The sequence below is a fragment of the Nocardioides soli genome (assembly GCF_014191495.1).
In the GTDB taxonomy this organism is placed as follows: domain Bacteria; phylum Actinomycetota; class Actinomycetes; order Propionibacteriales; family Nocardioidaceae; genus Nocardioides; species Nocardioides soli.
On record NZ_JACHWR010000001.1, the window covers coordinates 450,178 to 505,487 of the forward strand.

General features: G+C 71.9%; 58 protein-coding genes and 2 tRNA genes (2 of these 60 only partly in view). 19 read left to right on the plus strand and 41 right to left on the minus strand.

The features are described from left to right. The 3 genes in view from FHU40_RS02185 to FHU40_RS02195 are tightly spaced (at most 43 nt apart) and all read right to left on the minus strand, a layout consistent with a single transcriptional unit that may run on beyond the window. Positions 1-763 carry the 5' portion of a D-arabinono-1,4-lactone oxidase gene (locus FHU40_RS02185; protein ID WP_183590648.1) on the minus strand. It extends 467 nt beyond the left edge of the window, so 763 of the gene's 1,230 nt are visible here — the first part of the coding sequence; its start codon is at positions 761-763; its stop codon lies off the left edge, out of view. A gap of 43 nt (positions 764-806) precedes the next feature. Continuing rightward, positions 807-1,499 (minus strand): thiaminase II, encoded by a 693-nt coding sequence (gene tenA, locus FHU40_RS02190; protein WP_183590649.1) that lies wholly within the window; start codon positions 1,497-1,499, stop codon positions 807-809. Between the two features lie 37 nt (positions 1,500-1,536). Further along, positions 1,537-2,544 (minus strand): amidohydrolase family protein, encoded by a 1,008-nt coding sequence (locus FHU40_RS02195; protein ID WP_183590650.1) that lies wholly within the window; start codon positions 2,542-2,544, stop codon positions 1,537-1,539. A gap of 170 nt (positions 2,545-2,714) precedes the next feature. Here FHU40_RS02195 and FHU40_RS02200 point away from each other — a divergent pair, with 170 nt between their 5' ends. Both FHU40_RS02200 and FHU40_RS02205 read left to right on the plus strand, forming a co-directional pair. Next, the gene (locus FHU40_RS02200) at positions 2,715-4,190 is read left to right on the plus strand and encodes an aldehyde dehydrogenase family protein (RefSeq protein WP_183590651.1); all 1,476 of its coding nucleotides are present in this window, start codon (positions 2,715-2,717) and stop codon (positions 4,188-4,190) included. An 82-nt stretch (positions 4,191-4,272) separates the two neighbouring features. Next, positions 4,273-5,292 carry an alcohol dehydrogenase catalytic domain-containing protein gene (locus tag FHU40_RS02205; protein ID WP_183590652.1) on the plus strand — a complete coding sequence of 340 codons (1,020 nt, stop codon included), beginning with the start codon at positions 4,273-4,275 and terminating at the stop codon, positions 5,290-5,292. A gap of 69 nt (positions 5,293-5,361) precedes the next feature. On the opposite strand, the gene FHU40_RS02210 is transcribed toward FHU40_RS02205, so the two are convergent. Further along, entirely contained in the window at positions 5,362-5,997 is a 636-nt protein-coding gene (locus FHU40_RS02210; RefSeq protein ID WP_183590653.1) for an FCD domain-containing protein, read from the minus strand. 186 nt (positions 5,998-6,183) lie between these two features. Between FHU40_RS02210 and FHU40_RS02215 the strand changes: the two genes are divergently transcribed. Then, positions 6,184-7,494: an amidohydrolase family protein gene (locus FHU40_RS02215; protein ID WP_183590654.1), complete on the plus strand. Its 1,311-nt coding sequence runs from the start codon at positions 6,184-6,186 to the stop codon at positions 7,492-7,494. A 66-nt stretch (positions 7,495-7,560) separates the two neighbouring features. On the opposite strand, the gene FHU40_RS02220 is transcribed toward FHU40_RS02215, so the two are convergent. From FHU40_RS02220 to tenA (FHU40_RS02280), 13 genes are all read right to left on the minus strand, one after another. Beyond that, on the minus strand, positions 7,561-8,235 hold the full coding sequence (locus FHU40_RS02220; RefSeq protein ID WP_183590655.1) for a GntR family transcriptional regulator: 675 nt from the start codon (positions 8,233-8,235) through the stop codon (positions 7,561-7,563). Between the two features lie 40 nt (positions 8,236-8,275). Then, a complete protein-coding gene (locus tag FHU40_RS02225) occupies positions 8,276-9,268 on the minus strand; it encodes a 2,5-dihydroxypyridine 5,6-dioxygenase NicX family protein (protein ID WP_183590656.1) in 993 nt (330 codons plus the stop codon). After that, positions 9,265-10,263, minus strand: coding sequence for an LLM class flavin-dependent oxidoreductase (locus FHU40_RS02230; protein ID WP_183590657.1), 999 nt, complete (start codon positions 10,261-10,263; stop codon positions 9,265-9,267). Before FHU40_RS02230 ends, FHU40_RS02225 begins: the two co-directional genes overlap by 4 nt. Beyond that, positions 10,263-11,369: a M20/M25/M40 family metallo-hydrolase gene (locus tag FHU40_RS02235; RefSeq protein WP_183590658.1), complete on the minus strand. Its 1,107-nt coding sequence runs from the start codon at positions 11,367-11,369 to the stop codon at positions 10,263-10,265. The genes FHU40_RS02230 and FHU40_RS02235 overlap by 1 nt, the downstream gene beginning before the upstream one ends. Then, positions 11,362-12,561, minus strand: coding sequence for a CoA transferase (locus FHU40_RS02240; protein ID WP_183590659.1), 1,200 nt, complete (start codon positions 12,559-12,561; stop codon positions 11,362-11,364). The genes FHU40_RS02235 and FHU40_RS02240 overlap by 8 nt, the downstream gene beginning before the upstream one ends. After that, positions 12,558-14,138 (minus strand): acyl-CoA mutase large subunit family protein, encoded by a 1,581-nt coding sequence (locus FHU40_RS02245; RefSeq protein WP_183590660.1) that lies wholly within the window; start codon positions 14,136-14,138, stop codon positions 12,558-12,560. Before FHU40_RS02245 ends, FHU40_RS02240 begins: the two co-directional genes overlap by 4 nt. After that, positions 14,135-14,557: a cobalamin-dependent protein gene (locus tag FHU40_RS02250; RefSeq protein ID WP_183590661.1), complete on the minus strand. Its 423-nt coding sequence runs from the start codon at positions 14,555-14,557 to the stop codon at positions 14,135-14,137. Before FHU40_RS02250 ends, FHU40_RS02245 begins: the two co-directional genes overlap by 4 nt. A gap of 10 nt (positions 14,558-14,567) precedes the next feature. Beyond that, positions 14,568-15,761: a M20 family metallopeptidase gene (locus tag FHU40_RS02255; RefSeq protein WP_183590662.1), complete on the minus strand. Its 1,194-nt coding sequence runs from the start codon at positions 15,759-15,761 to the stop codon at positions 14,568-14,570. A gap of 120 nt (positions 15,762-15,881) precedes the next feature. Continuing rightward, positions 15,882-16,577, minus strand: a complete 696-nt coding sequence (gene tenA / locus FHU40_RS02260; RefSeq protein ID WP_183590663.1) for a thiaminase II — start codon at positions 16,575-16,577, stop codon at positions 15,882-15,884. Continuing rightward, a complete protein-coding gene (locus FHU40_RS02265) occupies positions 16,574-17,602 on the minus strand; it encodes an ABC transporter substrate-binding protein (RefSeq protein WP_183590664.1) in 1,029 nt (342 codons plus the stop codon). Before FHU40_RS02265 ends, tenA (FHU40_RS02260) begins: the two co-directional genes overlap by 4 nt. After that, complete coding sequence (locus tag FHU40_RS02270) at positions 17,599-18,447, minus strand: ABC transporter permease (protein WP_215527036.1); 849 nt, start codon at positions 18,445-18,447, stop codon at positions 17,599-17,601. Before FHU40_RS02270 ends, FHU40_RS02265 begins: the two co-directional genes overlap by 4 nt. Then, positions 18,444-19,172 (minus strand): ABC transporter ATP-binding protein, encoded by a 729-nt coding sequence (locus tag FHU40_RS02275; protein WP_215527035.1) that lies wholly within the window; start codon positions 19,170-19,172, stop codon positions 18,444-18,446. Before FHU40_RS02275 ends, FHU40_RS02270 begins: the two co-directional genes overlap by 4 nt. Before the next feature lie 139 nt (positions 19,173-19,311). Continuing rightward, positions 19,312-20,019: a thiaminase II gene (gene tenA, locus FHU40_RS02280; RefSeq protein WP_183590666.1), complete on the minus strand. Its 708-nt coding sequence runs from the start codon at positions 20,017-20,019 to the stop codon at positions 19,312-19,314. Positions 20,020-20,113: 94 nt separating this feature from the next. Between tenA (FHU40_RS02280) and FHU40_RS02285 the strand changes: the two genes are divergently transcribed. Further along, entirely contained in the window at positions 20,114-21,679 is a 1,566-nt protein-coding gene (locus tag FHU40_RS02285; RefSeq protein WP_183590667.1) for an amidohydrolase family protein, read from the plus strand. Between the two features lie 48 nt (positions 21,680-21,727). Here FHU40_RS02285 and FHU40_RS02290 read toward each other — a convergent pair whose 3' ends face one another. Continuing rightward, the gene (locus tag FHU40_RS02290) at positions 21,728-22,429 is read right to left on the minus strand and encodes a DUF981 family protein (protein WP_183590668.1); all 702 of its coding nucleotides are present in this window, start codon (positions 22,427-22,429) and stop codon (positions 21,728-21,730) included. A gap of 203 nt (positions 22,430-22,632) precedes the next feature. Between FHU40_RS02290 and FHU40_RS02295 the strand changes: the two genes are divergently transcribed. After that, positions 22,633-23,820, plus strand: a complete 1,188-nt coding sequence (locus FHU40_RS02295; protein WP_183590669.1) for a hypothetical protein — start codon at positions 22,633-22,635, stop codon at positions 23,818-23,820. A gap of 160 nt (positions 23,821-23,980) precedes the next feature. Here the strand turns inward: FHU40_RS02295 and FHU40_RS02300 are convergent. The 6 genes from FHU40_RS02300 to FHU40_RS02325 all read right to left on the minus strand — a co-directional run bounded on the left by FHU40_RS02300 (position 23,981) and on the right by FHU40_RS02325 (position 28,298). Then, positions 23,981-24,053: transfer RNA gene (locus FHU40_RS02300), tRNA-Glu, on the minus strand. A gap of 92 nt (positions 24,054-24,145) precedes the next feature. Next, a tRNA-Gln gene (locus tag FHU40_RS02305) sits at positions 24,146-24,217 on the minus strand. 73 nt (positions 24,218-24,290) lie between these two features. Continuing rightward, on the minus strand, positions 24,291-25,259 hold the full coding sequence (locus tag FHU40_RS02310; protein ID WP_183590670.1) for a CPBP family glutamic-type intramembrane protease: 969 nt from the start codon (positions 25,257-25,259) through the stop codon (positions 24,291-24,293). A 4-nt stretch (positions 25,260-25,263) separates the two neighbouring features. Beyond that, positions 25,264-26,706 carry a glutamate--tRNA ligase gene (gene gltX, locus FHU40_RS02315; protein ID WP_221199486.1) on the minus strand — a complete coding sequence of 481 codons (1,443 nt, stop codon included), beginning with the start codon at positions 26,704-26,706 and terminating at the stop codon, positions 25,264-25,266. A gap of 26 nt (positions 26,707-26,732) precedes the next feature. Then, a complete protein-coding gene (locus tag FHU40_RS02320) occupies positions 26,733-27,542 on the minus strand; it encodes a fumarylacetoacetate hydrolase family protein (protein ID WP_183590672.1) in 810 nt (269 codons plus the stop codon). 9 nt (positions 27,543-27,551) lie between these two features. Further along, entirely contained in the window at positions 27,552-28,298 is a 747-nt protein-coding gene (locus FHU40_RS02325; RefSeq protein WP_183590673.1) for a D-alanyl-D-alanine carboxypeptidase family protein, read from the minus strand. Positions 28,299-28,382: 84 nt separating this feature from the next. Between FHU40_RS02325 and FHU40_RS02330 the strand changes: the two genes are divergently transcribed. The 5 genes from FHU40_RS02330 to FHU40_RS02350 all read left to right on the plus strand — a co-directional run bounded on the left by FHU40_RS02330 (position 28,383) and on the right by FHU40_RS02350 (position 31,422). Next, on the plus strand, positions 28,383-28,922 hold the full coding sequence (locus tag FHU40_RS02330; protein ID WP_343057682.1) for a SigE family RNA polymerase sigma factor: 540 nt from the start codon (positions 28,383-28,385) through the stop codon (positions 28,920-28,922). After that, positions 28,922-29,566 (plus strand): hypothetical protein, encoded by a 645-nt coding sequence (locus tag FHU40_RS02335; protein WP_183590675.1) that lies wholly within the window; start codon positions 28,922-28,924, stop codon positions 29,564-29,566. The genes FHU40_RS02330 and FHU40_RS02335 overlap by 1 nt, the downstream gene beginning before the upstream one ends. A 37-nt stretch (positions 29,567-29,603) precedes the next feature. Further along, positions 29,604-30,485 carry a 3-methyladenine DNA glycosylase gene (locus FHU40_RS02340; RefSeq protein ID WP_183592153.1) on the plus strand — a complete coding sequence of 294 codons (882 nt, stop codon included), beginning with the start codon at positions 29,604-29,606 and terminating at the stop codon, positions 30,483-30,485. A 173-nt stretch (positions 30,486-30,658) separates the two neighbouring features. Continuing rightward, entirely contained in the window at positions 30,659-30,829 is a 171-nt protein-coding gene (locus FHU40_RS02345) for a DUF6767 domain-containing protein (RefSeq protein ID WP_183590676.1), read from the plus strand. Between the two features lie 29 nt (positions 30,830-30,858). Further along, a complete protein-coding gene (locus tag FHU40_RS02350) occupies positions 30,859-31,422 on the plus strand; it encodes a M23 family metallopeptidase (RefSeq protein ID WP_183590677.1) in 564 nt (187 codons plus the stop codon). Here the strand turns inward: FHU40_RS02350 and FHU40_RS02355 are convergent, their stop codons facing one another. Further along, complete coding sequence (locus tag FHU40_RS02355) at positions 31,423-31,980, minus strand: TetR/AcrR family transcriptional regulator C-terminal domain-containing protein (RefSeq protein WP_183590678.1); 558 nt, start codon at positions 31,978-31,980, stop codon at positions 31,423-31,425. A gap of 110 nt (positions 31,981-32,090) precedes the next feature. Between FHU40_RS02355 and FHU40_RS02360 the strand changes: the two genes are divergently transcribed. From FHU40_RS02360 to FHU40_RS02370, 3 genes are read left to right on the plus strand one after another with little or no spacing between them, the layout of a single operon-like run. Next, positions 32,091-32,699: a biotin transporter BioY gene (locus tag FHU40_RS02360; protein ID WP_183590679.1), complete on the plus strand. Its 609-nt coding sequence runs from the start codon at positions 32,091-32,093 to the stop codon at positions 32,697-32,699. 14 nt (positions 32,700-32,713) lie between these two features. Continuing rightward, positions 32,714-33,409: an energy-coupling factor ABC transporter ATP-binding protein gene (locus FHU40_RS02365; RefSeq protein WP_183590680.1), complete on the plus strand. Its 696-nt coding sequence runs from the start codon at positions 32,714-32,716 to the stop codon at positions 33,407-33,409. 4 nt (positions 33,410-33,413) lie between these two features. After that, positions 33,414-34,025 carry an energy-coupling factor transporter transmembrane component T family protein gene (locus tag FHU40_RS02370; RefSeq protein ID WP_183590681.1) on the plus strand — a complete coding sequence of 204 codons (612 nt, stop codon included), beginning with the start codon at positions 33,414-33,416 and terminating at the stop codon, positions 34,023-34,025. A gap of 12 nt (positions 34,026-34,037) precedes the next feature. On the opposite strand, the gene FHU40_RS02375 is transcribed toward FHU40_RS02370, so the two are convergent. Genes FHU40_RS02375 through FHU40_RS02395 form a run of 5 tightly spaced genes read right to left on the minus strand, consistent with a single transcriptional unit; the run spans position 34,038 to position 37,636 of the window. After that, entirely contained in the window at positions 34,038-34,463 is a 426-nt protein-coding gene (locus FHU40_RS02375) for an MmcQ/YjbR family DNA-binding protein (protein ID WP_183590682.1), read from the minus strand. A 4-nt stretch (positions 34,464-34,467) separates the two neighbouring features. Next, complete coding sequence (locus FHU40_RS02380; protein ID WP_183590683.1) at positions 34,468-35,124, minus strand: SDR family oxidoreductase; 657 nt, start codon at positions 35,122-35,124, stop codon at positions 34,468-34,470. A gap of 20 nt (positions 35,125-35,144) precedes the next feature. Beyond that, entirely contained in the window at positions 35,145-35,690 is a 546-nt protein-coding gene (locus tag FHU40_RS02385) for a GNAT family N-acetyltransferase (RefSeq protein ID WP_343057685.1), read from the minus strand. Then, positions 35,660-37,057, minus strand: coding sequence for an amidase (locus FHU40_RS02390; protein ID WP_183590684.1), 1,398 nt, complete (start codon positions 37,055-37,057; stop codon positions 35,660-35,662). Before FHU40_RS02390 ends, FHU40_RS02385 begins: the two co-directional genes overlap by 31 nt. A gap of 27 nt (positions 37,058-37,084) precedes the next feature. Then, a complete protein-coding gene (locus FHU40_RS02395) occupies positions 37,085-37,636 on the minus strand; it encodes an NAD(P)H-dependent oxidoreductase (protein ID WP_183590685.1) in 552 nt (183 codons plus the stop codon). A gap of 94 nt (positions 37,637-37,730) precedes the next feature. Between FHU40_RS02395 and FHU40_RS02400 the strand changes: the two genes are divergently transcribed. Next, a complete protein-coding gene (locus FHU40_RS02400; RefSeq protein WP_183590686.1) occupies positions 37,731-38,351 on the plus strand; it encodes a TetR/AcrR family transcriptional regulator in 621 nt (206 codons plus the stop codon). Positions 38,352-38,370: 19 nt separating this feature from the next. On the opposite strand, the gene cimA is transcribed toward FHU40_RS02400, so the two are convergent. Both cimA and FHU40_RS02410 read right to left on the minus strand, forming a co-directional pair. Beyond that, positions 38,371-39,954 carry a citramalate synthase gene (gene cimA / locus FHU40_RS02405; protein WP_183590687.1) on the minus strand — a complete coding sequence of 528 codons (1,584 nt, stop codon included), beginning with the start codon at positions 39,952-39,954 and terminating at the stop codon, positions 38,371-38,373. 163 nt (positions 39,955-40,117) lie between these two features. After that, complete coding sequence (locus FHU40_RS02410) at positions 40,118-41,737, minus strand: protein kinase domain-containing protein (RefSeq protein WP_183590688.1); 1,620 nt, start codon at positions 41,735-41,737, stop codon at positions 40,118-40,120. A gap of 145 nt (positions 41,738-41,882) precedes the next feature. On the opposite strand from FHU40_RS02410, the gene FHU40_RS02415 reads away from it, so the two are divergent. From FHU40_RS02415 to FHU40_RS02425, 3 genes are read left to right on the plus strand one after another with little or no spacing between them, the layout of a single operon-like run. Continuing rightward, a complete protein-coding gene (locus FHU40_RS02415) occupies positions 41,883-42,929 on the plus strand; it encodes a FecCD family ABC transporter permease (protein WP_183590689.1) in 1,047 nt (348 codons plus the stop codon). Positions 42,930-42,948: 19 nt separating this feature from the next. After that, a complete protein-coding gene (locus FHU40_RS02420) occupies positions 42,949-44,052 on the plus strand; it encodes a FecCD family ABC transporter permease (protein ID WP_183590690.1) in 1,104 nt (367 codons plus the stop codon). Beyond that, positions 44,049-44,906: an ABC transporter ATP-binding protein gene (locus FHU40_RS02425; RefSeq protein ID WP_183590691.1), complete on the plus strand. Its 858-nt coding sequence runs from the start codon at positions 44,049-44,051 to the stop codon at positions 44,904-44,906. The genes FHU40_RS02420 and FHU40_RS02425 overlap by 4 nt, the downstream gene beginning before the upstream one ends. A gap of 135 nt (positions 44,907-45,041) precedes the next feature. Here the strand turns inward: FHU40_RS02425 and FHU40_RS02430 are convergent, their stop codons facing one another. The 5 genes from FHU40_RS02430 to FHU40_RS02450 all read right to left on the minus strand — a co-directional run bounded on the left by FHU40_RS02430 (position 45,042) and on the right by FHU40_RS02450 (position 49,778). Continuing rightward, positions 45,042-46,109, minus strand: a complete 1,068-nt coding sequence (locus FHU40_RS02430; protein ID WP_183590692.1) for an ABC transporter substrate-binding protein — start codon at positions 46,107-46,109, stop codon at positions 45,042-45,044. Positions 46,110-46,161: 52 nt separating this feature from the next. After that, the gene (locus tag FHU40_RS02435; protein ID WP_183590693.1) at positions 46,162-47,193 is read right to left on the minus strand and encodes an iron-siderophore ABC transporter substrate-binding protein; all 1,032 of its coding nucleotides are present in this window, start codon (positions 47,191-47,193) and stop codon (positions 46,162-46,164) included. Between the two features lie 87 nt (positions 47,194-47,280). Further along, positions 47,281-48,381 (minus strand): branched-chain amino acid aminotransferase, encoded by a 1,101-nt coding sequence (locus tag FHU40_RS02440; protein ID WP_183590694.1) that lies wholly within the window; start codon positions 48,379-48,381, stop codon positions 47,281-47,283. A gap of 168 nt (positions 48,382-48,549) precedes the next feature. Further along, positions 48,550-49,629 (minus strand): 3-isopropylmalate dehydrogenase, encoded by a 1,080-nt coding sequence (locus FHU40_RS02445; RefSeq protein WP_183590695.1) that lies wholly within the window; start codon positions 49,627-49,629, stop codon positions 48,550-48,552. A gap of 11 nt (positions 49,630-49,640) precedes the next feature. Further along, positions 49,641-49,778 carry a hypothetical protein gene (locus FHU40_RS02450; protein ID WP_183590696.1) on the minus strand — a complete coding sequence of 46 codons (138 nt, stop codon included), beginning with the start codon at positions 49,776-49,778 and terminating at the stop codon, positions 49,641-49,643. Between the two features lie 380 nt (positions 49,779-50,158). Between FHU40_RS02450 and FHU40_RS02455 the strand changes: the two genes are divergently transcribed. Beyond that, positions 50,159-50,725, plus strand: a complete 567-nt coding sequence (locus tag FHU40_RS02455; RefSeq protein WP_183590697.1) for an O-methyltransferase — start codon at positions 50,159-50,161, stop codon at positions 50,723-50,725. Between the two features lie 101 nt (positions 50,726-50,826). On the opposite strand, the gene FHU40_RS02460 is transcribed toward FHU40_RS02455, so the two are convergent. Next, positions 50,827-51,924, minus strand: coding sequence for an NAD(P)H-binding protein (locus FHU40_RS02460; RefSeq protein ID WP_183590698.1), 1,098 nt, complete (start codon positions 51,922-51,924; stop codon positions 50,827-50,829). A gap of 19 nt (positions 51,925-51,943) precedes the next feature. After that, positions 51,944-52,609 (minus strand): membrane protein YczE, encoded by a 666-nt coding sequence (gene yczE, locus FHU40_RS02465; RefSeq protein ID WP_183590699.1) that lies wholly within the window; start codon positions 52,607-52,609, stop codon positions 51,944-51,946. 62 nt (positions 52,610-52,671) lie between these two features. Between yczE and yczR the strand changes: the two genes are divergently transcribed. Next, positions 52,672-54,105: a MocR-like transcription factor YczR gene (gene yczR / locus FHU40_RS02470; RefSeq protein WP_183590700.1), complete on the plus strand. Its 1,434-nt coding sequence runs from the start codon at positions 52,672-52,674 to the stop codon at positions 54,103-54,105. 45 nt (positions 54,106-54,150) lie between these two features. Here yczR and meaB read toward each other — a convergent pair whose 3' ends face one another. Together meaB and FHU40_RS02480 are read right to left on the minus strand one after the other, a co-directional pair. Then, positions 54,151-55,116 (minus strand): methylmalonyl Co-A mutase-associated GTPase MeaB, encoded by a 966-nt coding sequence (meaB, locus tag FHU40_RS02475; RefSeq protein WP_183590701.1) that lies wholly within the window; start codon positions 55,114-55,116, stop codon positions 54,151-54,153. Next, positions 55,100-55,310, minus strand: partial view of an acetyl-CoA C-acetyltransferase gene (locus FHU40_RS02480; protein ID WP_183590702.1) — the final stretch only. The gene runs 983 nt beyond the window's last position; 211 of the gene's 1,194 nt are visible here — the last part of the coding sequence; its start codon lies beyond the right edge, outside the window; the stop codon is at positions 55,100-55,102. Before FHU40_RS02480 ends, meaB begins: the two co-directional genes overlap by 17 nt.

Here is a 55,310-nt window from a genome sequence, read left to right on the forward strand (position 1 = left end):
CCCGGGGCGTGCCGTCGCTCCTGGGGGCGTCCGCCGGCAGCGGGTCCATCGTCTTGACCAGCACGGTGTCCGCGCCGAGCGGCGGGTCGTAGTCGAACCACGCACTCGCCGCGGCGGCGGTGGGGAACCAGTAGAAGAGGAAGTGCCGGTGCCCGTCGAGGCGCTCGGACCAGCTGTCGAGCAGCTCCGCCCAGCTGGTCGGCTCGAGCCGGGCCGCGAGCGAGTAGGCCGGCGAGACCTGCAGGGTCAGCTCGGTGACCACCCCGAGCGCACCGAGCGACGTGCGGGTGGCGCGCAGCCACTCGGGCGTCGAGGAGTCGACGACGGCGACCGACCCGTCGGCACGGACCACGCGCGCGCCCACGACCGCGTTCGACAGCGAGCCGAGGTCGCGACCGGTGCCGTGCGTGCCGGTGGCGATCGCACCGGCGATCTGCTGGCCGTCGATGTCGCCCTGGTTGGTGAGGCTCAGCCCGTGCTCCCACAGGAGCGGGCCGAGGTCGCAGATCCGGGTGCCGGCACGCACCGTCGCCCGATGGGTCGCGCAGTCGACGTCGACCAGGCCGGACAGGCCGGCCAGGTCGACCACGACGCCGTCGGTGAGGACGAGCGGCACGTTGGAGTGTCCCGACCCGGCGGGCCGCAGTGTCCGGCCCCGGGACCGGGCCCGGTCGACGGCCTCGACGACCTCGGCCTCGGACGCCGGCGCGACGACCTCCGCTGGAGTGCAGTGCTGGTTGCGGTACCAGTTCGTCCAGTGCATCGACTTCCTTCGGGTAGACGGGGTGCGCGCGGTGGCGGGCGGCTCAGCCGACCGGGACCGCCAGGTCCGGCCACTGCCGGCAGCCGTAGGCCATGTCCCAGAACGCGACCTCCAGCCGGCTCGCGGTCGCGAACTGCTCCCGCAGGAAGCCGCGCCTGCTGTCGTCGGCCCGGGCCGCCAGCTCCGCGAAGTTCGCCTGCATCTGCCGGAGCCGCTCGCCGTAGAAGTCGCCGACGAAGAACTCCATCCAGGCCGTGTAGAGCGAGTCCGGCGCGATCACCTCGACCAGCTCCAGGGCGATCTCCCGGTAGCTGATCGCGCACGGCAGGATCACCGTCATCACGTCCAGCGCGTCCCCGCGGTACGCCGTGGCCGTCAGGAAGGACGTGTACGCCAGCGTGGTCGGCGCCATCCCCCGCGACCCACCGCGGTCGGCCGCACCGAGGTCGATGACCCGCTGCAGCAGCTGCTCGTTGCGCGGGAGCTCGTTGTCGACGATGTTGTCCAGCGAGTCCCGGAGCCAGGCGACCTCGTCCACCCGGGCGGCCCGGGCGGCACCGAGAGCCATGCACTTGGCGTACTCGCGGAGGTACATCGTGTCCTGCTCCAGGTAGAACCGGAACCGGTCCAGACTGAGCGTCCCGGTCGCCATCTCCCGCAGGAACGGGTGGTCGTGCAACGAGTCCCAGATCTGCGGGCAGGACTTCCGGAGCCACTCGGCGGTCAGCTCGCTCATGTGCGCCTCTCTTTCTCGGGACGGTCGAGTCGGCAGGTCAGTCGATCAGGCGCATGATCCGGGCGAAGTTGTCGCCCAGGATCCCGTCGAGCTTGGCCTGGGGAATCTCCGGCATGTCGAGCTTGCGGGCCACCTCGTTGACGCTCAGGACCTTGTCGCGCAGGTGCACCGGGTCGTAGGTGAAGCCCGGGTAGTCGGAGCCGAAGACCACCTTCTCGAGCGGGACGAACATCTGCTCGAGGTGGAGCAGCCACCGGTACAGCTCCTCGGTAGTGACGGTCGAGATGTGGTAGCTGAGCTCGGCGAAGAAGTTGGGGTGCTTGGTGCACATGAACATCGCCTCCTCCACCCAGGGCGTGCCGCAGTGGGCGATCAGCAGCCGCACGCTGGGGAAGTTCCTGCCGATGTCGTCGAGCAGGGCGGGGCGGGCGAAGTCCATCCGGGCGTCCACGCGGGTCGACCCGGCCTGGTGCACCAGCACCGGGATGTCGAGCTCGGCGGCCTTCTCGAAGATGGGGAAGGAGAGGATCGGGTCGGCCGGGGACCAGTGCTGGTACATCGGGTAGAGCTTCAGGCCCTGGAGCCCCAGCTCGGTGACCGCGCGCTCGAGCTCGGCGACCGCCGCCTTGACCCCCTTGTAGTTGGGGTTCACCGAGGCGAAGCCGATGAACGTGTCGGGGTGCTGGCCCTGTACGTCGGCGATGTAGTCGTTGCACTTCTCGGGCGTCGGCGGGCCGGGCACGGAGGTGACGCCGAGGTTGTCGACGGTCCCGATCAGCCGACCGTCGAGGAACTGCGGCGACATCGCCAGCAGCACGATGCGGTCGAAGCCGGGGTGGCCGGCGATCATCTCACTGGGCCCGATCTCGAGGAACCCGTCGTGCGAGAGGCCGCAGGCGCCGTACTCGGCCTCGGTCGGCATCCGATGGCTGGGCAGCTTGCCCTGGGCGCGGTAGATGCAGAGCGACCCCTCGCGGCCGTACTCGGCCGTGAACGCGGGATCGGCCGCGAGCCCGAGGATGTGCGTGTGTGCGTCGATGATCACCGGCGGAACACTCCTGACGGACGACGTTTTATATGTCAGATCTCAGATCCTATCGGCCTCGGGATCGCGGCGGCAAGGGGTCCGCCGCCCCCTGGACTGGTCATTGACGCAGCCGCCACCGCCTCCTATCGTGATCTCAGATCCAATATATGAAGTGTGAGGGATAGGCCATGGTTGCACTGCTCGAGTCCGTCTCGTCCTTCGTCAACAGGGAGCACGGGCTCTTCATCGGCGGCGAGTTCGTCAGCTCCCACGGATCGGACCGGATCCCGGTCACGAACCCCGTCACCCAGAGCGTTCTCACGTCCGTGCCCTCGGGGGTGGCCGCCGACGTCGACGACGCGGTCGCCGCGGCCCGGGCCGCCCTGCCCGGCTGGCGCGCGCTCCCCACGGCGCAGCGCGCCGAGCTGCTGTGGCGGCTGGGGCAGCGGATCGAGGAGCTCACCGAGGAGTTCGCCCAGCTCGAGGCGATCGACAACGGCAAGCCGACCTCGGAGTCGCGCATGGTCGACGTGCCGCTCAGCGCCGGCCTGTACAAGTACTACGCCGGCTGGGCGAGCAAGCTCGAGGGCCGGACGATCACCCCCCAGGGCGGGGCCAACTTCCACGTCTACACGCGGCGCGAGTCCGTGGGCGTGGTCGGGGCGATCATCCCCTGGAACTTCCCGCTGCTCATGTGCGGCTACAAGCTGGGGCCGGCCCTGGCCACCGGCAACACCGTCGTCCTCAAGCCCGCGGAGCAGACGCCCCTGTCGGCACTGCGGCTGGCCGAGCTGATCAACGAGGTCGGCTTCCCGCCCGGGGTCGTCAACATCGTCACCGGCTACGGGCCCACGGCCGGCGCCCCGCTCGCGTCGCACAGTGGCGTCGACAAGATCACCTTCACCGGCGAGACCACGACCGGGCAGAAGATCATGGAGGCCGCCCGGGGCAACATGAAGAAGGTGAGCCTGGAGCTGGGCGGCAAGTCGCCCAGCGTCGTCTTCGCCGACGCGGACCTCGACGCCGCCCTCGAGGGCACCTTCGGCGCGGTCTTCTTCAACCAGGGCCAGTGCTGCATCGCCGGTGCCCGGGTCTACGTCCAGGACGAGATCGCCGACGAGTTCACCGCCCGACTGGTCGACCGCGTCGCGCAGGTGCGACTGGGGTCGGGGCTCGACCCCGAGACGACCATGGGCCCGCTGGTCAGCGAGGAGCAGCAGACCCGGGTCAACTCCATGATCCAGTCCGGGATCGAGGAGGGGGCGCGCCTCGCCTCCGACCCGAGCACCCCGCTCCCGGAGCAGGGCACCTTCGTGCGCCCCACCGTCTTCGCCGACGTCAAGCCGGACATGCGGATCATGCGCGAGGAGATCTTCGGCCCGGTCGCGATGGTGAGCCGGTTCGGCTCCGAGGAGGAGGCCGTCGAGCTCGCCAACGACACGTCGTACGGGCTCTGCTCGGGCGTCTGGACCAAGGACATCGCGCGTGCGCACCGGATGGCCGCCGGCATCCACGCCGGCACGGTCTACGTCAACACCTACGGCTACTTCGACCCCGCGGTCTCCTTCGGCGGCTTCAAGATGAGCGGCTTCGGCAAGGAGCTCGGCGAGGAGGCGCTCGACTCCTACCTCCAGACCAAGACGGTCTGGGTCAACCTGGACTGACCGTGACTCTCCCACCGTCACCAACCCCGTCACCAACCCCGTCACCAACCCTGTCACCGCGATACGCCCGAGGAGGGGCTCGATGAAGGCAGTTGTCATGCAGGAAGCCGGTACGTACGAGGTCGCGGAGGTGCCCGAGCCGGAGCGGGGAGACCTGGTCCTGGTCGAGTCCCGCGCGGCCGGGATCTGCGGCACCGAGCTGCACATCCTCGACGGGATGCTCGAGCCGCCCGGCTACCCGTTCATCCTCGGGCACGAGGGCGCCGGCGTCGTCACGTACGTGCCGGAGGGCGTCACGAACGTCGCCGTCGGGGACCGCGTCGCGATCTACAACTTCGTGGGCTGCGGCACCTGCCACTGGTGCCGCACCGGGTGCGAGGAGGTCTGCACCGACCCGGTCGGCCAGCTCGGCTTCAGCAGCGACGGGACGTTCCGCGACATCGTGCCGGTGCCCGCCGCCAACTGCGTCAAGCTGCCCGACAACGTCTCCTTCGAGGACGCCGCCCTGCTCAGCTGCAGCGGGATGACGGCCGTGCACGCGCTGCGGCTGGCCGACGTGCGGTTCGGTGACACGGTGGTCGTCGACGGGGTCGGCGGCGTCGGCCTGATGGTCATGCAGGCCGCGGTCGCGGCGGGCGCGCAGGTGATCGCGATCGCGGACTCCGACGCGCGCACCCCGCTCGCCAAGGACGCCGGGGCGAGCTCGGTCATCGTGCTCGACGAGCGCGGCTACGACGCCGTCGCCGACCGGATCCGGGAGGCCACCGACGGTCGCGGCGCCGACCACTTCTTCGAGCTCGTGGGCACCACGGCCAGCATGCTCGCCGGCGTCCGCGGGCTGGCCCGGCGCGGGACGGCCGTGATCATCGGCTACACCGACGACGAGCTCCAGATGCACCCGGTCGAGCTGATCCTGTCCGAGGCCCGGGTGATCGGGTCGGTCGCGGCGGCCCGTCAGGACCTCGAGACCGCCGTCGCCATGTGCGCGCGCGGCGAGCTGCGGGCCCAGATCGACACCCGCTACCCGATCGAGGAGTTCGGCACCGGCATCGAGCGGCTGCGCAAGCGCGAGGTGAACGGACGCAACGTGCTCACCTGGTGACACCCGCCAGCGACGCACGAGGGGCCCGGACGTACGACGTCCGGGCCCCTCGTGCGTTCGGGATGCGCCTCAGTTCGCCGACAGGGCCTCGTGGTGCGCCGCCATCACGCCGGCCACGTGCTCCCGGGTCAGCAGCTCCGCCGCCTCCTCGTTCTGCTCGGCGATCGCGCGGACGATCTCGTGGTGCTGGGCGGCCGACACGGCCATCTGGCCGGGGATCCGCACGGTCAGCCGCAGGATCCGGTGCTGGTGGGCGCGCAGCTTGGTGACCAGCTCCTGGAGCCACCAGTTGTGCGAGAAGCCGTAGAGCATGTCGTCGAGCTCGAGGAACAGCACGAGGACCCGGTCGACGTCGACCGCGGCGAGGGCCTCGTCGGCGGCCTGGAGGTTGGCCCGCATCGCCGTCAGGTCGGCGTCGGTGCGGTGCCGGGCCGCGAGCGCGGCGCAGGCCCCTTCGACCAGCTGCCGGATCCCCGAGATGGCGTGGAGGTCCTCGGCCTGGTAGTCGGTCACGATCGCGCCGCGGTAGGGCACCAGCCGGACCAGCCCGTCGGTGGCCAACCTCGCGAAGGCCTCGCGCACCGGCGTCTTGCTCACGCCGAGGCTGGTGGCGATCTCGAGCTCGCGCAGCGTGCTGCCGACGTCGTGCCGCCCCGTGATGATGCCGTCCCTCAGCCGCTCGTAGACGACGTCCCGCAGCTGCACGTGCTGAAGCTGGTCCTCCGACTGAGGTGCGTTGCCTCGCAGCGGTGTCTGTGCCACGGTCCCGTTCCTTCCGGCCTGTCCGCATCCGTCTGCCCCAGGGGGAGACAAGGAGCCTTGTATCTCATATCTTAGACCTTAAATGGAATTCTGGGCACGATCACACAGCTGAGAGTTGAGGAGTCATCCATGGCGCGCATGATCATCACCGGCGGCACCGTCCTGACCATGAACGATGCGGGTGATGTCGTCTTCGACGGACACGTGGTGGTGTCCGGCGACCGGATCGAGTCCGTCGGACCCGGTGCCTACGCCGGGCCGACCGGCCCGGACGACCGGGTGATCGACGCCCGCGGCAAGGTCGTGATGCCGGGCTTCGTCGACCTGCACTACCACACGGCCATCGGGAAGGGCTTCAGCGACCACCTGCCGCTGTGGGAGTACCTCGACACCTGCTGGTACCCCCTGATCCGCAACCTGGACGCCGAGGCCGCCTACTGGGCCGCCGCCGGCTCCTACCTCGAGTCGATCAAGTCCGGCGTCACCACGGTCAACGACATGTACCGGCGGCTGCCCGACCTCGGCCGGGCCGCCGTCGACATCGGCATCCGGGCCGTGCTGTCCAACGACGTCGCGCTCCCCGAGCACGACCTGGACAGCCTGCAGGACAACAAGGACGCCTACGACGCCGTCCACGGCGCCGGCAACGGCCGCGTGGAGGTGTACGTCGGCATCGAGTGGCTGCCGCTGGCCTCCCCCGAGCTGCTGCGCGACGCCCGGATCCTGGCGGACGAGCTGCAGACCGGCATCCACATCCACCTGAACGAGTCGCTCACCGAGGTCGAGGACAGCAAGAAGCGGTTCGGGATGCGGCCCACCGAGGTGGCCTACGACGCCGGGCTCCTGGGCCGCAACGTGATCGCCGCGCACTGCGTGTGGCTCTCCGACCGGGAGATCGCGCTGATGCGCGAGACGAACACCCAGATCTCGCACAACCCCTCGTCCAACGCCAAGCTCGGCAACGGCATCGCCCGGCTGCCCGAGATGCTCAACGCGGGCATCAACGTGGGTCTCGGACACGATGCGGCGGAGTGCAACAACAGCCGCGACCCGTTCCAGGTGATGAAGTTCGCCTCGCTCATGCACCGCGCCTCGCGGGTCGACGCCAGCCTGCAGCAGGCGCCCGACGTCGTCCGGATGGCCACCCGCAACGGAGCCGCCGCACTCGGTCACGAGACCGGCGAGCTGAGCGCGGGGAAGAAGGCGGACATCATCCTCATCGACACCCACAACCCGATGTTCCTGCCGCTGGCGCCGAACGACCCGGCCCACATCTACTCCCACCTGGTGTTCAGCGCGAACGGCAGCGCCGTGCACACCAGCATCATCGACGGCGAGGTGGTGATGGAGGACCGGCGCCTGCTCACCCTCGACGAGGACGAGATCCTCAAGAACGCCAACGAGGCCTTCCTGCGCACCCGGGCGCGCATCGAGGGCTGAGCCCGGGGCCATGACGCCGCCGCCGGGCCGCCCGATCGGGCGGCCCGGCGGTCGGGGCAGGGAGCCTCAGTTCTCTGCGATGAAGGACGTGAGCCGGTCCGACATCACACTGGCGACGTGGGCGCGCATGTCGCGCTCGGCCCGGCGCTCGTTGCGGGCCTTGATCGCCTCCACGATCTGCTCGTGCTGCTCGACCGAGCGCTCCAGGCGCCCCGGGATGGCCACGGTGAGGCGCCCGATCCGGCGCTGGTGGCCCTCGAGGTTCTCGACCAGCTCGGTGAGCCACTTGTTGCGGGAGTGCCGGTAGATCAACTGGTCGAAGGTGTCGAAGAGCTTCGCCACCTGGGCGACCTTCCCCTTCGCCAGGGCATCCTGCGACTGCTGGATGTTGCGCTCGAGCTCGGCGATCTCCTCGTCGGTGGCGTTCGCCGCGGCGGAGCTCGCGCAGGCACCCTCGACCAGCTGCCGGATCTCCGAGATCTCCTCGAGGTCGGCGGCGGAGTAGCCGGCGACGATCGCGCCGCGGTACGGGATCAGCTCCACGAGCCGGTCCTTCTCCAGCCGGACGAAGGCCTCCCGCACGGGCGTCTTGCTGACCCCCAGCCGGGAGGCGATCTCGACCTCGCGCAGCGCGGCGCCGGTGTCGTAGGTACCGTCGATGATGCCGTCGCGCAGATGGCGATAGACCCGGTCCTTCAACTGGAGATGCTCCAGCTGAACCCCTGTGCTGTCAGTACTCATTCATTCACATCCCACGCGCCGCCGAGAATCTCCGTCCAGATTAGTGCATATCGGATCTGGTATCGGACGTAAGTACGCCGTCGCTGATCACAACCTCGCCGTCCAGCTCCAGTGTCGAGTGCTGCATCACGCAGTCGAGATGGGCGACGGCGTCCACGGTGCCGCCGTACGCGATGGAGTTGCCGAGCGCGATGTGGGCGCTGCCGAGCGTGGACTCGGTCTCCATCGGCACGCCGCACACCCGGCCGTTGGGGTTCAGCCCGACCGAGACCTCGGCCAGGTTGTCCATCCGCGGGTCGGCGCAGCGCTCGATCATCTCGGTCAGCCGGCCGGCCTCGGCACCCTCCACGCCGCGCAGCCGCCCGTTCTCGAAGTGGAGCGCGACCTCTCCGGCCAGCGGGCCCTGACCCATGAACAGGAAGTCGGCGTCGATGACGACCACGCCCTGAGAGGTCGCCTCGACCGGGGCCGTGCCCGCCTCGACGTCCGGCGGTGCCATGTACTCCCCCAGCTCGCGGGCGACGCCGAACAGCGCGCGACCCGGCCGCTTCTCCACCGAGCCGGACAGGTCCGTGCCCGCGGGAGTCGTGAGCCGGTACGTCGTCGCCCGGCCCCAGGCCGCGGCGACGTGCTCGGTCAGTCCGCGCAGCGCGTCGAAGTCCACGTCGAGGGGCCCGGACAGCCGGAACGTGTCGGCACGCACGCCGGGCATGGCGAGGTAGCGCGTGCCGGCGGCCGTCGCCCGCTGGCGGGCCACGCTCGACCCGATGAACGTCGAGGTGAGCTCGATCGCCCCGGCGGCCGAGGCGAGCAGCGCGGCCACGGCCGCGGGGGGCTCGCTGCCCGGCACGACGTACCGCGGCACCCGCGCCACCACCGGGATGGCGCGCCGCTCCTCGAGGCCGCGGACGAGCGCCTCCAGCACGATCGGGTCGGTCTCCTCGTCGGCGAGCAGCACGATCTCCTCGCCGCTGGCGGTGGCCAGGCACTGGTCGAGGACCCGGCCGACCGTGACCTCGGGCAGGGCGGTCACGAACCGATGACCTCGTCGTAGGCCTTGCGGAAGTTGCGCACGGTCTTCATCCGGTCCTCCCCCAGCGGGAACACCGACACTCCGTCGACACCCAGGTCCCTCATGTTGCGCAGGTGCTCCTTCGCGCGGTCGAGGTCGCCGGCGAGCGCCATCCGGTGGACGAAGTCGTCGGGCAGGAGCCGAGCGGCGGCGGCCGCCTCCTGGAACTCGCCGCCCTCGTACATGGAGCGGACCTGCTGGATCAGGTCGGTCGACAGGCCGGCCATCTCGCAGTACACCGGCGCCGTCTGGGGGAACCACGCGGCGATCGTGCGGCCCGCATCGAGGGCCGCGTCGGTGTCGTCGTCGATGGCGCCGTAGGCGAAGACGGTGATCTTCGGGCGGGCGCTGCGGCCGGCCTCCTCCACCCCGCGGTCGATGTGGTCGATCGCCCACTGCAGCCCCTCGGGGTGGAGACCCGCGAGGAGGACCACGCCGTCGGCGACCCGGCCCGCGAGCTGCAGCGTCTTGGGACCGCTCGCCGACATGTAGACCGGCATCGAGGTCGGTCCCGGCTCGCGCATGTGGGCGTCCACGAGGGAGAACCCGTCGCCCTCGTAGTCGACGTGCTTGCCGGTCCAGATCTCGCGGATCGCCTCGATCGCCCCCTCGAGCCGGGCCAGCCTGGCCGGCTTCTCGCCGAGCGAGAGCAACGGCCGGTCCCCGGCGCCGATCCCCATCACGGCGCGGCCGCCCGCCAGCTCGTTGATGGTGGCGAAGGCGGTCGCGGTGACGGCGGGGTGCCGGCTGACCGGGTTCGTGACGGCGGTGCCGAGCTGGAGGCCGCTGGTCCGGCGCGCCGCCAGCGCGAGGTAGACGTAGACGTACCGGGCGTGCAACGAGGAGTCGGTCAGCCAGAGCTCCTCGAACCGCATGCCCTCGATGTCGTCGACCATCCCCTCGAAGACCTCGGGGGGGTCGACCGGCTGCAGTGCGACACCGCTCTTGATGGACATCATTCCTCCAGGTGTGTGTAGGTGACGATGGTCTCGGTCAGGGCGCGCAGCCCACGCCCGATCGGCTCGACGTCGATCCATTCCGCCTCGGTGTGCGTCAGCTCGCCGGTGGTGATCCCCAGCGTGACCGCCGGGATGCCCCGAGCGTAGGCGGCGTTGGCGTCCGTGCTGGCGGCCGTGAGACGGGCCGACTCCCCCGCGGCCTCCAGTCCCGCGACGGCCGCGGCGACGAGCGGGTGGTCGGGCTCGATGCTGCCCGCCGGCCGGCTACCGATCACGTCGAGCGCACAGGTCACGCCCTGCCTCTCGCAGTTCTCCCGGATCAGCTCCGTCGCGGTCGCCACGAGCCGGTCCAGGTCGTCCTGGGACTCCGCTCGCAGGTCCAGCTGGAGACGCAGCGCGCGGGCCCGGGCGTTGATCGACTCGCCGCCGGCCACGGTGCCGACGTTGACGCTGGTCCGGCCCGCCGGCCTCGCCATGGCGTCGAGGTCTGCGATGATCCGACCGCCCACGTGCACCACGCTCGGGTGGTGGGCGTCCTCCCAGGCGTGCCCGCCGGGACCGGTCAGGGAGACCTCGATCCGGTGCGACCCGACGCCGATCGTGTTGACCCGCCCCAGGTAGTTGCCCTCCAGGGCGATCAGCGCGCCGACCGGACGGTCCGCGCGGCCGAGGGCGGCGGTGACGCCGCGCAGGTTGCCGAGGCCCTCCTCGCCGACGGTGGCGACGAGCCGCACCGGGACCGGCAGCCGCTCCGGCAGCACCGCGTGCAGGGCCGACAGCGCTGCCACCGCGACCGTGTCGTCCCCGACGCCGGGGCCCACCAGCCGGCCGCCGATCCGCTCGGTCCGATGGACCACGTCGCGAGCGAACACGGTGTCGAGGTGGGCGGCGATCACGAGTGCCGGCCCGCTGCCCGGGCGCAGCTCGGCCCAGACGTTGCCGACGTCGTCCTGCTCCACGCCCGCCAGGCCGTCCTCGGCCCACCAGGCCAGCACGCGGTCGGCGCGGTCCTGCTCGTCGAGTGGCGGCGCCGGGATCCGGCACAGCTCGATCGTCCGCTCCAGGACCCGGCTCGCGAGGGACTCCCACGATGCGTCACTCATCGCTGCCGGCCTCCCGCGCGGGAACGGCGTCCAGGAGGCGCAGGCCGGCCCGGATCTCCGCGGTGTGCTCGCCGAGGGTCGGCGCGGGGCGGGGATAGCGCAACGGTCCGTCGACCCGCAGCGGAGGACCGATGTGCCGGTAGGCACGCTCGCCCTCGCCCTCGTCGCGCACCAGCCCGAGGTGGGACACCTGCGGGGAGGCGATCGCCTGCCGGAGGTCGCGGACCTGCGCCGCCGGCACCCCGGCCTCGGCGAATCGGGCGAGCCAGTCGGCCACATCGCGCCGTAGCAGCCGGTCCTCGACCTCGGCGACCAGGTCGTCGAGGTGGCGGACCCGGTCGGCGTTGGTCGCGAAGCGCGCGTCCACGAGCAACTCCGGGGCTCCGAGCACCTCGCAGAACCGCCGCCAGAGCGACTCGCTGCCGGCGCCGGCGACCACCAGCGAACCGTTGCCGGCCCGGAAGGCGCCGTACGGCGCGAAGGTCGGCGAGTGGCTGCCCATCGGCTGCGGCAGCTCGTCGTCCACGAACAGCGCCGGCGCGACGCTGGTGAAGCAGGCGAGCGCGAACTCCAGCAGCGAGGAGCTCACGTGGGCGCCGGTGCCGCCGCGCCCGCGGGCATAGAGGGCGCTGACGATCCCGAGCGCGCAGGAGATGGCGCTGCCGATGTCGAGGACGGGTACGCCGACCTTGACCGGGCCGGAGGACTCGGACCCGGTCACGCTCATGATCGCCCCCTCCGCCTGGAGGATCAGGTCGAAGCCACCCCGGGAGGAGTCGGGACCGGTCTGCCCGTACCCCGAGATCGAGCCGTAGACGAGATGAGGGTGCCGGTCCCGCACCGAGGCGGCGTCGAAGCCGATCCCGGCCAGCGAGTCGGGACGGCCGTTCTCCATGAACACGTCGGCGTCCGCCAGCAGGGCGTCGAGCTGCGCCCGGCCGGCCTCGGACCTCAGGTCCAGCACGATGCTCCGCTTGCCCGTGTTCAGGGCCTGGAAGAGCGCGCTCTCGCCGCCGGCGAAGGCGGTGCCCTGGGATCGGTACGGGTCGCCGTCCGGCTCGGCCTCGACCTTGACCACGTCGGCGCCCAGCCCGGCCAGCAGCATGGCCGCGTAGGAGCCGGACACGAACCTGGTCAGGTCGACGACGCGGACCCCCTCGAGGGGGCGCGCGGGTGCGGAGGATGCGGTCACCACGCCTGGGGCTCCCGGTACTCGCCGAAGACGGCGCGCATCTCGTCGGCGATCTCGCCGAGCGTGCACCCCGAGCGGGCACAGTGCAGCAGCGCCGGCATCGCGTTGTCGTCGCTCTTCAGCACCTCGCGGAGCGCCGACAGCGCCTCGGCGGCGGACTTCTCGTCGCGTGCGGCCAGCCTGCGGCGCAGGGTGCTGCGCTGCCGGTCGGCCGCCTCCACGTCGATCTCGAAGAGGGGCGGGGCCACCTCGTCGTCCTCGACGTACTTGTTCACGCCCACGCGGATCTTGGCGCCCTGCGCGACGTCGCGCTCGTACCGGTAGGCCGCCTCGGCGACCCACCGCTGCGGGATGCCCTCCGCGAGCATCGACACGTAGCCGCCGCCGGCGTCGATCTCCTCGACCAGCGCCCAGGCCCGCTCCTCGAGCGTGTCGGTGAGGGACTCCACGAAGTACGACCCGGCCAGCGGGTCCACCACCTTCGCGACGCCGGACTCGTGGGCGATGATCTGCTGGGTCCGCAGCGCCAGCCGCACCGACTCCTCGGTCGGGATCTCGAGCGCCTCGTCGTACCCCATCACGTGGATCGACTGCGCCCCGCCCAGCACCGCCGCCAGGCACTGCAGGGTGGACCGCACCACGTTGTTCAGCGGCTGCTGGGCGGTGAGCGTCGCCCCGGAGCAGCCGGAGAAGAACCGCAGCCGCGCCGAGGCCTCCTTGGTGGCCCCGAACCGCTCGGTCGCGATCCGGTGCCACATCCGACGCGCCGCCCGCACCTTGGCGGCCTCCTCGAACAGGTCGAGCTGGCTGGCGAAGTGGAACGAGAGCCGGGGCGCGAAGAAGTCGAAGTCCAGCCCACGAGCGCGGAACGCCTCGGAGTAGGCGACGGCCGAGGCCATGGTCAGCCCGACCTCCTGGATGGCGTCGCAGCCGGCCTCGCGGGCGTGGTACCCGGTGATCGAGATCCCGTTGAAGCGGGGCAGCTCGGCGGAGGCGTACTCGACGACGTCGGCGACCAGCCGGATCGAGTGGTCGGGCGGGAAGATGAAGGTCTTGCGGGCCAGGAACTCCTTGAGGATGTCGTTCTGCAGGGTTCCCGCGACGTCGGCCATCGCGGCTCCCTGCCGCTCCGCGGCGACGAGGTAGAACGCCAGGATGATGGGGGCGGTCGCGTTGATGGTGAAGTTCACCGAGAGCTGGTCGATCGGCAGTCCGTCGAAGACCATCTCCATGTCCTCGACCGTGTCGATGGCCACCCCGACGCGGCCCACCTCGGACGCGACCCGGTCGTCGGTGGAGTCGAAGCCCAGCTGCGTGGGCAGGTCGAAGGCGACACTGAGCGCGGTCTGTCCCTGGGACAGCAGGTACCGGTACCGGGCGTTCGTGTCGGCCGCGGAGCCGTACCCGGCGTACTGCCGCATCGACCAGAGGCGGCCGCGGTACATCGACTCGTAGGCGCCCCGCGTGAAGGGCGGGTGCCCGGGCTCCCCCAGCCGGTCGGGCAGGTCCGAGCCCACCGAGTCCTCGTCGTAGAACGGCCGGAGCTCGATACCCGAGTCGGTGAACAGGTCGGTCATGAAACGCCCCTCTTCTCGTCGACGATCCCGAGGACACCGCTCACGACGTCGCCCAGCGGCGTCCCCACGGGATAGACCGCCCGGGCGCCGATGCCCAACAGCTTCGGCACGTCCTGGGGCGGGATGGTGCCCCCCACGACGACGCTGACGTCGTCGAGCCCGGCCCGCCGGCACTCCGCGACCAGGGCCTCGGTGACCGCGAGGTGCACCCCCGAGAGCACGGAGAGGCCGATCACGTCGGCATCCTCCGCGACCGCTGCCGCCACCGCCTGCTCCGGGCTGACGTGCAGCCCGAGGTAGACGACCTCGGCTCCGGCATCGCGCAGCGCCATGCCGACGACCTTGACCCCTCGGTCGTGCCCGTCCAGACCCGGCTTGGCCAGGACCACCCGGGCCCGACCCGGTGCACTCACAGCCACCGGCCCCGACCTACTTCTTCTGCAGCGCGAGCGCGCCGAACGTGGTGTAGACCTGCGTGGCCTCGGCGAGGTCCTCCAGCGAGAGGTGCTCGTCGGGGCAGTACACGGGCTCGCCGCCGGGGCCGAAGATGATCGTGGGCACCTGGTCGCCGAAGCTCGCGGTGTCGCCGAGCCAGCCCGCGACCTGGAGCGGCGGCTCCGCGCCGCGCACCGACCGCACCGACTCGCGCATCAGCTCGACCACGGGGTCACCGGGCTTGGCCAGGTAGCCGGACTTGACGTCGACCAGCTCCACCTCGGCACGGAACCGGGGCTCGCGGGCCTGCGCGGCCGCCAGGCAGCGGTCGATCTCGGCTCGCACCTGGTCGACGGTCACCCCGGGCTGCGGCCGGCAGTCGACCCGGATCACGCACTCGTCCGGGATCATCGACGGGCCGCCGGGCGGGAGGCCGCCGTAGACGCGCCCGGGCGCCATGTACGTCTCGCCGCCGAAGAGGTCGACCACCCAGGTCTCGAGGTCGGGCAGCAGCGCCGATCGGTCGAGCTCGAGGATGGCGTGCGCCGCCAGGGCGTTCGCGTTGACCGCGAGCGGCTTGTGGCAGGTGTGCGCCGAGGTGCCGATGACCGTGATGTCGAAGTAGTAGCGGCCCCGGTGCCCGAGGAAGATCTCGTTGTCGGAGAGCTCGCCGAGCACGCAGTAGTCGGCGGAGTACTCCTCGAAGTAGCGGATCGAGCCGAGCTGGTCACCCATGTGGTCGGAGACCGCGGCCATGGCCAGCGTTCCCGAGATCGGGATGCCGGAGTCGCGCAGCGCCTCGATCGCGACGATCTGGCAGACCAGCGCCGCCTTCATGTCCATGATCCCGTGTCCGTAGATCGCCCCGTCGATCAGCTCGCCGGAGAACGGCGCGGTCTTGGACCAGCCGTGGGAGACGGGCTTGGTGTCCATGTGGCCGGTCATCACGACGCGAGGACCCGCGCCGAAGGACAGCTCGCCGATCGCGTTGGGCCGGTCGGGCAGGACGTCCTGCTGCCGCACGTCCTCGAACCCCGACGACTTCATGACGTCGACCAGGAACGCCGCCAGGGGCCCTTCCTCCCCGAGCACGGAGGGGATCCGGCACACCTCCTGGACCAGGGTGTGCAGCCGGTCGTAGTCGATCGACGCCAGAGCCCTGGCCGCCACTGGGTTCTCGCTGGTCATGCGCCCCTGCTTCCTTCGGTGATGGTTGAGATGTCCCATATTAGATCTCATATGCGATGTGTCAAGATGTGGCGAAGAGCGGGGATTCCACCAACGCATGGGATCCCCGCTCTCCGTCGGTCACACGAGGGTCGGCCACTCCTCGCCGCGGTAGGCCGAGTCCCAGAACATCCACTCGTACCTGGTGGCGGCGATCGCGATGTCGACGCCTCGCTGCCGCTCGACCTCCGCGACGTCCCGCGCCAGCACGTCGACGTCCGCCAGCACCCGTTCGACCTCGTCGAGGTAGTCCGACCCGGCGTAGCTGTCGATCCATCGCTGGTAGGTGGGATGGGGCGAGCCGGCCGCGACCAGGTGCCTGCCCACCTCGGCGTACACCCACATGCACGGCAGCACGGCACACAGGCCCTCGAAGAACGAGCCGGAGTGGACGCGCGCCGTCACGAAGTCGACGTACGCCGCCGCGGTCGGCGTCGGCAGCACCTCGGTCAGCACCCCTGCCGGCGCGTCGATCATGTCCACCAGCTCCGCATGGAGGCCCGACTCCGCCGTCACCGCCCCGGCCGCGTGCTGGAGCAGCGAGCGGGTCAACGCCATGTTCGGCGCCGTCGCGCTCAGCATCGCGAGGGAGCGGGCGTACTCGTTCACGTAGTACGTGTCCTGCGCGAGGAACCGGACGAACGCCTCGGGCGCCAGCTCCCCCGACGTCAGTCCCGTGATGAAGGGATGCTGGAGGATCTCGAGATGGATCGGCTCGATGGCCGACCAGAGCTCACCGGTCCACCCCGCACGCCTGACCTCGACCGTGGCGGTCATTCGGCATCGCCCCCGTCGGGGAGCATGTCGGTGTTGACCACGTTCGCGGCGTCGACTTCCTTCTCCAGCAGGTCGTTGTCGTACAGCCAGTCCGCGAGCGCCTGCCACTCGGCGACGTCCATCTGGCCGAAGCCGTCCTCGTTCGCCAGGAGCGGCGCGGTGAGGTCGATCATCTCCTTGAGGCTCTCGTCGCTGTACCCCTTGGCGACGCCCGAGATCGCCTCGAACGCGGCGTCGTGGTCCTCCTGGGCCTTGGCGTCGCCCTGGGCGAGACCGGCGAGGAACTTCCGGATCGTCTCCTGGTAGGCCTCGTCCTCCTCGAGCTTGCTGCGGTTGGCGATGAGCACGAGCTCGTCGTACTCCGGCACACCGGCCTCGCCCACGGCGTAGCCGACCGGGTCGACGCCGTTCTCGCGCAGCTCGACGCTCTCGATGTTCTGGTAGGCGCCGATGATCGCGTTCACCTTGCCGGAGATCATCGCCGGCGCGTAGCCCTGGTTGATGGACACGAACTTGATGTCGTCCTCGGTGAAGCCCTGCTGCTCGAGGGCGTAGGCCCACATCGCCTCGGACACGGGGTCACCCGAGGAGCCGATCGGCTTGCCCTTGAGGTCCCCCAGCTCCTGGACCTCGTCGGTGCGGTTCAGGATCAGCGAGTTCAGTGTGGTCGGGATCAGCGCGGCGACCGCCACCACGTCGAGACCCTGGGCGTCGGCGTTGATGACCGCGTTCGCGTAGGAGATGGCCAGCGGCATCTGCCCCAGGCTGACCATCTTCAGCGAGTCGGTGTTGTTGGAGGGCGGCTGGAACTTGACCTTGAGGTTCTCGTCCTCGAACGCTCCCATGTCCTGTGCGGTGTAGAGAGAGATGTGGTCCGGGTTGGGGAACCACTCCAGGAGCACGGTGACATTGCCGTCCGCCCCGGTGCTGGACGCATCGTCGCCGCAGGCGGTCAGGGCACCGGCGGCCAGCAACACGCTGGTCGCCAGCAGAGCGGCCCTCCGGCGGGTGTTGAGTTTCCTCATCTGCGGTCTTCCTTTCTTGCCCAAGGGCAGACGAACCGTTCGACGATCGAGACGGCCACGAAGAGGCTGATGGACATGAACGTGAGGATGAAGATCGCCACGAACACCATGTCCGTCTGCAGTTGCGAGGTGGCCTGGATCATCACGTAGCCCAGGCCGTCCAACGAGCCCGCGAACTCGCCGAAGACAGCACCGACCGAGGCGTAGGTCGCCGAGATCCTGAGGCCGGTGAAGAAGGAGGGAAGCGCGGCGGGGATCTCGACCCGCCGCAGGATGGCCCACCGACTGGCGTCCAGGGTGCGCATCACCTTGATGAGCTCCGGGTCGACGGAGGCGAGGCCGTGCATCGTGTTGACCACGATCGAGAAGAAGCAGATCAGCGCCACCACGATGACCTTCGGCATCAGCGTGTAGCCGAAGATGATCGCCAGCACCGGGGCGATGACCACGATCGGCACCGCCTGGGAACCGATCAGCAGCGGCATGAACGCCGTGCGCAGCACCGGAGACAGGTGGAGCGCCAACGCGATCGAGACCCCCACCACGATCGCCACGCCGAAGCCGATCAGCACCTCCGTGAGGGTGACGACGGTGGCGCTGGAGAACGTGTCCTCCCAGTTCTCGGAGGCGGACGCCCAGATCTCGCTCAGCGTGGGCAGGATGTAGTCCGGGACTCCGAACACGTCGCCGGCCATCTGCCACAGGATGCCGATGACGAGCAGGATGCCCGCGGGAGGCAGGATCCGCTTCACCGTCGCACCCAGCCAGCGTCGGCGGGAGCTGGGGTCGGCGTCCGACGTGGGGACGTCCGTGCCAGTCGAGGTCATGGTCTCCATCACCGTCATTCCGTCACCTCCAGAAGGGACAGGAGCTCGTCGCGCAGCTGTGCGAACTCCGGATGCCGGATCAGCTCCCGGCGACTCTCGGTCTGCGGCAGCCGGACGTCGATCTGCTGCACGATCCGCCCCGGACGTGCGCTCATCACCACGACGGTGTCGCCGAGCAGCAGCGCCTCCTCCACGTCGTGGGTGACCAGCACCGTGGTCCGCGGCGCCTCGTCCAGCGTGCGGCGCAGCCACTGCTGCAGGTCCGCGCGCGTGATCGAGTCGAGGGCGCCGAACGGCTCGTCGAACAGCAGCACGTCCTTGCCCGCAGCCATCGTCCGCAGGAAGGAGACGCGCTGCCGCATGCCGCCGGAGAGCTGGTGCGGGTACTTCTTCTCGAAGCCCGAGAGCCCGAACCGGTCGATCAGGTCGAGCACCTGCTCGCGAGCCGCGCGCTTCGAGGTGCCGTGGTTCTCCAGCGCGAGCGCGGCGTTGCCGGCCACGTCGCGCCAGGGCAGGAGCAGGTCGCGCTGGGGCATCCAGGCGCAGCGGGCGAGCCGCTCCTTCATCGTGGTGGCCCCCTCGACGCGCACCACGCCGTCCGTGGGGTCGGTGAGGCCACAGATCATCGAGAGGATGGTCGACTTGCCGCAGCCGCTCGGGCCGACGATCGACATCCGGCCGTGCCGCGGGAGGGACAGGCTCGCGCCGGACACGGCCACCGTCGAGCCGAACCGCTTCTCCACGTCGACCAGGTCAATGCCGACCGCATCCTGGTGTCGACCCGCCGCGGGGGCCTGGACTTCCGTTCCTGAGTGCATGACGCTCCGGGGGTTCAAGATTCGAGATCTGACATATGATGTGCGTCGATCATAGAGACGGCGGTCACACTTGACCAGCCCCTTCGCCACTCTCTTCGCGACCGTGGGCGATCGCCATCTCCCAGAACTCCCACTCCAGGCGGGTCGCGTCGCCGAAGATCCCGACCAGTCGGTCGCGCTGGGCCGGGTCCAGCCCCGCGACATCGGCATCCATGCGTCCCCGCATGCCGGCCTCCAGTTCGGCGTACTGGTCGCTGGCGAAGAACTCGAACCACTCGCGGTACACCGGGTGCGCGACCGCCCCGCCGATGTGCCGGCGCGCGATCTCGCCGTAGCTCCACGCGCACGGGAGGATCGCCGCCCCGATCGCCACGACGTCCGCAGTGCCCGCGACCGCGAGCAGGTACGACGTGTAGTTACGTGTGCCGGGCGCCATCACGACCTCCCGCGAGACGTGGTCACCGCTGAGGTCGCGCACCCGCGCCAGGAGCCTCTCGTTCTGCGGGATCTCGACGTCGACGATGTTGACCAGCGCGGCCGAGTACCGCCGCAGCTCGTCGTCGGAGCGCGACTTCGTCACCGCGCATGCGATCGCGCGGGCGTACTGCGGCAGGTACAGCAGGTTCTGCCCCACGTAGTACTGGTAGACGGGCGCCGGCAGCGTGCCGTCCGCCATGCCGCGGACGAAGGGGTGGTCCGGCAGCCGGTCCCACACGTCGGCCACCGCGTCGCGAGCGATGTCCGTGAATCCCCCACCAGGTCCGGAAGTCATCTCTCCTCCTGTATTGCATATTGAATATGATTCGCCGACCATAGGTTCACCGCGGTGCACCGTCAATGGCTGCGCCCCTGATCCGGAGGAACACATGCGCACCTTGATCCTGGGCAATCCGGTCGTGGCACTGGGTGATCCGGCACTGGGCGACACCGATCTCATCGAGGACGGCGCGGTGATCGTGCAGGACGAGGCCATCGTGGAGGTGGGCCCGCGGGAGCTGCTGGAGCAGCACGGCCCCTTCGACCAGGTGCTCGGCGGGCCGGACAGCATCGTGATGCCGGGCCTCATCAACGGGCACTACCACTCAGAGCTGTCCGTCGGCCCCGGCCACTACCAGTACATCTTCGAGCAGGCCAACGTGCACGTGCACGGCGGCTACGGACCCGCACTGGAGCACGACCTCTACCTGATCGCCCAGCACTCGATCGCCGCCATGATCAGGGGCGGCCAGACCTCGGCGGTCGACATGTACTACGGCCGGCCGTCGGTTCCCCACTTCGGCACCGAGCCGGTGCTACGCGCCTATGCCGACAGCGGCTTCCGGGTGGCGTTCGGACTGGTGTCCCGGGACCAGCACGTCTACGCCCACGAGGCGGACGACTGCTTCCTCAAGCGGCTGCCGCCGGCGCTCGCGGCCGAGGTGAGGGCCTCGCCGATGGGCTACGCCTGGCCGCTCGACGAGGTGTTCGCGACGTACGACCACCTGGCCCGGACGTGGGACGGGTACGACGGCCGGATCCGCACCGTGCTGGCGCCGGACTGGACCCCCGCCTGCTCCGACGAGCTCTACCAGCGGTGCCGGCGGCTCGCGGACGAGTACGACACCGGCATCACCTCGCACGTGCTGGAGACCCGCGCCGAGATGCACTTCAGCCACCAGCGCTACGGCATGTCCGCCCTCGAGCGGCTGGACCGCCTCGGCGTCCTCGGACCGGACATGGTGTGTGCCCACTTCGTCTGGGTCACCGACGACGAGCTGCGGATCTTCGCCGACAGCGGCGCGGTGGCGTCCAACAACCCCGGATCGAACCTGCGGCTCTCCGCGGGCGTGGCCCGGATCCGCGACATCATGGCCGCGGGCGGCCGGGTGATGTTCGGCACCGACGGGATCTCGTTCAACGACGACGAGGACATGTTCACCGAGATCCGCCTGGGCTCCTACCTCTACCGCGACCCCCGCGACTTCGAGCACGTCCGGGCCGACAGCGCCGCCCTCCTCCGCTCGGCCGGCGAGAACGGCGCGCGGGCGATCCGTCAGGAGGGCCGGGTCGGGCGCCTGGCGCCGGGGCTGCTCGCCGACCTCCTGATCCTCGACCGCACCCGCATCACGAGTCCGGCCGGCCGCTACGACGACACCCCGTTCCTGGACCTGCTGGTCGACCGCGCCCAGCGCCACGACCTGCGGAGCGTGATGATCCACGGCCGGCTGGTGATGAGCGATAGGGTCCTCACCACCATCGACGAGGCGCACCTGCGCAGCGAGCTGGAGGAGGCGCTGCGGCACCGGGTGTACCGCCCGGACCCCACGACCCGGCGCCACCAGGAGCTCGGCCACCTGGTCAGCGGGGTGCTGCCGGACATCTACCGCCCGGCGTACGAGCGCGAGGTCATGCCGGCCGCCGTGTTCAACGCCCGGGCGGTGCCGCGGGGCTGAACGCCTCCGGCCGGATGTGGCCGGAGGCGACGGCCCCGCGGCGCCGGGTCACCACTTGTGCATCGTGCCGTTGGCGATGTTGTCGTACATGCCGATGTGGGTGTAGAAGTTCATCGCGCCGAACAGGAGCAGCACGACGCCGCCGATGGCCCAGGCCCACACGGCCCACCGCAGCAGGTGGAGCCGGCCGCTCCACAGGGCGATCGCGAAGATCAGGGCACCGACGGCCACGATCCCCCACAGGCCGCCGAGGAACAGCGCCTCGAGGATCGGCAGGTGCCCGAACCGGCCGCTGATCGGCTCCTCCGGCGGGGCCGCTCCGAGCTGGAACCGCACGAACGTGATGGCCAGGGCGGCCATGCCCAGGCCGAGCGCGCCGACGAAGATCCCCACGGGCTTGAAGGCGGCCAGCATCGTCGCGTTGGCCTCCTCGACCTCGCCCTCGATCTCGCCGGTCAGGAAGCTGCGGTGCCGCCACAGGTACACCGCCGCGAACAGCAGCAGGGCGCCGAAGCCGGCGGCCGGCTGCCCGAAGGCGATGTTGGCGTACTCGAAGCCGCCGCCCCCGAAGGGCCAGGTCACGGTGGTGTGCAGTCCCAGCACCAGCAGGAGCAGGCCGGTGACACCGAAGAACCCTGCCCATGCCTCACTGTCGATGCGCTTGTTACGGAGCAGGTCGGCCAGGAACAGCGCGAACCCGATCAGGCCCGCGCCGGCCGTAATCGCCACCAGCTCGTTGTAGACGATCACGTCGTCTCCTTCCTCAGCGTGGATCGTAGAATCATTGATGATTCAACTATTGAGGGAAGGTCCCGGTCGCCGGTTCTATTCCGCCTCAGCCCCCGCACCGGCTCGTCTTCCCCAAGGCTGGCGATGAGCGCCCCGGTGCGCCTGGAGTTCGGTGGACACGTCAGCACCCTCCTCCCCCGTCCCGACGATCGGCCAGCCGGACCATGCCAGCACCGAGCCCGCACCGCCGCGGCGCCGCCGCGCTCACCGTGGCGCTCACCGTGGCGCTCACCGCCGCCCTGGCGCTCGCACCACTGCCCGGCGGCGGCGATGCGGCCGGGGTGGCGGCCAGTCAGGCGGCCGGCACCGCGACCGGCCGCACCGCGGTCACCGTCGTCGTTCGTCGCTGTCGCAGCTGCACCATCCAGCCGGTCCGCTACGTCCCCAGCGAAGGGGCGGACCCGTGGTGGGGGCCGGTCCGGCACCTCGACTCCGCCCGGCAGGTCACCCTCCACCTGCCCACCGCCCGGACGCACGGTCTGACCTTCTTCGTCGACGCACCCTGGCACGGGGCCGACGACGTCGCCGCGCTCGCGGCCCTCCGCTACCGCGGCAGGTCCCCCGGCGACGCGGTCACCGCGGCCGATGCCCGCACCACCCACCGTGCCACTCCCTGCTGGGCCGGCACCGACCAGCCGGCCGCGCGGATCGTCATCCGGGTCGACAGATTCCCCACGCGCACCGCCTTCACGGGACAGCGCACGCACCACCCGCGTGCCTACGCGCCCCGCACCCTCGAGACCTGGCCGCCGATGGCACGTGCCTACCGGGGCTCTCTGGGCGCCCAGGACGCCTATGCCTGCACGCCACCGGCCCCGCCTGAGCCACCCGGCGCCCGACGGGGTCGCCGCGCCGGCGCCGTCACGCGGCTCGTCGTCCGCACCCGTGGCTGCGCGGCCTGCCAGCTCACCCTGGCCCAATGGACCTCCGTCACCAGGCGTCCGTGGCGCACGGGCACCCGCACGGTCCAGCACGGCCGGGCCCGGTTCACGATCCCGACCCGCCGCACCCACGGCCTGCAGATCGCGGTGACCGCACCCTGGCGAGGGGTCACCGGCGACCAGACCTTCGCCGTGCTCCGCTACGGCGGGCATCCTCCCGGCAGCACGGTCGGCTTCCGGACCGCCCGCCAGCAGCACCTCGGCTCAGCGTGCTGGGCCGGCACCGATGCGCGTCGCGCGACCCTGCGCCTCGCCGTACGACGGGTCCGCGTCTACGCACCCATCTCCGACACTCGGGTGCCCGGCGAGCTTGCGTGGACGCCGCGACAGCACCGCACCTGGAACCCGATGCGCGAGGTGGCCCACGGCGTGTACGGGTCCGAGGAGCTCACCGTCTGCACCGCACCCTGACCTCGCTCGCCCGCGGGTGGCGCCAGGCTTCGTCGTACCCGACCTGAGTGTCGTGGACCTGGCGACTTGGGAGCAGATTCGTCAGGTGCGTGCGCCCCCGCCCGAGATGACGAAGAGGCCCTGGCCAGCATGTCTGCTGATCAGGGCCTCTTCGGCTCTGTACCCCCGACCGGATTCGAACCGGCGCTACCGCCTTGAGAGGGCGGCGTGCTAGGCCGCTACACAACGGGGGCTCTGCTCGACCGAACTTCCGTCGAGCAACCTGCGAAACTCTAGCGTTCGCTGTCGTTCGCACAAAATCGCCGCCCCCTGGGCGGCGATCTCGCTGGGATACTAGGACTCGAACCTAGACTAACTGAACCAGAATCAGTCGTGCTGCCAATTACACCATATCCCACTGCTCTACTAGAGATTCAGCAGAGTCCAGCGCTCGGCCCTCGCGGACCAGCCGCGCGAACCGATTCGAAACCTTACACAAGACCGCTGCGGCCGACCAAAACGCCAGGTTTCGCGGCGGTTTCGGTGGTTGGGCGCACCCTCAGGCGGCGCGCGAACCACACCACGAGACCCAGGTAGACCAGCGACTGGGTGAGGGTGACGGGGATCGTCCACCAGTCCCCGCCGGACGGGTTCAGGGTGGACGCCATGTCGCTGAAGGCCAGCGCGAGACCGAACGCCAGCCAGTTGTTGAGCACGTGCATGGCGATGCCGGCCTCGAGCCCTCCGGTGAGTACGACGGCCAGGCCGGCGACCACGCCGAACGCGAACCGGTCGAAGAAGATCGGCGCGCTCTGGCCGCCGTGGGCGAGCGCGAACAGTAGGGCGGGGAAGAGCACGGCCGCCCACCGCTGGCCGAAGACGTTGCCGAACGCCTGGGTGAGGTAGCCGCGGAACGCGTACTCCTCCCCCGCCGCCTGCAGCGGCGTGAGCAGCACCACGACCAGCAGGAAGTCGCGGGTCGTCGACGTGAAGTCGTTGAGCTCGCCGCTGATCTCCGCGCCCCCGCCCGAGGCCGGCACGACCGCCGAGACGAGCAGCGTGGCGACCAGGGCGATGCCCGACAGCCCGAAGCACACCAGCATCCAGCGCCAGCGGATCCGCGGCCCGACCGACGCCAGCCAACCCGGTCGGAGCCCGTGGAAGACCCGGGTCAGCAGCCAGGCCACGAGGATCGCGCAGGCGAGGGTGACGTTGAGGTAGGCCAGCCCCAGAGGCGTCGGGTCGTCGAGGTCGAGCATCCGGCTCAGCCCGTCGGTGACGTCGCGCCCGGCCAGCGCCAGGCCGATCGCGAACGGGACCTGCACCAGCACCGGCACGATCACGACGAAGCAGGCGATCAGCGCCAGCACACCGACGATCGGGCGCCAGACTCCGGGCCGGCCGCCGCGCTGCACCAGGTGGTACGGCAGCCCCGGGGGCTCGGCCGTCTCGGCGCCCACGTGGTCAGGCCAGCGCGCTCTGGAGCCGGCGCAGCGAGCGCTCGCGGCCGAGCAGCTCCATCGACTCGAACAGCGGCGGTGAGACCCGGCGGCCGGTCACGGCGACCCGCACCGGACCGAACGCGTTGCGCGGCTTGAGCCCCATCGCCTCGACGAGCTCGGCCTGGAGCGCGTCCTGGATGGCGGCCGTCGACCACTCGGAGAGACCCTCGAGCCGGAGCATCGCGCGACGTACGACGGCGCGCCCGTCGTCGTTGAGAAGCTTCTCGGCGTCGGTGGGGTCGACCTCGAAGTCGGCGTCCGCCACGAAGAGGAAGCCGAGCATGTCGACGGCCTCGGTCAGCTTGTTGATCCGCTCGGCGACCAGCGGCATCGCCTGCTCGAGCAGCTGCGCGTCGGCGTCGCCGACCGGGTCGGAGACCACGCCCGCGGACTTCAGGAAGGGCAGCACCCGGTCGGTCAGGTCGTCGAGCGACAGCAGCCGCAGGTGGGAGGCGTTGATCGCCTCGGCCTTCTTGAGGTCGAAGCGGGCCGGGTTGGGGTTCACGTCGCCGATGTCGAACGCCGCGACCATCTCCTCCATCGTGAAGACGTCGCGGTCGGCGGCGATCGCCCAGCCCAGCAGGGCGAGGTAGTTGAGCAGCCCCTCGGCCAGGAACCCCTGGTCGCGGTAGGCGAGCGCGTGCGCCTCGGGGTCGCGCTTCGAGAGCTTCTTGTTGCCCTCGCCCATCACGTAGGGCAGGTGCCCGAACTCCGGCGTCTGCTTGGCGATGCCGAGCTCCTTGAGCGCGTCGTAGAGCGCGATCTGACGCGGCGTGCTCGACAGCAGGTCCTCCCCCCGGAGCACGTGGGTGATCTCCATGGAGGCGTCGTCGACCGGGTTGACCAGGGTGTAGAGCGGGTCGCCGTTGGCGCGGCACAGCGCGTAGTCGGGCACGAACTGGGTCTCGAAGGTCACCTCGCCGCGCACCAGGTCGGTCCAGGTGATCGAACCGTCGGGCATCCGGAACCGGACGACCGGGCGACGTCCCTCGGCCTCGAACGCCGACCGCTGCTCGGCGGAGAGGTCGCGGCAGAAGCCGTCGTACCCCATCACCTTCGAGCCGGAGGCCTTGCGGCGCGCGTCGACCTCCTCGTTGGAGCAGAAGCAGTCATAGGTGTACGACGAGGCCGCGAGCCTCGCGAGCGCGTCGCGGTAGATGTCGCTCCGCTCGCTCTGGAAGTACGGCGCATGCGGGCCGCCGACCTCGGGACCCTCGTCCCAGTCGAGGCCGAGCCAGCGCATCAGGTCGATGATCGCGTCGTAGGACTCCTGGGTGCTGCGCTCCCGGTCGGTGTCCTCGATGCGGAACACGAAGGTCCCGCCGTGATGGCGCGCGAACGCCCAGTTGAAGAGCGCCGTGCGCACCAGGCCCACGTGCGGGGAACCGGTGGGGCTGGGGGCCATGCGGACGCGAACAGTCACCTGGGTTGTCACCTTGCCTTGACGGGATTCGTGAGGGAGCCGAGACCGGAGATCGAGACCTCGACCTCGTCGCCGACGTTCATGGGACCGACGCCCTCGGGGGTGCCGGTGAGGATGACGTCGCCCGGGAGCAGCGTCATCACGCTGGAGACGTAGGCGACCAGCGTGGGGATGTCGAAGATCAGGTCGCTCGTGCTGCCGTCCTGCTGGAGGTCGCCGTTGAGGTGCGTCTGCACCCGGCGGCCCTCCGCGAAGTCGTGCGGGTCGAGGTCGGTCTCGATCCACGGCCCCAGCGGGCAGAACGAGTCGAAGCCCTTCGCCCGGGTCCACTGGCCGTCGCTGCGCTGCAGGTCGCGGGCGGTGACGTCGTTGGCGATCGTGTAGCCGTGGATGACGTCGGTCGCCTGCTCCGGCGGTACGTCGCGGCAGATCCGGCCGATCACGACCGCGAGCTCGCCCTCGTAGTGCAGGTCCTGCGTCTGCGGCGGGTAGAAGATCGGGTCGCCGGGGCCGACGACGCTGGTGTTCGGCTTGAGGAACATCAGCGGCTCCTGCGGCGCCTCGCCGCCCATCTCCGCGGCGTGGGCCGCGTAGTTCTTGCCGATCGCGACCACCTTGCTGCGCGGCAGCACCGGCGCCAGCAGACGCACGTCCTCGAGCCGGTGCTCCTGGTCGAGCAGCTTCACGCCGACGTACAGGGGGTCCCCGGCTAGGGCGACGACGACGCTGTCGGGGTCGGGCTGCCCGAGCTCGTCGAGCTCGCCGGTGACCACGCCGTACATCGGGTCCTCGCCCGTGGTGAATCTCGCGATGCGCACCCACCGAGCCTATCGACCCCGGCGCCGCCCGTAGTCGCCGCCGGTGATGCCGAAGAACTCCTCGAGAGTCTCGGTGTGGGTACGCCGCAGCTCCGCCGCGAGCGCGCGGCCGACGAAGCGCAGGTGCCAGGGCTCGGGCGAGTAGCCGGTGATCGCCGCCGTGCCGGGCCGGTAGCGGACCACGAACCCGAAGCGCCACGCGTTCTCGGCGAGCCAGCGACCGCCCGGCGTACCGGCGAAGCAGGGGTCGAAGTCGCAGCGCGGGCTCGTGGGCGTGACCAGGTCGACGGCCAGGCCGCTCTGGTGCTCGCTGTGGCCGGGCCGGGCCGACACCCGGTCGGCGGCGGCCCGGCCCCTGCTGGCGACGGCGTCGCCGTAGACGCCCTGCTGGTAGTCGTAGGACCGGAACGCGCTCGCGATCTTGAAGCCGAGCCCGCGCCGGTCGGCTGCTGCAAGCAGCGCGGTCAGCGGCCGGGCGGCCGGCGTCGCGACCTGGTAGCCGCGCACCAGCGAGATCTCGGGCCGGTAGTCCGGCGGCTCGATCGGGTGTGACTTGTTGACGACCACCCAGATGCTCCGCGGATCGGTCGTCGAGTGCCGCGACCGGTCGAACGGGGGCCGGACGGCCTTCTCCACCGGGAGCGCGGTGGGTGCCGGAGCGACGACCCGGCGGTCCGCCGGCCGCCCCTCGCCCGGGGAGGCGCAGGCGACCGCCAGCAGCAGGACCGGGACGCCGATCGCCGTAATCGTCCTCACGCCCCGATGACGGGTGCGACGCCGCCGCGGGTTGCATGCAACCCTGCTGAGGCCCGGACCCGTCAACCAGGTGGAGGAGGTGGCGTGCGCGACGACGAGCGGTCGACCCGGCGAGCGACGGAGTTCGTGGCGTTCACGCACGCCCACCGAGCCGACCTGGTGCGCACGGCCGCCCTGCTGTGCGCCGGTGACGAGGCATTCGCGGAGGACGTCGTGCAGACCACGCTGACCCGGCTCTACCTGTCGTGGCCGCGGGTACGACGCGCCGACAGCCCGCTCGCCTACGCCCGTCGCAGTCTGACCCACGTCTTCATCGACGAGGCACGCCGGGCGCACCGCCGCCGCGAGACGACGATGGCCGAGCCGGCGGACGCGCTGGGCACCGAGCCCGCGGCCGCGGACGCCGACCCGGCGCTGCGCGAGGCCATGCTCGCCGCCCTGGCGTCGCTCGGTCCCCGACAGCGCGCCGTCGTCGTGCTGCGCCACTGGCACGACCTCGACGTGGCCGAGACCGCCCGCGTCCTCGGCTGCTCCACGGGCACCGTGAAGTCGCAGAACGCCCGGGCCCTGGCCCACCTGCGCACGCACCTCGGTGCCCTCGACCCGACCCTGGAGGTGTCCTGATGTGCCCGACCGACGATCTCAAGCGCGCGCTCGGCTCCGTCGCCGACGCCGAGCGTCCGGTGGCCGACCCGGCGGCCGACCTCGCCCGGGCCCGCTCGGCGGCGAGCGCCCGCACCCGCCGGCGGCTCCGGCTCGGGCTGACCGGCGCGACGACCGCGGTGGTGCTCTGCGTGGGCGCGGCGCTGGTGCTCGACCGAGCGCCGTCGGACCCCGGCACCGCCACGTCGGTGCCCGACGCCCCATCGTCGGGTGTCCGACTGGTGGCCGAGCGGTTCGAGGCGACGCCGTACACCTTCGACCTGACGCCGGAGGGCTGGTCGGTGCAGGCGCAGCGGCCGGCCGCCGTGACGATCGCGCCCGACGACGGGTCGACGTCGAGCAGCCCCGACGACTTCGCCGGCAAGCTGGTCATCCTCTTCGACGGCAACCGGCCGTCCGGACGCCAGCTCGAACACGAGGGCCGGCTCTTCTGGGTGTCCGGCGACTCCGGCTACACGGCCCTCGCCACCCGCACGCGCGACGACGAGCCCGCGGGGGTGGTGCGGATCCAGTACCCCGACGGCGCGGGCTGGGACCTCGACTCGATGGTCGCCTTCCTCGCCAGCGTGCACGTCGGCCCCGGCGCCCGGCAGGGCTTGGGCTAGCCCGGACCCGCTGACCTACCCTGAGCCGGTGCAGGAGATGGACCGGGCCTCGTGGGAGGCGCGCGCGGCGGCCCATGCGGCGCGCGTCGACGCGTTCGTCCGCCCGCATCTCGCGCGCCGCGAGGCCCGGGTCAAGCACCCCGTGCACGACTTCCTCTTCACCTACTACTCCCAACGGCCCGCCCAGCTGCGGCGCTGGCACCCCGGGTACGGCGTACGGCTGCTCGACGCCCCGGAGTACGCCTCACTCAAGGGGTACGCCGACGGCGCGGTCACGCCGGCGTACGTCGAGTCGCAGCGCCCGCTGCTCGCGGCGCTGCTGCGCCTGCTGCGGGCGACCGCCGGCCGGCCGGCCAACCTCGGCTGCTTCGGGATGCACGAGTGGGCCATGGTCTATCGGATCTCCGAGGACCGCACGCGCCATCCGGACTGGCCCCTGCGGCTCGGGCCCGCCGGCACCGACGCGGTCGTCGAGTCGCACCGGATCGCCTGCTCGCACTTCGATGCCTACCGCTTCTTCACACCCGCGGCCGCGCCGCTGAACACGCTGGCGCCGGCCGCCCACGACCGCGCCGACTTCGAGCAGCCGGGCTGCCTGCACGCCGGCATGGACCTCTACAAGCACGCCTTCCGGCTCACGCCGATGGTCGACTCCGACCTGGTCGCCGAATGCTTCGAGCTCGCCTGGGACATCCGGGTGCTCGACATGCGCGCCGCGCCGTACGACCTCGCCGACCTCGGTCTCGTGCCCGTCGAGGTCGAGACGGCCGCCGGGAAGGCGGAGTACGCCGAGGCGCAGCGCGGCTTCGCCGAGCGCGGTGCGCCACTGCGGACGCGGCTGATCGAGGAGTGCGAGCGGCTGCTGGCGGTTGCGAACGAAGGACGTTCGGCCCTGCTCGCGGAGACACCGGCGACCTAGTGGCCATCACCGGAAGCTCTTCGGGTGGCCCGCACCCCGGGCACGCACCTCGCTGCGTTACCGTCGCTTGCTGGACAAACAAGTAGAGCCGCGCTCCGGCGCCTTGCGATGCACGCACCCCGAGCGCGGGCCACCCCCGAGGAACTTCCAGCGACGACCACTAGCGTGGAGGCATGGCGAGGCCCGTGCCGCAGTGCCCGATCCGGATCGGTGACGCGTGCTCGCTCTGCGTGCCCGGCGCCACCGGACCGGAGGACTGCCCCCTCGTCGCCGAGGTGATGCGCGACCCGGAGCTGCGCGCCCGGCTGGCCGAGCTGCGGCGGGAGGCGGCGGCCGCCCGCTGACCGGGTGCTCCCGGGCTAATGTCGTCGCCATGCGCCTCGGACGACCGCTGCTCCCCGCGCTCCTGGGTCTGGTGCTCGCCGGATCACTGACCCCGGCCGCGCACGCGGACCCGCGGTGGGAGTTCTACACCAGCGACCGGACCCGCTACGAGTCCCCGTGGTTCCAGGGCGCGCACCGGATCATGATCCGCTTCGGCTGCACCGCGGCGCCCTACTACGCCCCCGACCCGCGCTGTCGGGCCGGCCGCGGCTTCCACCACGGCCTCGACATCGCGATGCCGTGCGGCACTCCCCTGTACGCCGGGCGCCGGTTCCGGGTCGTCTCGAACGAGACGCTCGGCGCGGCGTACGGCGTGCACCCCCTGCTGCTGCGCAACCGCAGGCTGGGCTGGGATCTGGTGATCGGGCACACCCGCCGCGTCTACGTGCGCGAGGGACAGGTCGTGCGCCGTGGGGCGATGTTCGCCCGCGCCGGCGACAGCGGCGCCCCCGACGGCTGCCACCTGCACTTCGAGAGGCGTGCGGTCGGCGGTGGACTGTCCACCGCCGTCCAGCCGCGAGCGCTGCTCGGCCTGGCCCCGGCGCGCGGCTGATCAGCCGACCCGCGCCTGCGCCCGGATCCCGTCGAGGATCAGCGTGAGGCCGTCCCCGAAGTCGGAGTGCTCGCGCGGCGGGCCGCCGATCGCCCCCGCCGAGCCGGCCTGCAGGTGGGTCTGCTCGTCGACGACGTGACCGAAGGTGAAGTGCAGCAGCGCCCCGGCCGCGGTCGGCACCAGCGCCGGGTCCAGGCCCGCGCCGCCCAGGGCGTCGACGATCTCGTCGTACGGCGTGGCGCCGCCCAGCCCGAACGACCGCACGGTCGCGACGAGCTCGGCGCCGTCCCGGTAGGCGAGCAGCGCGTCGCGCAGCTCGGTGCACACCGACTCGACCCGGGCGTCCCAGGGTTCGGGGCGCGGCCCCCGGCGACCGCGGGCGAGGATCTCGTCGGCGACGGCGGCGAGCAGCTCCTGCTTGTTGCCGAAGTGGTGGTAGAGCGCGCTGGGCTGGACGCCGAGCTCGGTGCCGAGCCGGCGCATCGTCAGGTCGGCGAGCCCGTAGCCGTCGAGCACGACGAGCGCCCGGTCCACGATGTCGGTGCGGCGGTAGCGCACGTCACATCCTCCCTACTGGCCGGGAACCGTTGACCCCGGCAGAGCTCGAACCCTAACCTGAACGCCGTTCACCTGACCAGCGTTCAGGTGCGGAGCCGAAGGAACTGAGCATGACCATGGCCGAGACCCCCGCCTCCCCCGAGGTCACCAGCGCGGCGCCCCGGCGCCGGTCCACCGCGACCGACGTCGCCCTGGTTGCGGCGTTCGCCGCCCTGATCGCCGCCTGCACCGTCATCGGCGGCGTCCCGGTCGGCGGTGCCGGCGTCGACATCACCCTGCAGACCTTCGGCGTCCTGCTCGCCGGCTGCGTGCTCGGGGCGGCCCGCGGGTTCCTCGCGGTCGTGGTCTACCTGGTGCTCGGAGCCATCGGGCTGCCCGTCTTCGCCGGGCACACCGGCGGGCTCTCGGCGTTCACCGGCGTCTCGGCCGGCTACCTGTGGTCCTTCCCGGTCGCGGCGCTGCTCGCCGGATTCCTGGTGCAGTACGTCTTCCGCGCCCGCCGCACCCGCGCGGCGTTCGTGTTCGTCGCGGCGATGGCCGGCACCGCGCTCAACCACGCCTGCGGCATCGTGGGCATGAAGCTCTACCTCGACTCGACCTGGGAGCAGGCGATCAAGTTCGACGCGCCGTTCTGGGTCGGCGACATCGTCAAGGCGCTCCTGGTCGCGATCGTCGCGGCCGAGGTGCACCGGGCGTTCCCGCGCCTGCTCGGCCGCTGAGCCGTCGGGCCACGATGGCCAGGATCGAGCTCGACTCGGCGTCCGTCACGGCGCCGGGCGCCGACGGCGACCTCACCATCCTGGAGCCGACGACCCGGACGCTCACCGAGCAGCGGATCGGCGTGATCGGCGCCAACGGCTCGGGCAAGTCGACCCTCGTCCGGCTGCTCAACGGGCTGGTCAGCCCGTCCACGGGCCGGGTGCTCGTGGACGGGCTCGACGTCGCCCGCCAGGGTGCCGCGGTCCGCCGTCGGGTGGGCTTCTGCTTCACCGACCCGGCCGCCCAGCTCGTGATGCCGACGTGCGTCGAGGACGTCGAGCTGTCGTTGCGCCGGTCGGTGCGCGACGCGGGCGAGCGCCGCCGTCGCGCGCTGGAGGTGCTCGACCGCTACGGCCTGGCGGCGCAGGCCGACCTCAGCGTGCACAGCCTCTCCGGCGGGCAGCGCCAGCTGCTCGCGCTGGCCGGCGTGCTGGCCACCGGGCCGTCCGTCCTGATCGCCGACGAGCCCACGACCCTGCTCGACCTCGCCAACACCCGCCGCGTCGCCGACGTCCTCTTCGGGCTCGAGCAGCAGCTGGTGCTGGTCACCCACGACCTCGAGCTCGTGCGTCGGTGCGAGCGCGTGCTCGTGGTCGAGCGGGCCCGTGTGCGGTACGACGGGCCCGCCGACGCCGCCGTGGCCGACTACCTCTCGACGGTGCCGGGGTGAGCGCGTGAACCCGGCGTACCTCTTCGGTGTCTACCAGCCCGGCACCACGGTGCTGCACCGCGCCTGGGTCGGCGCCAAGGTCGGCGCGCTCGCGGTCTTCAGCCTCGCGGTGGTGCTGGTGCGCAGCATGCCGGCGTCGTTCGGCTTCCTCGCGATCGCCGTGCTGGCCGCCGCCGTTGCCCGGGTCGACCTGCGCCTGCTGGTCCGGTCGCTGCGACCGGTGCTGGTGGTCGCGGTGATCTTCGCCGCCCTCCAGTGGCTGCTCTACGGGCCGGTCAAGGCGGCCGAGACGCTGGTCGACCTGCTCGCGCTGGCGCTCGCCGCGATCGTGGTCAGCAGCACGACCCCGGTCAACGCGATGCTCGACGCGCTGATCCGCTGGATCCGGCCGCTGCGGCGGGTCGGCGTCGACCCCGAGCGCGTCGCCCTCACCGTCGGCCTCGCGATCCAGGCGCTGCCCGGCACCGTCGCGCTGGCGATCGAGACCCGCGACGCGGCCCGGGCCCGCGGCGTACGACACCCGCGGGCGTTCCTGTCGCCCTTCGTGATCCGGGTGGTCGCCCGTGCCCACGAGACCGGCGACGCCCTGCACGCGCGCGGCATCGGCGACGACTGACGCCGCTCGGCCTCAGCCCTGGCCGTGCTCGGCCAGCCACGCCTGCGCGCGTCGCTTCGAGGCCCGCGCGAGCCACGCGTCCTGCACCACCTCGGCCACCTCGTCGCGGCTGAGCTCGCCGATCCGGCTGGCCCGCAGCAGCACCGACGGGTGCCCGTTGAAGTGCGGGGTGGTGAAGTACGGCGTCGACTCGTCGAGCACCATCGCCTGCTTGTCGGCCTCGGAGGCGACCCAGAACACGATCACGTCGGCGTACCGCTCCCCCGTCTCGGGGTCGAACGCGTCGGGCCGCGGCGTGCGGAAGAAGACGAACGACCTCCGGCCGACCTGGTAGACGGGGCGCTCGGCCGTGGTGCCCTCGGCGATCTCGACGTGCGGCATCCCGAGGGCGATCTCGTGGACGTCCTCGACCCGCGCCCGGCGCGCCGCTCGGCTCATCGGCTCATCCGGAGTAGGGCACCTCGGTCTGCCAGTCGGCCTCGACCTGGCGGGCGGCGTCCCAGAGGACCTCGGCGACGCGGTCGGGTGTGAACGGCCCCTCGCTGGCGAGGGTGCCGCGCACGGTCACCGAGACCGCCCGGATGCCGTCGGGCCGCAGGGTGGCGTCGAGGCTGTGCACGAGGTTGCGGACGCCGGCCTTCTGCACGCCCAGCGACGCCGCCCGGTGCCACGGCTTGTCGGCGGCCATGCTGCCGGTGACGGTGATCCGGCCGCCCGCGGTCAGGTAGGGCCGGGCCGCCTGCGCGCTCGTGAGCAGAGCACCCACGCCGAGCGCGACGTCGGCGAGCAGCTCCTCGACGGTCAGCTCCAGCGGGTCCTTCTCCCGGAAGGCGCTCGGGTTGAAGTGCAGCACGTCGATGCGCCCGGTGTGCTCGCCGAAGCGACGGATCGCGGCGGTCGTCGCCTCGACGTCGGTCACGTCGGCGACCGCGTGGCCGACGGTCGCGCCGAGCTCCTCGAGCTCGCCGGCCAGCCGCCGGAGCTGCTCCTCGTCGATGCCGAGCAGCGCCACGTCGTATCCCTCCCGCGCGTAGCGCCTCGCCAGCGAGCCGCTCACACCCGGGCCTGCTCCGACAACGACGATCACGGGACGAGTCATGGGCTCACCGTAGCCGCCGCTCACCACACGTCGCCGTCGCGCCAGTCGCAGGTGATCGGCGCATCGAGGTCGAGCCCGGGGCCGAACACGTACAGGGAGCCGTCGTCGTCGGGCGTGGGCACCACGCCGCGGGTCGTGGCGACCGACGACGGGCCGCGCCACCGGGCCCAGTCGCGTGACTCGTAGAGCGGCACGCCCGCGGCCGACGCGCTCAGCGCGAGCAGGTCGTAGCCGGGCGCCAGCTCCTCGATCGACGCCATCACCCGGGCGCCGTGCCCGGCCCGGCGTACGTCGGCGGCGACGGCCACGGCCTCGACGTACCCGCAGCGCAGTCCGGCACCGTCGACCACCAGCCGCCTGAGGACGACCGCGCCGTGCGCGACCAGTCGCCCGCCGTCGCACACCAGGACGTGCATGCCGCCGAGCGCGTGACTCCAGTCGGCGTCGGCGAAGTCACCGAACGACGCGTCGCAGAGCGCCCGTGCGGCGATGCGCTCCTCGGGCGTCAGCTCGGCGGTGTGGCAGCGGCGTACGGTCACCACCCCGGTGGCCGCCGGTCCGCCCACGGCGCGGCCGCCTCGACCTGCGCGGCGAGCGAGAGCAGGAGCTCCTCCTCGGCCGGTCGCGCGGCGAGCATCACGCCGACCGGCAGGCCGTCGGGGGTCCAGCGCAGCGGCAGGGAGACGGCCGGCATGCCGGTGACGTTCCACGCGGACGTCCAGGGCGTGAACGCCTTCTGGGCCTCGAAGTCGCGCTCGGGGTGCTCGTCGTCGCGCATCGCGCCCACCGGCAGCGGCGGCGTGGCGAGCGTCGGGGTGAGCACCGCGTCGTACGGCGCGAGCGCGGTGAGCGCGGCGGCGGCGTGGCGGCGCATCGCGCCGATCGCCAGCCCGAACTCGGGGCCGTTGACCGCGCGGCCGCGGTCGGAGAGCCAGCGGGTGAGCGGGCGGATCAGGTGCTCGCGCTCGGGAGGCACGACCGACAGCGCGGTGAGGACGGCCCAGCAGACCTCGAAGACCGGGACCGCCTCCGGCGGCAACGGGACCTCGACGTCCTCGACCTCGTGGCCGAGCGACTCGAGCAGTCGCGACGTGTCCTCCCAGGCCCGCACGCACTCGGCATGGACCGGAGTGTCGGTGATGACTGGTGTGATGAAACGAGCGACCCGCAGCCGCCCCGGGTCGCGGCCGCAGGCCGACAGGAAGCTCTCGGAAGGAGGTGGCGCCCAGGAGGGATCTCCTACCCGACGACCGGCGAGCACGTCGAGCATCGCCGCCGCGTCGGCGACCGTCCGGGCGATCGGCCCGGCCGTCGCCAGACCCACCGGGTCGCCGTACATGGGGTGACCACTGATCCGCCCGCGAGTGGGCTTGAGTCCGACCAGGCCACAGCAGGAGGCCGGGATCCGGATCGAGCCGCCACCGTCCGAGCCCTGGGCGAGCGGGACCAGGCCGGCCGCGACGGCCGCCGCGGCACCACCCGAGGAGCCACCGGCGGTGCGGGTTCGGTCCCAGGGCGTGACCGCCGGGGGCGCCACGTCCGGCTCGGTGTAGCACGGTGAGCCGAACTCCGGGGTGTTCGTCTTGCCGAGGCTGACGAGTCCGGCCGCCTCGATCGAGAGCGTGACGCCGTCGGAGACCTCCGGCACGAAGTCGGCGAACGCCGCCGAGCCGAACGTCGTGCGCACCCCGGCCGTCAGGTTGAGGTCCTTGATCGCGGTCGGGACGCCGAAGAGCGGCCCGCCGTCGCCGTCCGGCGCCAACCGGGCCGCGCGCTCGCGGGCCAGCTCGGGGGTGAGCGTCACGAACGCGCCGACCGAGTCGAGTCGGTCGGCGCGTTCGAGGTAGTGCTCGGCGAGCTCCAGCGGCGACACCTCACGGCGTCGCACCAGCTCGCCCTGCTCCAGCGCGGTCAGGTCATGGAGTTCGGCCACGAGCCGACCGTAGCCGGATCCTGCGGATCAGGCAGCCGCGGTGGCGGCGTCGTACTCCGCAAGCAGCCGGACGGCGTTGGTGAGCCGGGCCAGCACGTCGGGGTCGGTGAGCACGTCGACCTCGATCGCCGACTGCGAGACGGTGACGTCCTCGACGACCGTGGCGCCGGCGATCCGGGCCGACCGGGCGGCGTCCTCGTGGGCCCACCGGCCGCCGTACGGCGTGGGGGTGGTGCCGATGACGCCGAACGGCTTGCCGACCATGGCGCCGGCGCCGTAGGGGCGGGACAGCCAGTCGATCGCGTTGTTGAGGACGGCCGGCATCGTGCCGTTGTACTCGGGCGTGACGGCGAGGACGCGGTCGGCGGCGCCGACCCGCTCGCGCAGCGCGGCCGCGGTCGCCGGGATCTCGGAGGCGTTGTCGATGTCCTCGTTGTAGAACGGGATGGTGCCGAGGCCGTCGACGATGTCGACGGCGACGCCCTCGGGGGCCTGCGTGGCCAACAGCTCGGCGAGCTTGCGGTTGACGGAGTCGGAGCGCAGGCTCCCGACGAGGACGGCGATGCTGGTGTCAGTCATGCGACGGTAAACGGACTATGGTCCGCTTGGTATTCCCGGGGCTCGAGGAAATCTCGCGCGAACGGGTCGTGCCGCTCACTAGGGTGTTCGCGACATGTCCGAGCCGCACCTGCTGCCCCTCCTCGATGCTCCCCCGGCCGAGCGCCGGGACGCCGCTCGCAACCGGGAGCTGCTGCTCGACGCCGCGAAGTCCCTGGTCGAGCGGTGCGGGCCGCGCTCGGTCACCATGGACGCGGTGGCCGCCGCGGCGGGTGTGGGCAAGGGCACGGTCTTCCGCCGGTTCGAGTCGCGCGAGGGCCTGATGGCGGCGGTGCTCGACCACTCCGAGACCGACTGGCAGGCGCAGGTGATGTCCGGGCCGCCGCCCCTGGGCCCGGGCGCCGACCCGTGGGACCGGCTGCTGGCCTTCGGCCGATCGCGGCTCGAGACCACGCTGCTGCACGCCGAGCTGATCCGCGAGGCCGGCCGCGCAGGCACCCGCTCGTATGCCGCCTACTCCTTCGTGGCGATGCACACGCGCTACCTGCTCGGCGAGCTCGGGGTGACCGGCGACCTGCCGATCCTCGCCACCGCCCTGCTGGCCCCGCTGGAGGCGCCGATCCTCGACCAGCAGGTGACCATCGAGGGCTTCCCGCTCGAGCGGGTGCACGCGGGGTGGGTCGACCTGGCCCGCCGGATCGTCGGCGGCGACGCCACCCGGGCGCCCGTCGACTGACCCGGAGCCGCGCGTTCGGTCAGCGCTGGTCGTGTCGCCGCAGCCCGAAGGTGACGCCGTCGACGAGCGCGCCCCACGACGCCTCGATGACGTTGGTGCCGACACCGACGGTCAGCCAGGACGTCTCGCCGTCGCTGGTCTCGATCAGCACCCGGGTGATGGCGTCGGTGCCGTGGCCCTGGTCGAGGATGCGCACCTTGTAGTCGATCAGCTCGAACTTCGCGACCTCGGGATAGGCCTGCTCGATCGCCGCGCGCAGCGCCTGGTCGAGCGCGTTGACGGGTCCGTTGCCCTCGCCGGTGACGACATAGCGGACGCCGTCGGCACGCAGCTTCACCGTCGCCTCCGAGACGGCGTCGCCGTGGGGCACGGTCTCGGTGATGACTCTCCACGACTCGACGTCGAAGTACGCCGGGCGCTGCCCCTCGACCTCCTCGATCAGCAGCAGCTCGAAGGAGGCGTCGGCGGCCTCGAAGGTGAACCCGCGGCTCTCCAGCACCTTGACCCGATCGGTGATCCGGGTGACGAGCTCGCGGTCGCCCGACAGGTCGAAGCCCAGCTCGCGCCCCTTGAGCTCGATGGAGGCGCGCCCGGCCATGTCGGAGACCAGCAGCCGCATGTCGTTGCCGACGCCGGCGGGATCCATGTGCTGGTAGAGGTTCGGGTCGACCTTGATCGCGCTGGCGTGCAGGCCGGCCTTGTGGGCGAACGCCGAGCCGCCGACGTAGGGCTGACGCGACGCGGGCGGGACGTTGGTCACCTCGGCGACCGCGTGGGCGATCCGGGTCGCCTCGCCGAGCATGCCCTGCGGGAGCACCCTGCGGTCGAGCTTGAGCTCCAGGTTGGCGACGACGGCGACCAGGTCGGCGTTGCCGGTGCGCTCGCCGTAGCCGTTGATGCAGCCCTGCACGTGGGTGGCGCCGGCGTCGACGGCGGCCAGCGAGTTCGCGATCGCGCAGCCGGTGTCGTTGTGGGCGTGGATGCCCACACGCACGCCGGTCGACTCGAGCACGTCGTGCACCGTGTCGGCGACCCAGCTCGGCAGCATGCCCCCGTTGGTGTCGCAGAGCGCGATCACCGAGGCGCCCGCGTCGTACGCCGTGCGCAGCACCTCGAGCGCGTAGTCACGGTTGTCCCGGTAGCCGTTGAAGAAGTGCTCGGCGTCGAGGAACACCTCCTGGCCCTCCGCCCGGAGGTGGGAGACGGTGTCGCGGATCATCGCGAGGTTCTCCTCGAGCGTGGTCCGCAGCGCCAGCTCGACGTGGCGGTCGTGCGACTTCGCCACCAGCGTGACGACCGGCGCGCCGCTCTCACGCAGTGCGGCGATCAGCGGGTCGTCGGCCGCCCGGACCCCGGCCCGCCGGGTCGCGCCGAACGCCGCGAGCCGGGCGTGCTCGAGGTCGAGCTCCTGCGCGGCGCGCCGGAAGAACTCGGTGTCCTTCGGGTTCGCGCCCGGCCAGCCGCCCTCGATGTAACCGACCCCGAGCCCGTCGAGCTGCCGCGCGATCGCGAGCTTGTCGGCGACGGTGAGGTTGAGCCCCTCCTGCTGGGCGCCGTCGCGCAGGGTGGTGTCGTAGACGTGGAACGCGCCGTGGAGGTCCATCGGGCTCACTTCCGTGCTCTGGGTCCGTGCTGGGTAGGTCTGTTTCGGGCAACAAAAAAACCTCTCGGGATCGAGAGGTTGGCGCGTCGGGCGAGGGGCTCGACGCGCTAGGAAATGATGATCACGTGGTGCTGCACGGGGCCCATCGTGCCACGGGCGCCGGTCACAGACCAGGGATCTCGACATCCGGGCGACCCGTGGCCGGGCTCCAGCTCGCACCCGACAGGTCGGCACGGAAGCCGAGCACGGCGCCCGCCGCCAGCACGACGACGAGCGCGACCAGCCAGCGCCGCGGCCGCGCGGAGAGCGGGTTCACCGCCCAGCCCACGGGCCCGCGCAGACGCGAGCCGCCCGGGCCCCACCACAGCGCACCGGACAGCACCAGACCGCACACGAGGAGCGCGAGCTCCAACCCGGCCGCGAAGGCGTAGCAGACCAGGGCCGCGGCGGACGCCAGGCCGAGCGCCCAGAGCCCGAGCAGCGCCGCCCCCGGGACGGACTGCACGAGATGCCACGGGGCGGCGACCAGCAGCTGCACGCCGTCGTACCACTTGCGGCCGCGGTACTGCCGGCGCTGACCGTGGGCCGACGCCGCCAGCGAGACGCTGCGCAGCAGCCAGGTCAGGAGGAGCACCAGGCCGGCGGTGACCCAGGGGTACGCCGCGCAGCCGAGGCCGACGACCAGCGCGAGGGCCGCGAGCAGGGTGCCGCGGCGCAGCCGCTCGGCGAACGGCGGCCGCGGCTCGCCCCACACGACGGGCGGCTCGCCCCACCGGTCGGGAGCGATCTCCGTCGCACCCTCGGGCGGCAGCGCCAGGGTGTACGGCTCCGGCGCGTCGTGGCCGGGCCACACGTCGGTCTCGTCGTCGGCCGCGGCCTGGGCGGCCAGCGCGAGCGGGACCGTGTACGGGTCGTGCTCGGCGGCGACCGGCGGCGGCGCGGGCGACGAGCCCCGACGCGTGGTGAGCGGTCGCAGCCAGGCCAGCAGCTCGGCGAGGGTGGGCCGGTTGCGCACCTCGGGGTCGAGCGCGGCGGCGACCACCCGGGCCAGGTCGTCGGGCAGTCCGGTGAGGTCGAACTGGCCGCGCCGGACCCGGTCCATGATCGCCATCGAGGGGCCTCGGCCGAACGGTGGATGGCCGGTGCCGGCGTACGCGACGGTCGCCCCCCACGAGTGCACGTCGGAGGCGCTGGTGGCGTCCTCGCCGTAGAGGATCTCCGGGGCCAGGTAGCCCGGCGTGCCGAGCAGCCAGCCCGTGTGGGTGAGCTTGGGGTCGTCGGCGACCCGGGCCAGGCCGAAGTCGATCAGGATCGGGGTGCGTCCCTCCATCAGCACGTTGGAGGGCTTCACGTCGCGGTGCAGCACCCCGACGGCGTGCACCGAGGCCAGCCCCTCGGCCAGGCTGCCGGCGAACCAGTAGAGGTCCGGGCCGGTGATGGCGCCCTCGTCGACCACCAGGTCGTGCAGCGACGGGCCCGGCACGTAGCGGGTCGCGACGTACGGGATCGGCGCCCACGGGTCGGCGTCCACGATGCCGGCGACCCAGCGGCTGTCGACCCGCTGCAGCGAGGCGACCTCGCGGGCCAGCCGGTGCCGGGCCTCGTCGTCGCCCACGATGTGGGGGCGCAGCACCTTGAGGGCGATCCGCTCCCCCTCGCCCCGGCGCGCCAGGTGGACCACGCCCATGCCGCCCTCCCCGAGCTTGGTCAGCAGCGTGTAGCCGCCGATCGTCGGGCGCTCGGCCGAGCCGGCGGGTCCGGCCGGGGAGGGGGTGCTCGTCACGGCCCGAGGCTACCTGCGACCCACCGCGCGGACCGGGAGGGCCGCGCCCCTTCAAGGACGGGTCGCGTTCGTTGTAAGGTAAGCCTTACCTTGTCAAGAGCGGCACATTCGCCTGCGACGCTCCTCGACCATACCCGGGACCACCATGACCTCGACCGCCCTCCCGCCGGTCGCTTCGGCCACCCCGCCGCCCCGCGCGCTGCGGCAGGGCTCGGTCCGCGGCCTGGTCGTGCTGGTCGGACTGCTGGTGCTCGCCGGCCTGGTCAGCCTGGCCGTCGGCAGCCGGGCGATCCCGCTCGGCACCGTCGTCGACGTGCTGTTCCACCCCGACGGGTCGGACGCCTCCACGATCGTCCACGACCTGCGCCTCCCGCGCACCGTCCTCGCGATCGTCGTCGGCCTCGCGCTCGGCATCGCGGGGGCGCTCATGCAGGGGCACACCCGCAACCCGCTCGCCGACCCCGGCCTGCTCGGCGTCGAGGCCGGCGCCGCCTTCGCGGTGGTGATCGGCATCTACGCCTTCGGCGTGCACGACCTGACCGGCTACGCCTGGTTCTCGCTGATCGGTGCGGGGCTGGCGTCGGTCGCGGTGTTCGCGATCGGGTCGACCCGCGGCGGGCCCGATCCGGTGTCGCTGGTGCTCGCGGGCGCGGCCGTCAGCGCCCTGCTGGCCGCCTTCACCCAGGTCGTGGTGCTGCGTGACATCGACACCCTCGACGCCTACCGCTTCTGGGCGGTCGGGTCGGTGGCCGGGCGCGGGATGGACGTCTTCTGGGAGGTGCTGCCCTTCATCGTCGTCGGCCTCGTGCTCGCCGCCATGAGCTCCTCCACCCTCAACCTGCTCCAGCTCGGCGACGACGTGGCCGTCTCGCTCGGCCTGCATCCGATGCGACACAAGGCGATCGGCGTGCTCGGCGTGATGATGCTGGCCGGCGCGGCCACCGCCGCCTGCGGCCCGGTCGGGTTCGTCGGGCTGGTGGTCCCCCACGTTGCGCGCTACTTCGCCGGCGTCGACTACCGCTGGGTGATCCCGTACTCCGGCTTCATCGGCGGCCTGCTCCTCGTCGTCGCGGACGTCGTCGGCCGCGTGGTGGTCAGGCCCGGCGAGCTCCAGGTCGGCATCGTGATGGCGCTGATCGGCGGCCCCGTCTTCATCTATCTGGTCCGACGCACCCGGATGGTGCGGATATGAGCACGGATATGGGCACCGCATGACCACTCTCGAGACCCGGCCCCGCCGCCTCTCCCGCACGCCGAGCGCCCCACTCCGGGTCGGTCCGGCCTCGTGGCTGGTGCCCGTCCGCGCCGGCGTGGCCACGCTGGGCTGCCTGGCCGCGCTCGCGGTGCTGGTCGCGCTCGACCTCGCGAAGGGCGACTTCGAGATCCCGGTCGGGGACGTCGTGCGGACCCTGCTCGGCGGCGGCGACGCCGGCCAGCGGTTCATCGTCATGGAGCTGCGCCTGCCGCAGACGCTGGTGGCGATCCTCGTCGGGGCCGCGCTCGGCCTCTCAGGCGCGCTCTTCCAGACCTTCGCCCGCAATCCGCTGGCGAGCCCCGACATCCTCGGCGTGACCCGCGGCTCCGCCCTCGGCGCCGTCGCCGTCATCGTGCTCTCCGGCGCCAGCGGGTACGGCGGCGGCCTGGCCACCGGCCCGCTGCAGACGATGGGCGTGCCGCTCGCGGCGTTCGCCGGCGGCATGCTCGCCGCGACGCTGCTCTACCTGCTCTCGTGGCGCAAGGGCATCGACGGACAGCGCCTGGTGCTGGTCGGCATCGGCATGAGCGCCGCGCTCACCGCGGCCACGTCGTGGCTGCTGGTCAAGGCCCGCATCGAGGACGCCGCCAGCGCGCAGATCTGGCTCAACGGCTCGCTCAACGCCCGCGGCTGGGAGCAGGCCTGGCCGCTGGTCTGGACGATGGCCGTGCTGGTGCCGCTCGCGCTGCTGCTGGCACGCTCGCTCAACGCCCTCCAGCTCGGCGACGACTCCGCGCGCGGCCTCGGCGTGCGGCTGCAGCTCACCCAGCTCCTCACGCTGGTCGCCGCGGTCGGCCTGGTCTCGGTCTCGGTCGCCGCGGTCGGCCCGCTCGAGTTCGTGGCGTTCGTCGTCCCGCAGATCGCCCTGCGCCTGACGGGCGGCTCCCGGCCGCCGATGCTGGCCTCGATGGCGATGGGCGCCGTCATCGTGGTGGGCGCCGACTTCGTGACCCGCGTGCTGATCCCCTTCGCCCTCCCGGCCGGCCTGGTCACCGCGGTGATCGGCGCGCCGTACCTGATCTGGCTGCTGCTCCGCAACAACCGAAAGGTCTCCGCATGACCACGAGCACCTCGACCGCCGCACGGCTGCGCGCCGACTCCGTCACCGTCGGGTACGGCGAGGATCCGGTCGTCCGCGACCTCTCCCTCACCATCGCCGACGGCCGGGTCACGACGATCGTGGGCCCGAACGGGTGCGGCAAGTCGACGCTGCTGCGCACGATGTCGCGGCTGCTCAAGCCGACCGGTGGCACCGTCCTGCTCGACGGCGAGCCGATCCAGGACATCCACACACGCGACGTCGCCCGCCGGATGGCGCTGCTGCCGCAGAGCCCCATCGCACCGGAGGGACTGCTGGTCCGCGACCTCGTCGCGCGCGGCCGGCACCCGCACCAGCGCTGGTTCAGCCAGTGGTCGCCCGACGACGAGCGGATCGTCGACCTCGCCCTCGAGATGACCGACACCACGCACCTGCGCGACCGGCCGCTCGACCAGCTCTCGGGCGGACAGCGCCAGCGGGCCTGGATCGCGATGACGCTCGCCCAGGACACCGACCTGCTGCTGCTCGACGAGCCCACGACGTACCTCGACCTGGCCCATCAGGTGGAGGTCCTCGACCTGGTCACCAAGCTCAACCGCGAGCGCGGCCGGACAGTCGTGATGGTGCTCCACGACCTCAACCTCGCCGCCCGCTACAGCGACGCGATCGTGGTGATGAAGGACGGCGTCGTCGCCCGCGAGGGCACGCCCGGCGAGGTGTTCACCCCCGCGCTGCTCGCGGCCACCTTCGGGCTCGACGCCGACGTGCTGCCCGACCCGCGCACCGGCCTCCCGATCATCGTGCCGACCTCCTCGGCGACCGCGGTCGAGGCGATCGTCGAGCGGAAGGAGCTCGTCGACGCGCCGGGTCTCTGACCGGCACCTGGCCGGCACCTGGCCGGCACCCCGCCAGCACGCGTCCGGACGCACAGGAGCCCGGCACCTCCCGGTGCCGGGCTCCTGTCTTCTGTCCTTGGTGGCTGTGGCGACGACCTCGGACAGGGCCTGGGGTCAGTCCGACACGGCCGGCGGCTCGGTCTTCGGGTCGCCGTCGGCGGCGGCCGCGAGCTGCGGGACGTAGCGGTCCAGCACGTAGGGGATGCTCAGCGGCGTCACGAAGCTGTGCGCGACGTAGTAGCTGCCGTCGGCCTCGCTGATGTCGACCCAGCGCCCCTCCTTGCTGGCCGTGGTGCCCTCGAAGATCGACTTCACCTGCTTGTCGGCGGCCAGGTCCAGCCAGACGACGGTGCCGGCGTCGCCGAGGTCCGAGGTGCGCTCGGCGCTCAGCGAGATCCCGAACTCGCTGTCGTCCGCGGTGGTGATCACCGAGTGCAGGGTGAAGCCGAGGTCGGTCAGCATCCGCGAGCGCGGGTCCTCGGGACCGTAGATGAACAGGCCCTCGTACGGCGTGACGACCGCGGCGGTCTGGCCTTCGAACTCGGGGTGCGCGGCGGCCTCGTCGGCGATGCGCTCCTTCACCGAGTCGATCAGCTCCTGGGTCGCCGCCGGCCGGCCGACAGCCGTCCCGACCGTGAGGGCGGCCTCCTCCCAGGGCGTGCCGTAGTCGGCGTAGTCGCCGTTCTGCGCGACGACGGGCACGCCCATCGCCTCGAGCTTCTTGTACTCCTGCTCGGTCATGCCGGTGTACTGGCCGATGATCAGGTCGGGCGCGAGCGCCGCCACCTTCTCGATCTCGATGCCGTTGGCGTCCTGGAGCAGCGTCGGCAGCTCGGCGTCGCCGAGCAGGTCCTGCGCCCAGGGATAGATGCCCTGGAGCTCCTCGTCGCCGAACCAGTACGTGACGCCGACCGGCACGATGCCCAGTGCCAACAGCGTGTCCTGCTCGGTGTAGCCGACGCACACGACCCGCTCGGGGGCCTTCTCGATCGTGGTCTCGCCGTACTTGTGCTTGATGGTGACCGGGAAGGCGCCCTCCTCGGGGCCACTCGAGGCGGCGGTGTCACCGGTGCCCGGGCTGCCCTGGCCCGCGGCGTCGCCGTCGTCGCCACAGGCGGCGAGGACCGGCGCGACGGCCAGGACGGACAGGCCCGCGAGGAAGCGGCGGCGGGTGGGGTTCATGACTCTCCTTGTTCAGGCCCGACCGGGCCCGAGGCGGTGGGTGGGTGTGGCCTCAGGACGGGAACGCGCGCGGCGCCTTGCCCGCGGTCGCCTGCTCGAGCATCGGCGTGAGCCGGTCGAGGGCGTACTCCAGGCTCAGCGGGGTGAGGAAGTAGAGGGCTCCGGCGAGCGTGCCGTCGGTGTAGATCGCCCGGTTCTCGGCCACGGCCGGCAGCGTGTCGATCGTGCCGAAGCCCTGGAGCACGTCGAACATGTCGGCATCCTCGGTCGCGAAGACGACGACGTCCGCCTCGATCAGTGCGGTGTTCTCCGCCGAGATCTCGGCCTGCGACCCGAGGTCGGGCGCGAAGTCGTCGAGGCCCTGGGTCATCGTGAAGCCCAGGTCGGTGAGGAAGCTGGTGCTCAGGCCGTCCGGGTAGACGTAGAGGATCCCGTCGTAGGGCCCGCCCTGCGAGAACGTCGCGGTCCTGCCCTCCCACTCGGGGTGCTCGGCCCGCACCTCGGCGAACCGGCCCTCGACCTCGTCGATCAGCGCCTGGCCGTCGGCCTCGCGACCCAGCGCCTTCGCGACCTGGAGCACCTGGTCCTGCCAGGGCGAGAAGTACGGCGTGGAGCCCGCCACGTTGGTGACCGTCGGCGCGATCGCCGACAGCAGCTGGTAGTCCTTCTTGGTCATGCCGGAGTTCGTGCCGATGATCAGGTCGGGCTCCAGGGCCGCGATCTTCTCGAACTCGATGCCGTCGGACTGGCTCAGCACCTCCGGCTCCGCGTCGCCGAGCAGGTCCTGCGCCCAGGGCCAGGTGGCGTGCGGCTGCTCGCCGTACCACTCGGTGACCGCGACGGGGGTGACGCCGAGCTCGAGCAGCACGTCCTGCTCGGTCAGCCCGACGCTGACGACCCGCTCGGGTGCCTCCTCGATCACGGTCTCCCCGAGCCGGTGCTCGACGGTCACCGGGAAGGAGGCGTCGGCCGCACCGGAGGGAGGTGCGGCCGACGCGTCGGGCTCCTCGTCGGAGCCGCAGCTCGCGAGCAGCGTGACGGAGAGCGCGAGAGCCGCGGAGGCGGCGAGGGGACGCAGACGCATGATCGGCCTTTCAGTAAGGTAAGGCTTACCTTAGATCATGCGCCCCTGCGCGTGACAGGGGGTCCAGATTCCCGGCTCGGAGCCGGCTCAGAGGATGCGGTGCATCCAGCCGAAGGTGTCCTCGGCCCGGCCGAACTGGATGTCGACCAGCTGCTCCCGGATCCGGCTCCACAGGCCCGGTCCCCCGTCCGCCGTCTGCTGTGGGGTCGGCACCGAGCCGCCGTCCCACTTCAGCTCGCCGACGGGGGTGACGACCGCAGCGGTGCCGCACGCGAAGATCTCGGTGATCGCGCCGCTGGTGACGCCCTCGCGCCACTCGTCGATGGAGAACCTGCGCTCCTCGACCGGATGCCCCATCTTGCCGGCGAGCTCGATGATGCTGCCGCGGGTGATGCCCTCGAGGATCGTGCCGGTCGCCGGGGTGACGATCCGACCGTCGGCGTACACGAAGTACATGTTCATGCCGCCGAGCTCCTCGACGTACCTGCCCTCCTGGGCGTCGAGGAAGACGACCTGGTCGCAGCCGTGGCCGCTCGCCTCCTGCTGGGCGACCAGCGAGCTGGCGTAGTTGCCGCCGGTCTTGGCCGCACCCATGCCGCCGCGGCCCGCGCGGGTGTACTCCTCGGTGAGCCAGAGGCTCACCGGCTTCGCGCCGCCCTTGAAGTAGGAGCCCGCCGGGCTGGCGATCACCATGAACGTGACGTGCTGGGACGGGCGCACGCCGAGGAACACCTCGGAGGCGAACATGAACGGCCGCACGTACAGGCTCTTCTCGGTCGAGCCGGGGGCGGTGGTGTCGGGCACCCAGCGCTGGTCGGCCTCGACGAGGGCGTCGACCGCCTGCACGAAGAGGTCGGGCTCGAGCACCGGCAACGCCAGCCGGTGGCTCGAGCGCACCATCCGCGCGGCGTTCTCCTCCGGCCGGAACGACCAGATCGAGCCGTCGGCGTGCCGGTAGGCCTTCATGCCCTCGAACGTCTCCTGCGCGTAGTGCAGGACGGCCGTCGCGGGGTCCAGGGTGAGCGGGCCGTACGGCTCGATCCGCGCGGCGTGCCAGCCGGCGTCCGGGGTCCATTCGACCGTGAACATGTGGTCGGTGAAGTGGGTGCCGAACCCGGGGTCGGCAAGGATCTCGGCGAGGCGCTCGTCGGAGACCGGGGCGCTCGACCGGGTGATGCTGATCTCCATGGGGGACAACTTAGTAGGCCTTCCTAGCAAATGGAGCCGGAGGTCCCCCTCGGGCGTCGGGGTTTCGGCTGCTGACAGCCAGAACCCGCACGACGCGCCGAGGGCCACCGGCGTGTCGTGCGGGTTGCGGCTGCTGACAGCCGAAACCCGCACGGATCGCGGGCAGCCTCAGCCGGCTACTCGCGCGGCGATGGCGTCGCCGATCTCCGACGTACGCCGGGCGGCACCGGGCGTACGGGCGGCGAGGTCCTCGACGACCGCGGTCTCGATGGCCGCGGCGGCGTCGGCGTGCCCGAGGTGGTCGAGCAGCAGGGACGCGGAGAGGACGGCGGCGGTCGGGTCGGCCTTCTGCTGGCCCGCGATGTCGGGCGCGGAGCCGTGCACCGGCTCGAACATGGAGGGGGTCGTCCGGTCGGGGTTGACGTTGCCGGAGGCCGCCAGGCCGATGCCGCCGGTGATCGCGGCGGCGAGGTCGGTGATGATGTCGCCGAAGAGGTTGTCGGTGACGATCACGTCGAAGCGCGCGGGGTCGGTGGTCATGAAGATCATCGCCGCGTCGATGTGCATGTAGTCGGTGGTCACCTCGGGGTACTCCGCGGCGACCGCCTGGAAGATCCGCCACCACACCGAGCCGGCGTTGACGAGCACGTTGGTCTTGTGGACCAGCGTCAGCTTCTTGCGCGGGCGTCGCTGGGCTCGGGCGAAGGCGTCGCGGACGACGCGCTCGACACCGAACGCGGTGTTGACCGAGACCTCGGTGGCGACCTCGTGCGGCGTACCGACACGCAGGGCGCCGCCGTTGCCGGTGTAGGGACCCTCGGTGCCCTCACGGACGACCACGAAGTCGACCTCTCCGGGGTCGGCCAGCGGGCCGGGTACGCCGGGGAAGATCCGCGACGGCCGGAGGTTCACGTAGTGGTCGAGCTCGAAGCGGAGCCGCAGCAGCAGGCCGCGCTCGAGGATGCCCGGAGGCAGGTTGGGGTCGTTGGGCTTGCCGCCGACGGCGCCGAGGAGGATCGCGTCGTGCTCGCGGATCTCGCCGAGCACGGAGTCGGGCAGCACCTCGCCGGTGGCGAGGTAGCGCTCGGCGCCGAGGTCGTAGCGGGTCTGCTCGAACTTCACGCCCGCCGGAGACGCGACCTCGAGCACCTTGAGCGCCTCGGTCGTCACCTCCTGGCCGATGCCGTCGCCGGGGATGACGGCGAGCTTGATCGCGCCGGATGCGGTGGAGGTCGAGTCAGTGGTCATGGGGCGAGAGGTTAGTTGTCGTCGGGCCGCTGGCCGCCGTTGTCCCGCAGGTCGAGCGACGCCTGGACGGCGGCGGTGATGTTCTCGTGGCTGCGCGGGTTCTCGGGGTGGTGCTGGGCCGGGCCCCATTCGGGGTACATGTCGTACATCGGTCTGGTCTCTCTCGTGAAGGGTCGGATGTGCTGGGTGCCGAACGGCTCGATGCACCCGGAACGAAGACCCTCCGAAGCGGAGACCGGTGCCACTCGTGGATCACACGAGGAGAAGGACCACCAGAGTGCGGATCGCGCTTGCCGTGATGGGCGATCACGCCGCGGAGACGTCTTCGATCGAGATGCATCGAGAGGCCGTCAACGCCGAACACCGCGGCGAGGTGGCCTCTCTGTCAGGCCTCGCCGCGGCAGTCGATAAGTACGAAGACGCTCCGCATGGTGACGCCACCGTACGGCAGGAGTCCCGGCGACGACATCTGATTCCGCGGAGTGTTCGGAATGCGAGACGATCGTCCCGGAGTGAAAGACTCGAATCCATGAGTGCTCCCCCGGATCTGCCCGAGATCGTGTCCCGCGCGTTCGAGGTCTCCCGCAAGGCCGGGTACGTGTCGTTCTGCCGCAACGAGACCGGCCGGCTGCTGGCCACCCTGGCCGCCACCCGCACCGGCACGATGGCCGAGTTCGGCACCGGCTGCGGGGTTGGCACCGCCTGGCTGCGCTCCGGCCTGCGCGGCGACGCCACCATCCTCACCGCCGAGCTGGACGCGAGGCTCGCCGACGCGGCGGCCGAGATCTTCGAGGACGACCCTCAGGTCGAGGTGCGCTCGGCCGACTGGTCGACGCTGCTCGACCAGGGGCCGTTCTCGCTGCTCTTCCTCGACTCCGGCGAGCCGACCGAGGTGAGCGTCGACGCGATCGCCGACCTCGTCGAGGAGGGCGGCCTGGTCGTGCTCGACGACTTCACGCCCTGCGAGATGTGGCCCCCCGTGACCTACGGGCGCGTCGACACCCTGCGCGAGCAGTGGCTCACCGACGACCGGTTCACCGCCGTCGAGGTAATGGTCGCCCCGGACGCCTCCGTGGTGCTGGCCACCAGGCGCTGACGCGCCGGGTGGTTTCGAGGCTCAGGCCTGGCGGCCTTCGCACCTCAACCACCGGAGCGGTGGTTGAGGTGCGAGCGCAGCGAGCCTCGAACACCGATCCCTCAGATGTCGGTCGGCATCGCGTTGGTGCCCTGCTTCATCCGCTCGCGGAAGCTGCCCGTGGGGAACTCCCGGTCCTTGAGCCGCTCCATGAAGCCGCGCAGCGTGCGGGTGCCGTACGCCGGGGCGACGTGGTCGACCACGGACCAGTACTTCGCCGCCTCGAGGTAGTAGGCGACCGGTCGCAGCTGCTTGCTGACCCGGCCCAGCCGGGCCAGCCGCGCGGTCTTCCGGTCCCAGGCGGTCATCGTGACGACGTCCCACTGCGGCTCCCGACCGGTGACGTCGAACATCATCTGACCGGCGCCCCGGAGGGTGACCACGTTGTCCTCGACCCACGGGCCACCGACGGGCAGCACCCGGCCGATCGCGGCGTCGGCGAGCACCTGGTTGACGATGAACTCGGCGAGGTCCTCGCGTGCGATCGGGTTCACCACGCTGTACTCGCCGTGGTCGAAGATCCGGTAGGCCAGGCCGTTCTTGATGTCGCCGAAGGTCGCCGACAGGTACGGGAAGTACGCCGTGGGCCGCACGATCGTCCACGGGAGCGCGCCATGGTGCTCGCCGATCAGCTCGCCCTCGACCTGGAGCTTGTAGACCTGCGGGATCAGCTCGGGCCGGTAGACGCCGTAGTCGCTGACGTGGATGAACTGGCGCACGTCGTGCGCCACGGCCGCCCGGATGCCGTTGACGACCGCCTCGTGGTCGACGAGCCGGCACTCCTCGGCATCGTTGGGGCGGCGCCCGCTGAGCAACGAGACCACCACGGCGGTCGGGCCGGCGGCGACGGCGGCGACCACGTCGCCGGCCCGGGTCGGGTCCCCGACGATCACCTCCGCCTCGGCGTACTCGGGCTGGTTCTTGACCTCCGCGCTCCGAGCCAGCACGGCCGGCCGGTAGCCGCGGCGGGCGAGCTCGGGCACCAGGGCCCTGCCGATGTAGCCGGTGCCGCCCAGCACCAGCACCCGCGCGCCGTCGCCGGTGCCGGTCGGGCCGGTGGCGTACGCCGTGGAGTCGGTCGTCAGGAGCCGCCGGCGCAGCTCGCGGCTGTGCTGCTGGGCCGCGGTGGCGTCGAGGTGCGCGATCGTGCTGAAGGCCATGAATAGATCATATACAGATCTACCGGTCGAGGCGGACGGTCCACGCGGGGAGCCACAGCTGGGTGAGCGGCCCGATCGCCAGCGCATAGAGGACCGTGCCCAGCCCGAGCGTGCCGCCGAGCAGCAGGCCGACGAGCACGACCGCGACCTCGATGCCCGTGCGCACCAGGCGCAGCGAGCCGCCGGTGCGCCGGGCGAGGCCGGTCATCAGCCCGTCCCGCGGACCGCGGCCGAGCTGGGCGCCGATGTACATCGCCGAGGCCAGCCCGCAGAGCACCACGCCGCCCACCATGAGCCCGAGCCGGAGCACCATCGCATCCGGCCGCTCGAGCACGGCCAGGGTCGCGTCGGCGGAGAGGCCGACCACGAGCGCGTTCGAGATCGTGCCCAGGCCCGGCATCTCGCGCAGCGGGATCCAGAGCAGCAGCACCACGAAGCTCATCAGTACGACCGCCTGGCCGAGCGTGAGCGGCAGGTGCCGGATCAGGCCGGAGTGCAGCACGTCCCACGGCGCCAGGCCGAGGTCGCCGCGCACCATCAGCGCGAGCGAGACGCCGTACGCGACCAGGCCGACGTAGAGCTGCGGCAGCCGGCGACCGAGCCGACCGGCGCGCAGCTGCGCGATCGGGCCGAGGTCGCTCAGTCCGGAGGGCGGGCCGGTCGGGGCGCTGGCTAGCGTGCTCACCGGGCCATTCTGCTGGCCGATTGGCCTTCTCCGAAATAGCCAATCGTGGAAGAGTGGTCTGCATGACCGCCTCGATCAGCGCCGGCCGCGTGGCCACTCTCGTCGGCGACTTCGACCGCTCCCCGGCGTACGCCGGCCTGGCCGACGCGCTCACGCTGCTGATCGGCGACGGCCGGATCGCCGTCGACACCCGGCTGCCCAGCGAGCGCGAGCTGACCGCGACGCTCGGCGTCTCGCGCACCACGGTCACCCGGGCCTACGCCGCGATCCAGGAGGGCGGGTACGCCGAGGCCCGGCGCGGCGCCGGCACGTTCACCCGGGTGCCGGGCGGGCGCAGCCGCGCGCACGACCGGGCGCTGCTCCCCCGGCCGGGCGACGGCGACGCGATCGACCTCAACTGCGCGGCGCCGTCGGCGCCCCCGGGCATCGCCCGGGCCTACGCCGAGGCCGCGGCCGACCTCCCGGCCTACCTGGGCGGCCACGGCTACTTCCCCGCCGGACTGCCGGAGCTCCAGGCGGCGGTCGCGGCCGCGTACGACGCCCGCGGGCTGCCCACGACGCCCGACCAGGTGATGATCACGCCCGGGGCGCTGACGGCCGGCGCCGTGGTCGCCCAGGCGTTCACCAGCCCCGGCGACCGGGTGCTGGTGGAGTCGCCGACCTACCCCAACGCGACCGACGCGCTCCGCCACGCCGGCGCCCGGCTGGTGCCGAGCGCGGTCGACCCCGACGGCTGGGACCTCGACGCGATCGCGGCGACGCTGCGGCAGACCGCACCCCGACTGGCCTACCTGATCCCCGACTTCCAGAACCCGACCGGCCACCTGATGACCGACGCCCAGCGCGAGGAGTACGCCGCCCACCTGCGGCGCAGCCACACCACGGCCGTCGTCGACGAGGCGCACCAGGCCCTCGCGCTCGACGGCCGGGCGATGCCGCGCCCGTTCGCGGCGCACGCCCCCGACACGATCACGATCGGCAGCGCCAGCAAGTCCTTCTGGGGCGGGCTGCGGCTGGGCTGGATCCGAGCGCCGCACGAGCGGATGGAGCGGCTCACCCGCGCCCGGATCAGCCTCGACCTCGGCGCCCCGGTGCTCGAGCAGCTGGTGCTGACCCGGCTGCTGGCCGACGCCGACGAGGTGCTGGCCGTCAACCGCGCCCGGCTGCGCGAGCAGCGCGACGCGCTGGCCGGCGCGGTGCGCGACCGGCTGCCCGCGTGGTCCTTCCACCTGCCGATCGGCGGGCTCGCGCTCTGGTGCCGGCTGCCCGCCGCCCTGGGCACCGCGCTGGCAGCCGAGGCCGAACGGCGCGGGGTGATCATCGCCCCCGGCCCGGTGTTCGCCGCCGAGGGCGGCCTGGACACGTTCGTGCGGATCCCCTGGACCCGGCCCGTCGACGAGCTGGTCGAGGCGGTGCACCGGCTCGCCGAGGCCTGGGCCGTGGTCCGCGAGCGGCCTGCCGGGGCGACCCCCACCGGTCGGGTGATGGTGGCCTGACGGCCGACCTCCTCGACCCGGACCGGCCTCGACCTGGATCCAGACTCAGTCCGCGAAGGAGTCCAGCAGCGCGTCGGCGGCGGTGTACGGATCGGTCTGCCCCGCGACGACGGCCGCGGCCAGGTCGTCGAGCTCGGAGCGGCCGTGCACGTCGCCCCAGCGGGCGCGCAGCGCGGTGACGGCGATCGCCTCGATCTCGTCTCGGGCGCGGCGGGCACGCCGGCGCCCGAGCTCGCCGCTCGACTCCAGCCAGGCGCGGTGCCGGTCGATCTCGGTCACGACCTCGGCGAGGCCCTCGCCCCGCTGCGCGACGGTCAGCACGATCGGCGGTCTCCAGGCACCCTCGGGGCGGTCGGCCAGCGCGAGCATCGAGCGGATGTCGCGGCGTACCTGCTCGGCACCGTCGCGGTCGGCCTTGTTGACGACGTAGAGGTCGCCGATCTCGAGGATGCCGGCCTTCGCCGCCTGGATGCCGTCGCCCATGCCGGGCGCGAGCAGCACCATCGTGGTGTCGGCCAGCCCGGCGATCTCGACCTCGCTCTGGCCGACGCCGACGGTCTCGATCAACACCACGTCGCAGCCCGCGGCATCGAGCACCCGCAGCGCCTGCGGGGTGGTCCAGGAGAGCCCGCCGAGGTGGCCGCGGGAGGCCATCGACCGGATGTAGACCTCGCGGTCGAGCGCGTGGTCCTGCATCCGCACCCGGTCGCCGAGCAGCGCACCGCCGGAGAACGGCGACGACGGGTCGACCGCCAGCACGCCGACCCGCTTGCCGCTGCGGCGCAGCTCGGTCACCAGCGCGCTCGTCGACGTCGACTTGCCGACCCCCGGCGCGCCGGTGAGGCCGATCACCTGGGCGTGGCCGGCATGCGGCGCCAGCGCCGCCATCACCTCACGCAGCAGCGGCGACTCGTCCTCGACGAGCGAGATCAGGCGCGCGACGGCCCGGGCCTCGCCGGCGCGAGCGCGCTCGACGAGGCCCGGGACATCGACGTCAGCTCTTCGGGACACGCACGATCAGGGCGTCGCCCTGGCCGCCGCCGCCGCACAGCGCGGCGGCACCGACGCCGCCACCACGGCGCTTCAGCTCGAGCGCGAGGTGCAGCACCACGCGGGTGCCGGACATGCCGACCGGGTGGCCCAGCGCGATCGCACCGCCGTTGACGTTGACGATCGAGGGGTCCAGCCCGAGCGCGCGGGTCGAC

Coding starts and splice junctions, on each gene's coding strand:
- tenA (WP_183590649.1), bottom strand. CDS start 1,499: ATGAGCGAGCTGACCGCCGAGTGGCTCCGGAAGTCCTGCCCGCAGATC.
- FHU40_RS02200 (WP_183590651.1), top strand. CDS start 2,715: ATGGTTGCACTGCTCGAGTCCGTCTCGTCCTTCGTCAACAGGGAGCAC.
- FHU40_RS02205 (WP_183590652.1), top strand. CDS start 4,273: ATGAAGGCAGTTGTCATGCAGGAAGCCGGTACGTACGAGGTCGCGGAG.
- FHU40_RS02215 (WP_183590654.1), top strand. CDS start 6,184: ATGGCGCGCATGATCATCACCGGCGGCACCGTCCTGACCATGAACGAT.
- FHU40_RS02220 (WP_183590655.1), bottom strand. CDS start 8,235: ATGAGTACTGACAGCACAGGGGTTCAGCTGGAGCATCTCCAGTTGAAG.
- FHU40_RS02230 (WP_183590657.1), bottom strand. CDS start 10,263: ATGTCCATCAAGAGCGGTGTCGCACTGCAGCCGGTCGACCCCCCCGAG.
- FHU40_RS02235 (WP_183590658.1), bottom strand. CDS start 11,369: ATGAGTGACGCATCGTGGGAGTCCCTCGCGAGCCGGGTCCTGGAGCGG.
- FHU40_RS02245 (WP_183590660.1), bottom strand. CDS start 14,138: ATGACCGACCTGTTCACCGACTCGGGTATCGAGCTCCGGCCGTTCTAC.
- FHU40_RS02255 (WP_183590662.1), bottom strand. CDS start 15,761: ATGACCAGCGAGAACCCAGTGGCGGCCAGGGCTCTGGCGTCGATCGAC.
- tenA (WP_183590663.1), bottom strand. CDS start 16,577: ATGACCGCCACGGTCGAGGTCAGGCGTGCGGGGTGGACCGGTGAGCTC.
- FHU40_RS02265 (WP_183590664.1), bottom strand. CDS start 17,602: ATGAGGAAACTCAACACCCGCCGGAGGGCCGCTCTGCTGGCGACCAGC.
- FHU40_RS02270 (WP_215527036.1), bottom strand. CDS start 18,447: ATGACGGTGATGGAGACCATGACCTCGACTGGCACGGACGTCCCCACG.
- tenA (WP_183590666.1), bottom strand. CDS start 20,019: ATGACTTCCGGACCTGGTGGGGGATTCACGGACATCGCTCGCGACGCG.
- FHU40_RS02285 (WP_183590667.1), top strand. CDS start 20,114: ATGCGCACCTTGATCCTGGGCAATCCGGTCGTGGCACTGGGTGATCCG.
- FHU40_RS02295 (WP_183590669.1), top strand. CDS start 22,633: ATGCCAGCACCGAGCCCGCACCGCCGCGGCGCCGCCGCGCTCACCGTG.
- gltX (WP_221199486.1), bottom strand. CDS start 26,706: ATGGCCCCCAGCCCCACCGGTTCCCCGCACGTGGGCCTGGTGCGCACG.
- FHU40_RS02335 (WP_183590675.1), top strand. CDS start 28,922: ATGTGCCCGACCGACGATCTCAAGCGCGCGCTCGGCTCCGTCGCCGAC.
- FHU40_RS02340 (WP_183592153.1), top strand. CDS start 29,604: ATGGACCGGGCCTCGTGGGAGGCGCGCGCGGCGGCCCATGCGGCGCGC.
- FHU40_RS02345 (WP_183590676.1), top strand. CDS start 30,659: ATGGCGAGGCCCGTGCCGCAGTGCCCGATCCGGATCGGTGACGCGTGC.
- FHU40_RS02350 (WP_183590677.1), top strand. CDS start 30,859: ATGCGCCTCGGACGACCGCTGCTCCCCGCGCTCCTGGGTCTGGTGCTC.
- FHU40_RS02360 (WP_183590679.1), top strand. CDS start 32,091: ATGACCATGGCCGAGACCCCCGCCTCCCCCGAGGTCACCAGCGCGGCG.
- FHU40_RS02365 (WP_183590680.1), top strand. CDS start 32,714: ATGGCCAGGATCGAGCTCGACTCGGCGTCCGTCACGGCGCCGGGCGCC.
- FHU40_RS02375 (WP_183590682.1), bottom strand. CDS start 34,463: ATGAGCCGAGCGGCGCGCCGGGCGCGGGTCGAGGACGTCCACGAGATC.
- FHU40_RS02380 (WP_183590683.1), bottom strand. CDS start 35,124: ATGACTCGTCCCGTGATCGTCGTTGTCGGAGCAGGCCCGGGTGTGAGC.
- FHU40_RS02395 (WP_183590685.1), bottom strand. CDS start 37,636: ATGACTGACACCAGCATCGCCGTCCTCGTCGGGAGCCTGCGCTCCGAC.
- FHU40_RS02400 (WP_183590686.1), top strand. CDS start 37,731: ATGTCCGAGCCGCACCTGCTGCCCCTCCTCGATGCTCCCCCGGCCGAG.
- cimA (WP_183590687.1), bottom strand. CDS start 39,954: ATGGACCTCCACGGCGCGTTCCACGTCTACGACACCACCCTGCGCGAC.
- FHU40_RS02415 (WP_183590689.1), top strand. CDS start 41,883: ATGACCTCGACCGCCCTCCCGCCGGTCGCTTCGGCCACCCCGCCGCCC.
- FHU40_RS02420 (WP_183590690.1), top strand. CDS start 42,949: ATGACCACTCTCGAGACCCGGCCCCGCCGCCTCTCCCGCACGCCGAGC.
- FHU40_RS02425 (WP_183590691.1), top strand. CDS start 44,049: ATGACCACGAGCACCTCGACCGCCGCACGGCTGCGCGCCGACTCCGTC.
- FHU40_RS02430 (WP_183590692.1), bottom strand. CDS start 46,109: ATGAACCCCACCCGCCGCCGCTTCCTCGCGGGCCTGTCCGTCCTGGCC.
- FHU40_RS02435 (WP_183590693.1), bottom strand. CDS start 47,193: ATGCGTCTGCGTCCCCTCGCCGCCTCCGCGGCTCTCGCGCTCTCCGTC.
- FHU40_RS02440 (WP_183590694.1), bottom strand. CDS start 48,381: ATGGAGATCAGCATCACCCGGTCGAGCGCCCCGGTCTCCGACGAGCGC.
- FHU40_RS02445 (WP_183590695.1), bottom strand. CDS start 49,629: ATGACCACTGACTCGACCTCCACCGCATCCGGCGCGATCAAGCTCGCC.
- FHU40_RS02450 (WP_183590696.1), bottom strand. CDS start 49,778: ATGTACGACATGTACCCCGAATGGGGCCCGGCCCAGCACCACCCCGAG.
- FHU40_RS02455 (WP_183590697.1), top strand. CDS start 50,159: ATGAGTGCTCCCCCGGATCTGCCCGAGATCGTGTCCCGCGCGTTCGAG.
- FHU40_RS02460 (WP_183590698.1), bottom strand. CDS start 51,924: ATGGCCTTCAGCACGATCGCGCACCTCGACGCCACCGCGGCCCAGCAG.
- yczR (WP_183590700.1), top strand. CDS start 52,672: ATGACCGCCTCGATCAGCGCCGGCCGCGTGGCCACTCTCGTCGGCGAC.